This window comes from Streptomyces sp. NPDC079141 (assembly GCF_040686775.1).
In the GTDB taxonomy this organism is placed as follows: domain Bacteria; phylum Actinomycetota; class Actinomycetes; order Streptomycetales; family Streptomycetaceae; genus Streptomyces.
The window spans coordinates 56,406-111,068 of the sequence record NZ_JBFBLP010000003.1 but is presented as its reverse complement, the minus strand read 5'-3'; the positions used below and the strand labels follow the sequence as shown (position 1 = coordinate 111,068).

The 54,663-nt window shown below is 72.4% G+C and carries 57 protein-coding genes and 1 riboswitch (2 of these 58 running past the window's edge); of the genes, 23 read left to right on the top strand and 34 right to left on the bottom strand.

From position 1 onward, the window contains the following. Positions 1 to 218, bottom strand: the 5' portion of a protein-coding gene (locus AB0Q90_RS10195) for an immunity 21 family protein (RefSeq protein ID WP_363162198.1). 292 nt of this gene lie to the left of the window's left edge; only the first 218 of its 510 coding nucleotides appear in the window; the start codon lies at positions 216 to 218; its stop codon lies beyond the left edge, outside the window. Between the two features lie 77 nt (positions 219 to 295). On the opposite strand from AB0Q90_RS10195, the gene AB0Q90_RS10190 reads away from it, so the two are divergent. Next, positions 296 to 1,093: an ATP-grasp domain-containing protein gene (locus AB0Q90_RS10190; protein ID WP_363162197.1), complete on the top strand. Its 798-nt coding sequence runs from the start codon at positions 296 to 298 to the stop codon at positions 1,091 to 1,093. Between the two features lie 4 nt (positions 1,094 to 1,097). Here AB0Q90_RS10190 and AB0Q90_RS10185 read toward each other — a convergent pair whose 3' ends face one another. After that, positions 1,098 to 1,580 carry a rhodanese-like domain-containing protein gene (locus AB0Q90_RS10185; RefSeq protein ID WP_363162196.1) on the bottom strand — a complete coding sequence of 161 codons (483 nt, stop codon included), beginning with the start codon at positions 1,578 to 1,580 and terminating at the stop codon, positions 1,098 to 1,100. 124 nt (positions 1,581 to 1,704) lie between these two features. Here AB0Q90_RS10185 and AB0Q90_RS10180 point away from each other — a divergent pair, with 124 nt between their 5' ends. Continuing rightward, on the top strand, positions 1,705 to 2,151 hold the full coding sequence (locus AB0Q90_RS10180) for an Lrp/AsnC family transcriptional regulator (RefSeq protein ID WP_363162195.1): 447 nt from the start codon (positions 1,705 to 1,707) through the stop codon (positions 2,149 to 2,151). Here AB0Q90_RS10180 and AB0Q90_RS10175 read toward each other — a convergent pair. From AB0Q90_RS10175 to AB0Q90_RS10140, 8 genes are all read right to left on the bottom strand, one after another. Further along, positions 2,145 to 5,135: an SMC family ATPase gene (locus AB0Q90_RS10175; protein ID WP_363162194.1), complete on the bottom strand. Its 2,991-nt coding sequence runs from the start codon at positions 5,133 to 5,135 to the stop codon at positions 2,145 to 2,147. The two genes, AB0Q90_RS10180 and AB0Q90_RS10175, sit on opposite strands and share 7 nt — an antisense overlap. Further along, positions 5,132 to 6,295 (bottom strand): exonuclease SbcCD subunit D, encoded by a 1,164-nt coding sequence (locus AB0Q90_RS10170; protein ID WP_363162193.1) that lies wholly within the window; start codon positions 6,293 to 6,295, stop codon positions 5,132 to 5,134. The genes AB0Q90_RS10175 and AB0Q90_RS10170 overlap by 4 nt, the downstream gene beginning before the upstream one ends. 109 nt (positions 6,296 to 6,404) lie before the next feature. Then, positions 6,405 to 7,031 (bottom strand): YigZ family protein, encoded by a 627-nt coding sequence (locus AB0Q90_RS10165; RefSeq protein ID WP_363162192.1) that lies wholly within the window; start codon positions 7,029 to 7,031, stop codon positions 6,405 to 6,407. Positions 7,032 to 7,115: 84 nt separating this feature from the next. After that, the gene (locus tag AB0Q90_RS10160; protein ID WP_363162191.1) at positions 7,116 to 7,658 is read right to left on the bottom strand and encodes a histidine phosphatase family protein; all 543 of its coding nucleotides are present in this window, start codon (positions 7,656 to 7,658) and stop codon (positions 7,116 to 7,118) included. Further along, positions 7,655 to 8,419, bottom strand: a complete 765-nt coding sequence (locus tag AB0Q90_RS10155; RefSeq protein WP_363162190.1) for a hypothetical protein — start codon at positions 8,417 to 8,419, stop codon at positions 7,655 to 7,657. The genes AB0Q90_RS10160 and AB0Q90_RS10155 overlap by 4 nt, the downstream gene beginning before the upstream one ends. Before the next feature lie 127 nt (positions 8,420 to 8,546). Next, positions 8,547 to 9,311 carry an ABC transporter ATP-binding protein gene (locus AB0Q90_RS10150; RefSeq protein ID WP_363162189.1) on the bottom strand — a complete coding sequence of 255 codons (765 nt, stop codon included), beginning with the start codon at positions 9,309 to 9,311 and terminating at the stop codon, positions 8,547 to 8,549. After that, positions 9,308 to 10,321, bottom strand: coding sequence for an iron chelate uptake ABC transporter family permease subunit (locus tag AB0Q90_RS10145; protein ID WP_363162188.1), 1,014 nt, complete (start codon positions 10,319 to 10,321; stop codon positions 9,308 to 9,310). Before AB0Q90_RS10145 ends, AB0Q90_RS10150 begins: the two co-directional genes overlap by 4 nt. Further along, complete coding sequence (locus tag AB0Q90_RS10140) at positions 10,318 to 11,337, bottom strand: ABC transporter substrate-binding protein (RefSeq protein ID WP_363162187.1); 1,020 nt, start codon at positions 11,335 to 11,337, stop codon at positions 10,318 to 10,320. The genes AB0Q90_RS10145 and AB0Q90_RS10140 overlap by 4 nt, the downstream gene beginning before the upstream one ends. Before the next feature lie 68 nt (positions 11,338 to 11,405). After that, positions 11,406 to 11,594, bottom strand: a riboswitch (cobalamin riboswitch). A 79-nt stretch (positions 11,595 to 11,673) separates the two neighbouring features. Between AB0Q90_RS10140 and AB0Q90_RS10135 the strand changes: the two genes are divergently transcribed. From AB0Q90_RS10135 to AB0Q90_RS10125, 3 genes are all read left to right on the top strand, one after another. Then, on the top strand, positions 11,674 to 12,081 hold the full coding sequence (locus AB0Q90_RS10135) for a CoA-binding protein (RefSeq protein WP_363162186.1): 408 nt from the start codon (positions 11,674 to 11,676) through the stop codon (positions 12,079 to 12,081). A gap of 183 nt (positions 12,082 to 12,264) precedes the next feature. Next, complete coding sequence (locus AB0Q90_RS10130; protein WP_363162301.1) at positions 12,265 to 13,098, top strand: formylglycine-generating enzyme family protein; 834 nt, start codon at positions 12,265 to 12,267, stop codon at positions 13,096 to 13,098. 46 nt (positions 13,099 to 13,144) lie between these two features. Then, positions 13,145 to 14,365 (top strand): 4-hydroxybenzoate 3-monooxygenase, encoded by a 1,221-nt coding sequence (locus tag AB0Q90_RS10125; RefSeq protein ID WP_363162185.1) that lies wholly within the window; start codon positions 13,145 to 13,147, stop codon positions 14,363 to 14,365. Positions 14,366 to 14,382: 17 nt separating this feature from the next. Here AB0Q90_RS10125 and AB0Q90_RS10120 read toward each other — a convergent pair whose 3' ends face one another. Continuing rightward, positions 14,383 to 14,940 carry a YbaK/EbsC family protein gene (locus tag AB0Q90_RS10120; protein WP_363162184.1) on the bottom strand — a complete coding sequence of 186 codons (558 nt, stop codon included), beginning with the start codon at positions 14,938 to 14,940 and terminating at the stop codon, positions 14,383 to 14,385. Between the two features lie 43 nt (positions 14,941 to 14,983). Further along, positions 14,984 to 15,556 (bottom strand): XRE family transcriptional regulator, encoded by a 573-nt coding sequence (locus AB0Q90_RS10115; RefSeq protein WP_363162183.1) that lies wholly within the window; start codon positions 15,554 to 15,556, stop codon positions 14,984 to 14,986. 106 nt (positions 15,557 to 15,662) lie between these two features. Here AB0Q90_RS10115 and AB0Q90_RS10110 point away from each other — a divergent pair, with 106 nt between their 5' ends. Further along, positions 15,663 to 16,520 carry an EamA family transporter gene (locus AB0Q90_RS10110; protein ID WP_363162182.1) on the top strand — a complete coding sequence of 286 codons (858 nt, stop codon included), beginning with the start codon at positions 15,663 to 15,665 and terminating at the stop codon, positions 16,518 to 16,520. A gap of 7 nt (positions 16,521 to 16,527) precedes the next feature. Here AB0Q90_RS10110 and AB0Q90_RS10105 read toward each other — a convergent pair whose 3' ends face one another. Continuing rightward, positions 16,528 to 17,295, bottom strand: a complete 768-nt coding sequence (locus tag AB0Q90_RS10105; protein WP_363162181.1) for an acyltransferase — start codon at positions 17,293 to 17,295, stop codon at positions 16,528 to 16,530. Between the two features lie 107 nt (positions 17,296 to 17,402). Here AB0Q90_RS10105 and AB0Q90_RS10100 point away from each other — a divergent pair, with 107 nt between their 5' ends. Continuing rightward, positions 17,403 to 17,921 carry a gamma carbonic anhydrase family protein gene (locus AB0Q90_RS10100; protein ID WP_365732906.1) on the top strand — a complete coding sequence of 173 codons (519 nt, stop codon included), beginning with the start codon at positions 17,403 to 17,405 and terminating at the stop codon, positions 17,919 to 17,921. A gap of 3 nt (positions 17,922 to 17,924) precedes the next feature. Here the strand turns inward: AB0Q90_RS10100 and AB0Q90_RS10095 are convergent, their stop codons facing one another. From AB0Q90_RS10095 to AB0Q90_RS10075, 5 genes are all read right to left on the bottom strand, one after another. Beyond that, positions 17,925 to 18,581 carry a DedA family protein gene (locus AB0Q90_RS10095; protein WP_363162179.1) on the bottom strand — a complete coding sequence of 219 codons (657 nt, stop codon included), beginning with the start codon at positions 18,579 to 18,581 and terminating at the stop codon, positions 17,925 to 17,927. Positions 18,582 to 18,656: 75 nt separating this feature from the next. Beyond that, positions 18,657 to 20,204 (bottom strand): carboxylesterase family protein, encoded by a 1,548-nt coding sequence (locus tag AB0Q90_RS10090; protein ID WP_363162178.1) that lies wholly within the window; start codon positions 20,202 to 20,204, stop codon positions 18,657 to 18,659. Then, complete coding sequence (locus AB0Q90_RS10085) at positions 20,201 to 22,681, bottom strand: glycoside hydrolase family 3 C-terminal domain-containing protein (RefSeq protein WP_363162177.1); 2,481 nt, start codon at positions 22,679 to 22,681, stop codon at positions 20,201 to 20,203. The genes AB0Q90_RS10090 and AB0Q90_RS10085 overlap by 4 nt, the downstream gene beginning before the upstream one ends. Before the next feature lie 253 nt (positions 22,682 to 22,934). Beyond that, a complete protein-coding gene (locus AB0Q90_RS10080) occupies positions 22,935 to 24,452 on the bottom strand; it encodes an RICIN domain-containing protein (RefSeq protein WP_363162176.1) in 1,518 nt (505 codons plus the stop codon). Positions 24,453 to 24,915: 463 nt separating this feature from the next. Continuing rightward, positions 24,916 to 25,749 carry a hypothetical protein gene (locus AB0Q90_RS10075; protein ID WP_363162175.1) on the bottom strand — a complete coding sequence of 278 codons (834 nt, stop codon included), beginning with the start codon at positions 25,747 to 25,749 and terminating at the stop codon, positions 24,916 to 24,918. Positions 25,750 to 25,963: 214 nt separating this feature from the next. Here AB0Q90_RS10075 and AB0Q90_RS10070 point away from each other — a divergent pair, with 214 nt between their 5' ends. Further along, a complete protein-coding gene (locus AB0Q90_RS10070) occupies positions 25,964 to 26,941 on the top strand; it encodes a UTP--glucose-1-phosphate uridylyltransferase (protein ID WP_363162300.1) in 978 nt (325 codons plus the stop codon). Here the strand turns inward: AB0Q90_RS10070 and AB0Q90_RS10065 are convergent. Next, positions 26,938 to 27,375 carry a DUF4442 domain-containing protein gene (locus AB0Q90_RS10065; RefSeq protein WP_363162299.1) on the bottom strand — a complete coding sequence of 146 codons (438 nt, stop codon included), beginning with the start codon at positions 27,373 to 27,375 and terminating at the stop codon, positions 26,938 to 26,940. The two genes, AB0Q90_RS10070 and AB0Q90_RS10065, sit on opposite strands and share 4 nt — an antisense overlap. Positions 27,376 to 27,466: 91 nt before the next feature. Between AB0Q90_RS10065 and AB0Q90_RS10060 the strand changes: the two genes are divergently transcribed. The 3 genes from AB0Q90_RS10060 to AB0Q90_RS10050 all read left to right on the top strand — a co-directional run bounded on the left by AB0Q90_RS10060 (position 27,467) and on the right by AB0Q90_RS10050 (position 30,809). Further along, positions 27,467 to 28,375 (top strand): hypothetical protein, encoded by a 909-nt coding sequence (locus AB0Q90_RS10060; protein WP_363162174.1) that lies wholly within the window; start codon positions 27,467 to 27,469, stop codon positions 28,373 to 28,375. Between the two features lie 66 nt (positions 28,376 to 28,441). After that, a complete protein-coding gene (locus AB0Q90_RS10055) occupies positions 28,442 to 29,446 on the top strand; it encodes a hypothetical protein (protein WP_363162173.1) in 1,005 nt (334 codons plus the stop codon). Between the two features lie 37 nt (positions 29,447 to 29,483). Next, entirely contained in the window at positions 29,484 to 30,809 is a 1,326-nt protein-coding gene (locus AB0Q90_RS10050; protein ID WP_363162298.1) for an MFS transporter, read from the top strand. A 307-nt stretch (positions 30,810 to 31,116) separates the two neighbouring features. On the opposite strand, the gene AB0Q90_RS10045 is transcribed toward AB0Q90_RS10050, so the two are convergent. From AB0Q90_RS10045 to AB0Q90_RS10035, 3 genes are all read right to left on the bottom strand, one after another. Then, positions 31,117 to 31,962: a fused MFS/spermidine synthase gene (locus AB0Q90_RS10045; RefSeq protein WP_363162172.1), complete on the bottom strand. Its 846-nt coding sequence runs from the start codon at positions 31,960 to 31,962 to the stop codon at positions 31,117 to 31,119. A gap of 100 nt (positions 31,963 to 32,062) precedes the next feature. Further along, positions 32,063 to 33,232 carry an elongation factor Tu gene (gene tuf, locus AB0Q90_RS10040; RefSeq protein ID WP_363162171.1) on the bottom strand — a complete coding sequence of 390 codons (1,170 nt, stop codon included), beginning with the start codon at positions 33,230 to 33,232 and terminating at the stop codon, positions 32,063 to 32,065. A gap of 251 nt (positions 33,233 to 33,483) precedes the next feature. Further along, positions 33,484 to 34,206, bottom strand: a complete 723-nt coding sequence (locus tag AB0Q90_RS10035) for a DNA alkylation repair protein (RefSeq protein ID WP_363162170.1) — start codon at positions 34,204 to 34,206, stop codon at positions 33,484 to 33,486. 49 nt (positions 34,207 to 34,255) lie between these two features. On the opposite strand from AB0Q90_RS10035, the gene AB0Q90_RS10030 reads away from it, so the two are divergent. Then, positions 34,256 to 35,026 carry a TVP38/TMEM64 family protein gene (locus AB0Q90_RS10030; RefSeq protein ID WP_363162169.1) on the top strand — a complete coding sequence of 257 codons (771 nt, stop codon included), beginning with the start codon at positions 34,256 to 34,258 and terminating at the stop codon, positions 35,024 to 35,026. Positions 35,027 to 35,030: 4 nt separating this feature from the next. Here AB0Q90_RS10030 and AB0Q90_RS10025 read toward each other — a convergent pair whose 3' ends face one another. Beyond that, positions 35,031 to 36,200: a thiolase family protein gene (locus AB0Q90_RS10025; RefSeq protein WP_363162168.1), complete on the bottom strand. Its 1,170-nt coding sequence runs from the start codon at positions 36,198 to 36,200 to the stop codon at positions 35,031 to 35,033. A 94-nt stretch (positions 36,201 to 36,294) separates the two neighbouring features. Here AB0Q90_RS10025 and AB0Q90_RS10020 point away from each other — a divergent pair, with 94 nt between their 5' ends. Then, positions 36,295 to 36,768 (top strand): helix-turn-helix domain-containing protein, encoded by a 474-nt coding sequence (locus tag AB0Q90_RS10020; protein WP_363162167.1) that lies wholly within the window; start codon positions 36,295 to 36,297, stop codon positions 36,766 to 36,768. A 5-nt stretch (positions 36,769 to 36,773) separates the two neighbouring features. Here the strand turns inward: AB0Q90_RS10020 and AB0Q90_RS10015 are convergent, their stop codons facing one another. After that, positions 36,774 to 37,571: an alpha/beta hydrolase gene (locus tag AB0Q90_RS10015; protein WP_363162166.1), complete on the bottom strand. Its 798-nt coding sequence runs from the start codon at positions 37,569 to 37,571 to the stop codon at positions 36,774 to 36,776. 177 nt (positions 37,572 to 37,748) lie between these two features. On the opposite strand from AB0Q90_RS10015, the gene AB0Q90_RS10010 reads away from it, so the two are divergent. Together AB0Q90_RS10010 and AB0Q90_RS10005 are read left to right on the top strand one after the other, a co-directional pair. Next, complete coding sequence (locus tag AB0Q90_RS10010) at positions 37,749 to 38,624, top strand: undecaprenyl-diphosphate phosphatase (RefSeq protein WP_363162165.1); 876 nt, start codon at positions 37,749 to 37,751, stop codon at positions 38,622 to 38,624. 85 nt (positions 38,625 to 38,709) lie between these two features. Next, positions 38,710 to 38,889, top strand: a complete 180-nt coding sequence (locus AB0Q90_RS10005) for a hypothetical protein (protein ID WP_363162164.1) — start codon at positions 38,710 to 38,712, stop codon at positions 38,887 to 38,889. Positions 38,890 to 38,893: 4 nt separating this feature from the next. Here the strand turns inward: AB0Q90_RS10005 and AB0Q90_RS10000 are convergent, their stop codons facing one another. Continuing rightward, positions 38,894 to 39,505, bottom strand: coding sequence for a DUF4291 domain-containing protein (locus AB0Q90_RS10000; protein WP_363162163.1), 612 nt, complete (start codon positions 39,503 to 39,505; stop codon positions 38,894 to 38,896). A 100-nt stretch (positions 39,506 to 39,605) separates the two neighbouring features. Between AB0Q90_RS10000 and AB0Q90_RS09995 the strand changes: the two genes are divergently transcribed. After that, positions 39,606 to 40,082, top strand: coding sequence for a nuclear transport factor 2 family protein (locus tag AB0Q90_RS09995; protein ID WP_363162162.1), 477 nt, complete (start codon positions 39,606 to 39,608; stop codon positions 40,080 to 40,082). A 78-nt stretch (positions 40,083 to 40,160) separates the two neighbouring features. Further along, a complete protein-coding gene (lnt, locus tag AB0Q90_RS09990; RefSeq protein ID WP_363162161.1) occupies positions 40,161 to 41,735 on the top strand; it encodes an apolipoprotein N-acyltransferase in 1,575 nt (524 codons plus the stop codon). Here the strand turns inward: lnt and AB0Q90_RS09985 are convergent. Then, positions 41,653 to 42,564: a Gfo/Idh/MocA family oxidoreductase gene (locus AB0Q90_RS09985; protein ID WP_363162160.1), complete on the bottom strand. Its 912-nt coding sequence runs from the start codon at positions 42,562 to 42,564 to the stop codon at positions 41,653 to 41,655. The genes lnt and AB0Q90_RS09985 overlap by 83 nt on opposite strands. Before the next feature lie 9 nt (positions 42,565 to 42,573). After that, positions 42,574 to 43,758: an FAD-dependent monooxygenase gene (locus tag AB0Q90_RS09980; protein WP_363162159.1), complete on the bottom strand. Its 1,185-nt coding sequence runs from the start codon at positions 43,756 to 43,758 to the stop codon at positions 42,574 to 42,576. 86 nt (positions 43,759 to 43,844) lie between these two features. Here AB0Q90_RS09980 and AB0Q90_RS09975 point away from each other — a divergent pair, with 86 nt between their 5' ends. The 5 genes from AB0Q90_RS09975 (at position 43,845) to AB0Q90_RS09955 (ending at position 47,970) form a co-directional block, all read left to right on the top strand. Then, a complete protein-coding gene (locus tag AB0Q90_RS09975) occupies positions 43,845 to 44,459 on the top strand; it encodes a TetR/AcrR family transcriptional regulator (RefSeq protein ID WP_363162158.1) in 615 nt (204 codons plus the stop codon). A 20-nt stretch (positions 44,460 to 44,479) separates the two neighbouring features. Continuing rightward, positions 44,480 to 44,989, top strand: coding sequence for a DinB family protein (locus AB0Q90_RS09970; RefSeq protein ID WP_363162157.1), 510 nt, complete (start codon positions 44,480 to 44,482; stop codon positions 44,987 to 44,989). Positions 44,990 to 45,101: 112 nt separating this feature from the next. Further along, positions 45,102 to 45,590: a hypothetical protein gene (locus tag AB0Q90_RS09965; protein WP_363162156.1), complete on the top strand. Its 489-nt coding sequence runs from the start codon at positions 45,102 to 45,104 to the stop codon at positions 45,588 to 45,590. Between the two features lie 98 nt (positions 45,591 to 45,688). Next, positions 45,689 to 46,912 carry a cytochrome P450 gene (locus AB0Q90_RS09960; RefSeq protein ID WP_363162155.1) on the top strand — a complete coding sequence of 408 codons (1,224 nt, stop codon included), beginning with the start codon at positions 45,689 to 45,691 and terminating at the stop codon, positions 46,910 to 46,912. A gap of 5 nt (positions 46,913 to 46,917) precedes the next feature. Further along, entirely contained in the window at positions 46,918 to 47,970 is a 1,053-nt protein-coding gene (locus AB0Q90_RS09955) for a methyltransferase (protein WP_363162154.1), read from the top strand. 200 nt (positions 47,971 to 48,170) lie between these two features. Here the strand turns inward: AB0Q90_RS09955 and AB0Q90_RS09950 are convergent, their stop codons facing one another. From AB0Q90_RS09950 to fabG, 5 genes are all read right to left on the bottom strand, one after another. Further along, the gene (locus AB0Q90_RS09950; RefSeq protein WP_363162153.1) at positions 48,171 to 48,692 is read right to left on the bottom strand and encodes a hypothetical protein; all 522 of its coding nucleotides are present in this window, start codon (positions 48,690 to 48,692) and stop codon (positions 48,171 to 48,173) included. A gap of 106 nt (positions 48,693 to 48,798) precedes the next feature. After that, a complete protein-coding gene (locus AB0Q90_RS09945) occupies positions 48,799 to 49,482 on the bottom strand; it encodes a uracil-DNA glycosylase (protein WP_363162152.1) in 684 nt (227 codons plus the stop codon). 68 nt (positions 49,483 to 49,550) lie between these two features. Further along, positions 49,551 to 51,134 (bottom strand): ABC transporter substrate-binding protein, encoded by a 1,584-nt coding sequence (locus tag AB0Q90_RS09940; protein WP_363162151.1) that lies wholly within the window; start codon positions 51,132 to 51,134, stop codon positions 49,551 to 49,553. Between the two features lie 195 nt (positions 51,135 to 51,329). Further along, a complete protein-coding gene (locus AB0Q90_RS09935; RefSeq protein ID WP_363162150.1) occupies positions 51,330 to 52,091 on the bottom strand; it encodes an SDR family oxidoreductase in 762 nt (253 codons plus the stop codon). Positions 52,092 to 52,104: 13 nt separating this feature from the next. After that, entirely contained in the window at positions 52,105 to 52,866 is a 762-nt protein-coding gene (gene fabG / locus AB0Q90_RS09930) for a 3-oxoacyl-ACP reductase FabG (protein ID WP_363162149.1), read from the bottom strand. Between the two features lie 274 nt (positions 52,867 to 53,140). On the opposite strand from fabG, the gene AB0Q90_RS09925 reads away from it, so the two are divergent. Next, positions 53,141 to 53,539, top strand: coding sequence for an excalibur calcium-binding protein (locus tag AB0Q90_RS09925; RefSeq protein ID WP_363162148.1), 399 nt, complete (start codon positions 53,141 to 53,143; stop codon positions 53,537 to 53,539). A gap of 1 nt (position 53,540) precedes the next feature. Here AB0Q90_RS09925 and AB0Q90_RS09920 read toward each other — a convergent pair whose 3' ends face one another. Then, the gene (locus AB0Q90_RS09920) at positions 53,541 to 53,957 is read right to left on the bottom strand and encodes a DUF3037 domain-containing protein (protein WP_363162147.1); all 417 of its coding nucleotides are present in this window, start codon (positions 53,955 to 53,957) and stop codon (positions 53,541 to 53,543) included. Then, on the bottom strand, positions 53,954 to 54,663 hold the 3' portion of the coding sequence (locus AB0Q90_RS09915) for a HipA family kinase (RefSeq protein WP_363162146.1). Its footprint extends 46 nt past the window's final position; only the last 710 of its 756 coding nucleotides appear in the window; its start codon lies off the right edge, out of view; it ends in the stop codon at positions 53,954 to 53,956. Before AB0Q90_RS09915 ends, AB0Q90_RS09920 begins: the two co-directional genes overlap by 4 nt.

The window sequence follows — 54,663 nt, the reverse complement described above, 5'->3', positions numbered from 1 at the left end:
TAGGCGGTGGAGGCGGGCTCGTCGCCGAGGACCAGGGCGGTCGAGTCCCCGACCGGGAGCAGGCCCACGTGTCCGTCGACCTCGCAGGCCCGGTCGTAGTCGGAGGCGGTCTCGTCGCCGTCGGCGCCCGCCCAGAACGGCAGCACCGTCTCCGGTACCGCTATGAGGGGCCCGCCGCCCGATTCCACCCATCGCACCGCGCGCCTGAATCGCACCATGGCGCAGAACCTACACGCACAGGCGGCACACAAATTCGCTGTACCGCTCACCTTCTCGTGCGCCACCCTCGGCTCTCATGACCACCCGAACGCTCTTCCTCTCCCCGCGCATCACCGCCACCGGGCACGCCCTGGCGGACGCGGCACGGCGGCGCGGCCTGCATGTCGAGACGCTGCACGACTGGCGCGTGCCCGAGTCCCGGCGCGGCCGCGCCGGAGCCTCGCTGTACGCGGGGCCGCTGTTCGCGGACGCCGTCGCAGGGGATCTGGGCCTCGGGCTGCTGGAGGCGCCGCAGGACTGGCTGGCGCGCCTTCCGTACGAACTCACCGGCAGACAGGTGGAGTTCACCACACTGGCCGCGGCCCGGCGGCTGCGGCGCCCGGCGTTCGTGAAGCCGCCGAACGACAAGAGCTTCCCGGCCCGTGTGTATCCGGACGGCAGCCGGCTGCCGGGTCCGGACGCGGTCGACGACGACACTGCCGTGCTGGTGAGCGACATCGTGACGTTCGCCGTGGAGTACCGGCTGTTCCTCCTCGACGGCGAGGTCCGCACCGGCAGCCGGTACGCCACCGGCGGCGACCTCGACGTGGCGCCGCTGGACCGGGACCCGCGCCGCGCCGAGGTGCTGGGCTTCGCCGCCCGGCTGGCCGGCACGGGCCTGCCGGGTGCGGTCGTGGCGGACGTCGGCCTGCTCGCCGGGCCCGACTCCGGCTGGGCGGTCGTCGAGGCCAACGCGGCCTGGGCAAGCGGCCATTACGCCTGCGACCCCGAAGCCGCGCTGGATGTGGTGCTGCACGCGGCGCGCCCGGCCTCGGAGTTCACGGCGGCGGAGCGGCGATTCCTGCGCCCGGTGCCGGCCGTGGTGCGGGACTAGCGCGTCAGCAACCGCAGTCCTCGGCGTCCACCGGCGCGGTCAGCGGGTCCGGCTCGCGCCGGGTGCGCCCCTCCCACGTCTCGAACTCGAAGCCCTCACGCGCCCAGTACTCGAAGCCGCCGAGCATCTCCTTGACCTGGTAGCCCAGTTCGGCCAGGGCGAGCGCAGCACGGGTGGCGCCGTTGCACCCGGGGCCCCAGCAGTACGTCACGACGGGCACGGACCTGTCGAGAAGCTGCTCGGCCTGCTCGGGAATGAGCGCGGTGGGCAGGTGGATCGCGCCGGGGATGTGCCCCTGGTCCCAGGACGCGGTGGAGCGGGAGTCCACGACGACGAAGCCGGGGTCGCCATCGGCCCCAAGCGCGGCGGCGACGTCGGACACGTCGGCGTGGAAGACGAGGCTCGCGCGGAAGTAGGCGGCCGCCGCGGCCGGGTCCGCCGGGGCCACACGCAGGACGGGGTTGACGGTGGTGGCGGTGCTGCTCATGTTCTGGCCCTTCTGTGGTGGCTCCTTCTGGCCAGAAATCTACGCCGTGAAGATCAACTACCTGAAGGGGCGATCCCCGGCCCTGCCCTTGATCGGCCGGGGATTCCCCTGCTATCTCTCCTCCATGACCACGTTTTCCCCGGACGCCACCGACTGGCGCATCCTTGAGGTTCTCCAGCGCGAGGGCCGCGCCAGTTTCGCCGAGCTCGCACGGGCCGTGTCGATGTCCGCGAGCGCGGTCACCGAGCGGGTGCGCCGGCTGGAGGAGGCGGGCGTCATCCAGGGGTACGCCGCCGTCGTGGACCCCGAGCGGCTGGGGCTGCCGATCCTGGCGTTCGTGCGGCTGCGCTACCCGAACGGCAACTACAAGCCCTTCCACGACCTGGTCGCCGTGACGCCGCAGATCCTGGAGGCGCACCACGTCACGGGCGACGACTGCTTCGTCATCAAGGTCGCCGCCCGCTCGATGAGCCACCTCGAAGAGGTGGCCGGCAAGATCGGCGCACTCGGCGCGGTCACCACCAGCGTCGTCTACTCCTCCCCGCTGCCCCGGCGCGCCCTCGGTCAGTGACCCCGCTGCCGCAGCGTCGACCCCGATCTGCCCTTCACGACCTCCAACTGGGCGTGAATGCGCCGCCGCAGGTCGGCGACGTGGCTGACGATGCCGACGCTGCGGTCGCGTTCGCGCAGGGAGTCGAGCACGTCGAGGACCTCGTCGAGGGTCTGGTCGTCGAGGCTGCCGAAGCCCTCGTCGATGAAGAGGGTGTCGAGGCGGACCCCGCCCGCCTCGTCCGTGACGACGTCGGCGAGGCCGAGGGCCAGCGCCAGTGAGGCGAAGAAGGTCTCGCCGCCCGACAGCGTGGCCGTGTCCCGCTCACGTCCGGTCCAGGCGTCGACGACATGCAGCCCGAGGCCGCTGCGCCCGCGGCCCGAACGGTCGTCGGAGTGGACGAGCGTGTAGCGGCCGGACGACATGCGCTGCAGCCGTACGGTCGCGGCGGCGGCGACCTGTTCCAGGCGGGCGGCGAGGACGTAGGCCTCCAGGCGCATCTTGCGTTCGTTGTCGGCCGAGGTCCCCGCGGCGAGGGCGGCCATGCGGGCCACGCGGTCGTACTCGGCGCGCAGCGGGGCCAGCCGCGTCAGGCCGGCGGCCGAGCGGGCGGAGAGCCGGTCGAGTTCGGTGCAGCGGCGGGCGGCGGCGTCGCGCGCGGAGGCGGCCTCGCGCAGCCGCCGGCCGGCGGCCGAGGCGGCCTCCTCCGCGGCGGCCAGGTCGGCGGGCGGCTGCTGGGCGGCGGCCGCTGTGTCGGCCTCGGCGAGGACGGCACGTACGGCGGCCTCCTCGGACTGCCAGGCGTCCAGGCGCCGTTGGAGATCGCGGTGGGCGGCGTCGTCGAGCAGGGCGGCGGCCGCGGCCTGCGGGGTGTCGAAGCCCGCGCGGAACGCGGCGTCCGCCAGCCGAGCGTCGGCGTCCTTGAGCCGCTCGGCGCTGTCCTCGGCGGCGCGGGCGGTGTCGGCCGCGTCGGTGAGCAGGGCGACCTGCCGCTCCAGCTGGGCGGCGCGTGCGGCCACGCTGTCGAGGGCGCCGCGGGCCTGCGTCAACTCCTCTTCCAGGGTGGCCTTTTCACGGTCCAGCCGGTCCCGGTGGCCGACGCGGGCGGCGGCTCTGACCTCCGCCTGCTGCCGCGCGGCGGCGCGCCGCTCGTGTTCCTGTTCGGCGCGGCGCAGCTCCTCGTGCGCGGGGTGCAGCCCGGAGGCGTCCCGGCGGGCCTCGGCGAAGCGCCGCTCCAACTCCTCGGCCTCGTCGGCGAGTCGGCCGGTCGGGGTGTCGCCCGCCTCGGCGGTGGCGGCGGCCAGCGCCTCACGGACGACGCCGAGTTGCCGCTCCTGCTGGGCCTGGTGTTCCTCGGCCGCCTGGTAGGCGGCGAGGGCCTGTTCCTCGGCCTCGCGGTCGACGTGCCCGGCGTCCTTGCGGGCGGGCGCGGGGTGTTCGGTGGCGCCGCAGACCGCGCAGGGCTCGCCGTCCGACAACTCGGCGGCGAGCTCGGCGGCGATGCCGTTGAGCCGCCGCTCCTTGACCTCCAGCCAGTGCGCCTTGGCCGTCAACGTCTCTTCCTGCGCGCGGCGGGCCCGTTCGGCGGCGGTGTCCGTGTCACCGGCGAGCTGGTCACGCATCCGGGCGGCCCGCAGCCGCTTCTGCGCGGGCTCCCGCTGTACGGCGAGCTGTTCGGCGCGGGCCGCGGCCTCCTGGGCGGTGTCGATCCGGCCCTGCACCCCCGCGCGGGTCGCCTCCCAGCCGGCGAGCCAGGCCTCCGCCTCCGTCAGGACGTCCTCGTCGGCGCGCTCCTGACGGTCCAGGTCGGCGCGCTCCACTACGAGTTCGGCCAGCCGCTGCTCGGCACGCCGGGCCGACTCCAGGCCGCCCAGCTCCTCGGCGGCCCGGCGTGCGGCGGCGGCCAGCCCGGCCGCACCGGCGTCGGCGAAGGTGTCCGGCAGCAGGGCACGCGCGCGTGCCTGGGCGGCGGCCGCCCTGCGGTGCTCGGCGTCGACGGCGTCCCGCAGCTCCAGGGCGGGCGCCACCGCCTCCGCCTTGCGGGCCCGCTCCATGCGCGCCTGCGCCTGGTGGTACCCGTCGGCCCGCTCCTGGAGCAGCGCCGCCCGCTCACGCGCCTCGGCGAACCGCCGCTGCAACCGGGCCCTCTCGCGTACGTCGCCCAGCGCGCGGTCGGCGGCGGCCTGCCCGGACTCGGCCGCGGCGAGCCGGCAGTGGGCGACGGTGAGCTGTTCGCGGGCGGTGCTGCGGGCGACGGCCGCGGCACTCAGGACGGCCTCGGCGAGACCCGGTTCGCCCGGTGTCAGCTCGGGCAGCTCCATGGCGTCGCCCGCCGCCTGCTGCATGCGGTGGGCGTCGGCCAGCAGTGCGGCGTCGCCGTCGCGGACCTGGGCCTCGGCCGTGCGCCGGCGTTCGGCGAGGCGCTTCTCCACCTCGGCGAAGCGGTGGGTGTCGAAGAGGCGGCCCAGCAAGCGGCCCCGGGCCTCGGCGTCGGCACGCAGGAAGCGCGCGAAGTCGCCCTGGGGCAGCAGCACGACCTGGCAGAACTGCTCGCGGCTCATGCCGAGCAGCTGGGTGATCTCCTCGCCGATCTCCTGATGGGAGCGGCTGAGGTCCTTCCAGTCGCCGGTGACCGCGTCGTGCTCGCGCAGCCAGCTCTGGGCCTTGTCCAGGGTGGTGCCGGAGCCGCGCTTCTTGGGGCGCTCCCAGGGCGGCTGCCGGGTGATCTCCAACCGGCGTCCCGCGACGGTCAGTTCGAGGGTCACGGAGGTCCGCGTGCCCGCCGCCGCGTGGTCGCTGCGCAGGGTCAGGCCCTGGCCGCTCTGCCGGGCGCCTGGCACCGAGCCGTACAGGGCGTAGCACACGGCGTCCAGGACGGAGGTCTTTCCGGCTCCGGTCGGTCCGTGCAGCAGGAACAGCCCGGCCGTCGACAGGTCGTCGAAGTCGACGCTCTGGGCGCCGCCGAAGGGGCCGAAGGCCGTGAGGTCGAGGCGGTGCAGTCTCACCGGGCCACCTCCTTCACGACCGCGTCCGCGCGGACCGCGTCGAAGGCGTCGCGGAGCACGCCCTGCTCGTCCTCGTCCGGTCCCGCGCCGCGCACATGGGCGACGAAGTCCTCGGCGATCTGCTGGTCGCTGCGCCCCGCAAGCCGCCTGGCGTACGACACGTCCGGGTCGTCCGGAGCCCGTTCGGGGTCGAAGGCAAGGCTCAGGGCGTGCGGGAAACGCTCGGTGAGCCGGGCCATCGGGTCGGCCGGCCGGACCGGGTCGGTCAGGGTCGCCTCGACCCAGTCCTCCTCGTGCCGGGCGAGCCCGGGATCGGCGAGCAGCTCCTCCAGCGGCCCCCGGATGCGGGCCAGCGCGCGCGGAACGGGGCAGTCGATCCGCTCGGCGGTGACGGCACCGGCGGCGTCCAGGTCGACCAGCCACATGCTCTTGCGGTGGTCGGCCTCCGAGAAGGAGTAGGCCAGCGGGGAGCCGGAGTAGCGCACACGCCCGGTGATGGTCTGGCAGCCGTGCAGATGCCCGAGGGCGACGTAGTCGACGCCGTCGAAGACCCCGGCGGGCACGGCGGCCACCCCGCCGACGGTGATGTCCCGTTCGCTGTCGCTGGCCTCGCCGCCGGTGACGAAGGCATGCGCCAGGACGACGGAACGGGTGCCGGGCGGGCGGCCGGCCAGGTCGGCGCGGACCCGGTCCATGGCGGCGGCGAGCACCGTCTCGTGTCCGGGCCTGTCCACGCCGAACTCGTCCTTCACCAGGGCCGGTTCGAGATACGGCAGCCCGTAGAAGGCGACCTCCCCGAAGTCGTCCGCCAGCACCACGGGGGTGCCGCAGGCCGACGGCTCGGTCCGCAGATGGATGCCCGCGCGGTCGATCAGTCCGGCGCCGACCCCGAGGCGGCGGGCGGAGTCGTGGTTCCCGGAGATCATCACCGTGGGCACGCCGAGGTCGGCGAGGCGGTGCAGGGCGTCGTCGAACAGCTCGACCGCGGCGAGCGGCGGCACCGCCCGGTCGTACACGTCTCCCGACACGACCACCGCGTCCACCTCGCGCTCGCGCGCGGTCGTGACGAGGTGGCCGATGAACTCGGCCTGGGCACCGAGCATGTTCACGCGGTGGAACGCCCGGCCCAGATGCCAGTCGGAAGTGTGCAGCAGCCTCATGATCCCCGAAGACTAACGGCCGGGTCTGACATCACGGGCGGTTACTCCCGTATCGGCCCGTTCATGCCCCCATCACGGCCCGCCCGTTATGCCTGTTTCACCCGGTTCGTCACGCGTCGCCGTACGCCTCCCCGCCCAGTTCGAACCCGGCCGTGCCGGCGGTGGCGTCGGCCAGCCAGGCGCGGAAGGCGTCCACGTCGGCGTCCGGCAGGCCGATCTCGATGGTGACGGCCTCGGCGTAGGACACGTTCCGCACCTCGCGTCCGGTGGCGCGCAGATCGTTCTGGACCTTGCCGGCCCGCTGGTGGTCGACGGTCACCGTGGCCAGCCGGAAGCGGCGGCGGGTGATCGTGCCCAGGGTGTCCAGGGCCTCGCCGACGGAGCCGCCGTAGGCCCTGATGAGGCCGCCCGCGCCGAGCTTGACGCCGCCGTAGTAGCGGGTGACGACGGCGACGACGTACCGCATCTCGCGGCGCAGCAGCATCTGGAGCATGGGGACGCCGGCCGTGCCGCCCGGTTCGCCGTCGTCGCCGGCTTTCTGGATCGCGGCGTCGGCGCCGATGACGTAGGCGTAGCAGTTGTGCGTGGCGTCGGCGTGCTCCTTGCGGATGCCGGCGATGAAGTCCTGGGCCTCCTGTTCGGTGGCCGCCGGGGCGAGGGCGCACAGGAAGCGGGAGCGGTTGACCTCGGTCTCGTGCACGCCCGCGTGGGCCACTGTGCGGTACTCGTCCTGCATCGGGCCAGCCTATGCCGTCCCGGCCGGGGCCTGTCCGGCGGATCGGGCCGCGCGGAGTCGGCGCGCCCGTCGGACAGGCCCCGCCTAGTGCTTGCCGCCCCGGGGCACGAGGAACGACGTCAGCAGTGCGCTGCCGGGGGCCAGGGCGCTCCAGGCGGTGCCGCGCCAGGCCAGTACGGCGATCGCCGAGGTGGGGAACTTCACCCGCAGCCGGTCCAGTGTGTCCTCCATGCCGTCCCCGGCCAGCTCGACCACCAGGTCCTCCAGGCCGGGGTTGTGCCCGATCAGCAGCAGCGTCTCGACCTCGGGCGGCGTCGCGCGCACGGCGGCCAGCAGCTCGGGGACGTCGGCCGCGTACAGCTGCGGGTCGAGGCGCACCGGCGGCGGGGTGCCCCACTCGGCGGAGGCCAGTTCCCAGGTCTGGCGGGCGCGCACGGCGGTGGAGCACAGCGCGAGGTCGGGGAGCAGGTCGGCCTCGGCCAGCGCACGGCCCGCGGCCGGTGCGTCCCGGCGGCCGCGCGGGGCGAGCGGGCGCCGGTGGTCGGCGACTCCCTCGGGCCACGCCGACTTCGCGTGCCGCAGCACCACCAGCCGGCGCAGCGGGCCCGTCCCGGCGCGCGCGATCACGCCGGGGATCCCAGGTCGCGGGCGAGATCCAGGCCGAGCAGCCGGTCGGCGTAGGCGAACGTCTCGAAGCGGGAGCCGTCCGGCAGATCCGGTTCGGTCTCCACCCTGGCCAGTACGCGCAGCACTCCGGGCACGTCCAGGTCGTCCTCCCAGGCGGTACGGAGCTGTGCGCGCACCCCCTCGGAGACCGGCCGCGAGGGCCGGTGCGCCCACCCGGCGACCGCCTGCCGCCAGCGGACGAGGGTGTCGTGGGCCTCGTTCAGGGCGGCCGGGTCGAGCCGGACCGGCGTGCTCCGCCGCTGGGCGAGCAGGGCCAGGCGCAGGGCGGCGGGATCGACGCCCTGGGCCGGGTCGGGCGCCTCGGTGTGGACGGGTGCGACGGCGAGGCGGACGCCGTCCGGTGCGGTGCCGCCCTCCGCCACCACATGGATGACCTGTTTCTCGCCCAGGCCGGACCCGACGTCCGCGGCGTCCTCGAAGGGCCGTACGCCCAGGGCGGCGGCGCCGGCCCGCAGCTCGGCCCACTGCCGTTCGCCGCGCAGCACCGCCCAGACGGGGGTGCCGCCCAGTTCGAGGGCGCGGACGAGGAGATCGGCGACCAGCAGCACCCGCAGGGCGCCGGTGTCGAAGCCGGGCGCATGCGCCTCGACACGGGTCAGACCACGCCGGGCGGGCGCGGCGTCGACGGGCTCGCCCGTTCGGGCATCGATGATGCGCAGCACGGGCTGAGCGTAGGCGGGCACGCGCTCCGGCGCAGGCATCCGGAGCGTATTGCGGACGCCGTGGCGGAATTCCGCCGCGCGGAGGGGCGGTGCGCGGCCGGTTCCGCGAGGGCAGGCCCGCCCCCTGGTGGTCCCGGCCGTGCGGACGCCACGCCCCCAGGCGCGGTCAGGCCAGCGTCCCGAGGAACCGTACGTGCGGCCGGTCGCCCTCCCGGGTGACGGCGGCCCGTACGCCGTACACATCGGCGATGAGCTGCTCGGTCAGGACCTCGGCGGGGGGCCCGGCCGCCACGACCCGGCCGGTGCGCAGCACCACGACCCGGTCGCAGTACATGGCGGCGAGGTTGAGGTCGTGCAGGGCGACGACGGTGGTGACGGGGAGGTCGGTGACGAGGGCGAGCAGGTCGAGCTGGTGGTGGATGTCGAGGTGGTTGGTGGGCTCGTCCAGCAGGAGTTCGCGCGGTTCCTGGGCGAGCGCGCGGGCGATCTGCACCCGCTGGCGCTCGCCGCCGGACAGGGTGTGCCAGGGCTGTTCGGCACGGTCGGTGAGGCCGGTGCGCTCCAGGGCGGCGCGCACGGCCCGTTCGTCGTGCGCGGAGGCGGGCGTCCACGCGCGGCGGTGCGGGACGCGCCCCAGTCGTACGACGTCCAGGACCGTCAACTCCACCTGGGTGTCGGCCTGTTGCTCGACCACGGCGAGCCGGCGGGCGATCTCCCGGCGGAGCAGGCCCGCGAGGGGTTCGCCGTCGAGCGTGACGACCCCGGCGGTCGGCGCGAGCAGCCCGGCGAGCAGGCGCAGGAGCGTGGACTTTCCGGAGCCGTTCGGGCCCAGGAGGCCCACGGTGGAACCGGGTTCGGGGGCGAGGGTGACGTCGTCCAGGATGAACCGGCCGTCGGCCCGTCGGCGCACCCGCTCGGCGTGCAGGCTCATCGCACCCTCCGGGTCCGGTACAGCACGGCCACGAAGGCCGGGACGCCGATCAGTGAGGTGGCCACGCCCACCGGCACCTCCTGCGGGTCGAGGACGGTGCGGGCCAGCGTGTCGACCCACACCAGGAACACCGCCCCGGCCAGCGCGGTGACCGGAAGCAGCCGGGCGTGGCCCGGTCCGGCCAGGGCGCGGGCGGCGTGCGGCAGGACGAGGCCGACGAAGCCGATGGCCCCGGCCGAGCTCACCAGCGCGGCGGTGAGCAGGGCGGTGACGCACAGCAGCACCAGGCGGGTGCGGGCGACGGACACCCCGAGGGCGGCCGCAGCGTCCTGCCCGAAGGCGAAGGCGTCCAGGACGCGGGCGTACGACAGACACACCACCAGCGCCACGGCCAGCACCGACAGGCACACCCACACGTCGGTCCAGCCGGCGCCGCCGAGCGAGCCGAGCAGCCAGAAGAGGACGCCGCGGGTGGTCTCGGCGTCGGCCGCGGTCAGCACCACGAAGGAGGTGAGCGCGGAGAAGAGCTGCATGGCGGCGACGCCCGCGAGGACGACCCGGTCGGTGCTGCCGCCCAGGGTGTGGCTGAGGAACAGCACCAGCGCGAACGACACCAGCGCGCCGAGGAAGGCCCCCGCGGACACCGACACCGCACCGCCGCCGACGCCCAGGACGACGACGGCCACGGCCCCGGTCGAGGCGCCGGAGGACACTCCGAGGACGAAGGGGTCGGCGAGCGGGTTGCGCAGCAGCGACTGCATCACCGCGCCGCACACGGCGAGTCCGGCCCCGCACACGGCCGCGAGCAGTGTGCGCGGCAGCCGCAGCTGCCACACGATGCCGTCCCGGATCGGCGTCAACTCCGAGGTGCCGACGCCGAGATGGGCCGCGACGACGGACCACACGTCGGCGACGCGGATGTCGGCCGGGCCGATGGTGATCGCGACGGCGAGGGAGCAGCACAGCAGGACGGTGCCCGCCGTGCCCAGCACAAGCCCGCGCAGGGTCACTTCACGAGCCCGAACTCACGCAGGGCCGCGGCCACTTGCTCGACGCCTTCTACCGTGCGGATGGTCGGGTTCATGGCCTGCCCGCTGAGCAGCACGTAACGCTTGTGCTTGACGGCGGTCATGTTCTTCGTGACGGGGTCGGACTCCAGGAACGCGATCTTCTTCGCCGCGGACTCGGCGGTCTGCGACTTGCGGGTCAGGTCGCCGATGACGAGGACGTCGGGGTCGCGGTCGGCCACGGTCTCCCAGTTGATCTGTGGCCACTCCTCGTGCGTGTCGTCGAAGACGTTCCGCGCGCCGAGGGCGCGGGTCATGACGCCGGGGGCGCCGCAGCATCCGGCCATGTAGGGCGACTCGGAGTTGGCGAACCAGTAGAGCAGGGTGACGTCCGAGGCGTCGATGCCCGAAGTGGCCTTCGCCATCCGCGTCTTGAGGCTCGCGACGAGCTTCTCGCCCCGCTCCTCCACGCCGAACACCTTGGCGAGGTCGCGGACTTCGCCGTACACGTCGTCGATGGTCAGCGGGGTGTCGCGGACGCCGTCGCCGCCCCCGGAGTTGTCCTTGCCCACGCAGTCGGACGGGGAGACGTAGGTCGGGACGCCGAGCTTCTCGAACTGCTCGCGGCCGGCGACGCCGCCCTTGCCCAGGGTGGAGACGAAGGAGGCGGTGACGAAGTCGGGTTCGGTCTCCAGGACCCGTTCGAAGGACGGGTTGTTCTCGGCGATCCTCGGCACCTTCGCGTTCGCCTTCGCCAGTCCCTTCAGCACGGGGTCGGTCCAGGTCGCGGTCCCGGCCATGCGGTCGGCGAGGCCGAGGGAGAGCAGGATCTCGGTGGTGCCCTGGTTGAGGGAGACGGCGCGCCGCGGCGGCTGTTCGACGCGGACGGAGTGCCCGCAGTTGTCGAGGGTGACGGCGGCCTTGGCATCGGTGGCGGCACTGTCGTCGCCGCAGCCGGTCAGGAGCAGGGTGGAGGCCGCGAGCAGGGCGGCGGGGCGGGTGAGACGTGCGAAGGGCACGGGGTTTGTCCTCAGTCGTCGAGGGCTCGAACGCGGAGCCCGGTCGTACGGTGCTCCCCCGCCGTGCGTCGACCGCGGGGGCCGCCAGCAGGTCTTCGGACTCGGGTTCACCCGGGTCGGAGCGCCTTCCCGGACGACGTACGCCGTCCAGTGGCCGAGGCCCCGCCCGTCACCCTCACCGCTGCGCGTCAGCTCCGGATTCGCACCGGATTCCCTGACCCACGTTCATGGGTTCGACTGGCTTCGGCAAGCTATCACGCGGCCGCCGGGAATCACCGGGCGCCGTCGGCCGTTGTGCGGTCGAGAGCCCTGTCATGAGGTCGAGGAGGCCCACCGGTGTACGGCGACGACGAGACGGTCCGCAAGATCCTCACGGAACTCGGCGACACCTGGGCCGTGGTGGGCCTGTCGACGAACCGGCGGCGCGCCGCCTACGGCGTGGCCGAGGTGCTCCAGCGCTACGGCAAGCGCGTGGTGCCCGTCCACCCCAAGGCGGAGACGGTGCACGGCGAGCAGGGCTACGCCTGCCTCGCGGACATCCCCTTCGACGTGGACGTCGTCGATGTCTTCGTCAACAGCGAGCTGGCCGGGCCGATCGCCGACGAGGCGGTGGCCAAGGGCGCCAAGGCTGTGTGGTTCCAGCTCGGCGTCCTCGACGACGCCGCGTACGAGCGCACCCGCGCCGCCGGCCTCGACATGGTCATGGACCGCTGCCCGGCCATCGAGATTCCCCGGCTGCGCTGAGCACCCCCGGTGGCCGGTCCGGACAGGAACGTCGCGTAGACATGGACGGTCCGCACCCGCGCCCCGAGGAAGAAGCCGATGCACGAGCCCGCCCCTTGCTGTATGCCGTCCGCCGGGAGCGGCCCGGCCAAGCCGCTGCGCATCGCACCGCCGGCGCCGGCCGTCGCCGGGTCCACGGACGGCATGGTCCTGCTTCCCGGTGGCGAGTTCCTGATGGGCGCCGAGGACGCCGAGGGGTTCCCGGCCGACGGTGAGGGCCCGGTGCGGGCCGTGCGCGTGGACGCCTTCCGTATCGACGCCTGTGCGGTGACCAACGACGCGTTCGCCGCGTTCGTCTCCGACACCGGGCACATCACCGACGCCGAGCGCCTGGACTGGTCGTACGTCTTCGCCGGGTTCCTGCCGGGCGCCCTGCGCCGGGACGCGCCGCGGCCCGAGCAGGCCCCTTGGTGGTGTGCGGTCACGGGGGCGGCCTGGAACCGGCCGGAGGGTCCCGGGAGTGACCTCGCGGGCCGCGGTGACCATCCGGTGGTCCATGTGTCCTGGTACGACGCCGCCGCCTATGCGGCCTGGGCGGGCAAGCGGCTGCCCACCGAGGCCGAGTGGGAGTACGCGGCCCGCGGCGGCCTGGAGCAGCGGCGCTACCCCTGGGGCGACGAACTGAACCCCGACGGCGCCTACCGCTGCAACATCTGGCGGGGCACCTTCCCCACCAAGAACACCGCCGACGACGGCTACCGCGGCACCGCGCCCGTGGACGCCTTCGAGCCCAACGGCTTCGGCCTGTACAACACTTCGGGCAATGTGTGGGAGTGGTGCGCGGACTGGTGGAGCACGGAGCGCCGCGGGGCGGTGAACCCGGCCGGACCGGCCGAGGGCACCGCCAAGGTGATCCGCGGCGGCTCCCACATGTGCCACGCCTCCTACTGCAACCGTTACCGCGTCGCCGCCCGCAGCTCCAACACCCCGGACAGTTCCAGCGGCCACGCGGGCTTCCGGTGCGCACGCGACGCGTGACTCCGGCGACTCCCCGTACCGCGCCGGGCCCCCACATAATGCTCGGGTGACCACGACCCCCCACCCCAACTCCCGTGCCGCACAACGCTTTCCGGTCGTCATCGTCGGCGCCGGACCCGCCGGGCTGACCCTCGGCAACATCCTGCGGGCCGCCTCCGTCGACTGTCTGGTCCTGGAGACCGAGAGCCGTGCGTTCATCGAGCAGCGGCCCAGGGCCGGTGTCCTGGAGGAGTGGGCGGTACGCGGGCTCGAACAGCGCGGCCTCGCGGACAACCTGCTGGCGCGGGGGCAGGTGCACAACGAGTGCGAGTTCCGGTTCGCCGGGGAGCGCTACCGGTTGGCGTACGCCGAGCTGACAGGTCATCACCATTTCGTCTATCCACAGCCGTTGCTCGTCACGGACCTGGTGCGGGAGTACGCGGACGTGCGCGGCGGCGCCGTCCGGTTCGGCGTGCGGGACGTCGAGCTGCACGACCTGGACACGGGTCGCCCCTCGGTGTCGTACATCTGCCGGGAGTCGGGGCAACGGCAGGTCGTCCACTGCGACTTCGTGGCGGGCTGCGACGGGGCGCGCGGGGTGACGCGGGCCGCGGTGCCGGCCGGGCGGGCCCGTGTCTCCCGGTACGACTACGGCATCGGCTGGCTGGCGCTGCTGGCGGAGGCGCCGCCGTCCAACGACTGTGTCGTGTTCGGCATGCATCCGCGCGGATTCGCCGGGCACATGGCCCGCAGTCCGGAGGTGACCCGCTACTACCTGGAGTGCCTGCCCGGCGACGACCCGGAGAACTGGTCGCACGAACGAGTGTGGGCCGAGCTCCAGGAGCGGCTCGGCGCGGCCGGCGCGCCACGGCTGACGGAGGGCCGGCTGATCGAGAAGCGCGTGCTGGACATGCACAGTTACGTCGTCGAGCCCATGGCGTTCGGCCGGCTCTTCCTGGCCGGGGACGCGGCCCACCTCACGGCGCCGATCGCGGCCAAGGGCATGAACCTCGCCCTGCACGACGCCTTCGTGCTGGGCGATGCCCTGGTCGCCGCGCTCACCAAGGGCGACACCACCGGCCTCGACGGCTACTCACGGGCCTGTCTGGGGCGGGTGTGGGACTACCAGGAGTTCTCGCAGTGGCTCTCCGAGGTGTACCACGGCACGTCCTCGGGCGATCCGCACCGCGCGGGCACCGCCCGGGCCCGGCTGCGCCGCCTGTTCGGCTCTCCGTCGGCGGCCCTGGCGTTCGCCGAGCAGTACCTCGGCAAGAACGCCGTCCACTGATCCGCCCGTCGCCCGGGTCAGGCGACGCCGAGCCCCTCCAGCACCACGGCCCCGGGCAGCTCGGCGAATGCCTTCCCCGGCACCAGCAGCTTGCCGCGCCGGCGTCCGCTGCCCACCAGGACGTAGGGCAGATCGACGACGGCGGAGTCCACCAGCACCGGCCAGTCGGCGGGCAGCCCGATGGGCGTGATGCCGCCGTACTCCATGCCGGTCTCGCCGGTGGCCGTGTCCATCGGGGCGAAGGAGGCCTTGCGGGCGCCGAGTTGGCGGCGTACGGCGCCATTGACGTCGACCCGGGTGGTGGACAGCACCACACAGGCCGCGAGGCTGCTCTCACCGCCCCGCTTCCCGGCCACCACCACGCAGTTGGCGGACTGCTCCAGCAGCTCCTTGCCGTAGTGCTCCACGAAGACGGCCGTGTCGGCCCACTGGGGGTCGGTCTCGACGTAGAGGATCTGGTCGGCCGGGACGGCGCCGCTCCAGCGACGCACGGCGTCGGCGACCGGGTCGGTCAGCTCGTCGAGGCAGTCGGGGGCGGGGGTGGCGGTGTCGAAGTCTCCGATCGGTGCGCGCATGGCCGCACCGTAACAGCCGTACGCCGACGGCCGCCGGGGCGTCTCAGCGCACGGGCGGCACCGAGACGCACAGCACCATCTCCATCGGGACGTCGCCCGGGTTGGCGTAGGTGTGAGGCGCGTTGGCGTCGAAGGAGGCGCTGGAGCCCGCCGGTACGCGGTACTCGACGCCGTCGACGGTGAGCGCGAGCTCCCCGGCCGTGACGTGGACCAGCTCGACGGTGCCGACCGGGTGCGGGTCGGAGGAGCTGTCCTCGCCCGGCATGATCTTCCAGTTCCACAGCTCCAGCGGTCCGGGCGCCTCGGTGCCGGCGAGCAGCCGGCTGTAGCTGCCCGCGTCCGTGTGCCACAGCCGTACCGCCTGCTCGGCGGGGACGATCCGCACCTTCGGGCCCTGCTCGTAGTCGAGCAGCGTGGTGATGCTGATGCCCAGCGCGTCACCGATCTTGACCACGGTGCCCAGGCTGGGGTTCGTCCGGGCCTGCTCGATCTGGATGAGCATGCCGCGGCTGACACCGGCACGCGCCGCGAGCGCGTCCAGCGTGAAGCCGCGCTCGGCGCGCCAACGCTTGACGTTGCGCGCCAGGCACTGGGTCAGCAGGTCGAGGTCCGACACAATTCATCCCATTCCGGAGTCCAATATTCTGGATGACTGGGTTCAACCCTATGCACTACGGTGTGGTGCACATGATCGTGCACCGAACTGTACTGCGAGGCGACCCGTGACAGCATTCTTCGCCCTGGCCACGAGCCTGCTCTGGGGGCTGGCCGACTTCGGCGGAGGACTGCTGACCCGGCGCCTCCCGGCCCTCACGGTGGTCGTCGTCTCGCAGACGATCGCGGCCGTCGTCCTCGGCGCGGTGGTGGTGGCCACGGGCGGCTGGAGCGAGGCCGGGCCCCGCCTGTGGTTCGCCGTGGGGGCGGGGCTGATCGGCCCGATCGCGATTCTCTGCTTCTACGAGGCACTCGCCCGTGGGCCCATGGGCGTCGTCTCCCCGCTCACCACGCTCAGCGTCGCCGTCCCCGTCTCCGTCGGGCTCCTGCTCGGCGAGCGCCCCGGCCTGGTCCAGATCGCGGGCATCGCGGTCGCCGTGACGGGCGTGGTCCTCGCGGGCGGGCCACAGCGCGGCGGCGGCTCGGTGGAGCGGCGCACCATCGTCCTCACCCTGTCCGGCGCGTTCGGCTTCGGCCTGTGCGTCGCGCTGATCAGCGAGGCGTCCACCACGGTGACCGGCCTGTTCCTCGCCCTGTTCGTACAGCGTCTGACCAACGTCCTCGTGGGCGGTACGGCTCTGTACGTCTCGGTGCGGCGCGGCTCCGTAGCCCTGCCGCAGGGCGGCTTCCCCTGGGGCACGCTGCCCGCGCTCGCCTTCGTGGGCCTCGCCGACGTCGCCGCGAACGGCACCTACTCCGTAGCCGCCCAGCACGGCCCGGTGACCGTGGCCGCCGTACTGGCCTCCCTGTATCCCGTGGTGACCGCGGTGGCCGCGCGCGGCATCCTCGGCGAACGGCTGCGCGGAGTACAGGCGGCGGGCGCGGGCCTGGCCCTGACGGGCACGCTGCTGCTGGCCACCGGCTGAGCCCCGATCAGGACGACTCGGCGTCCAGCTCGGCCAGCCGCGCCACCGACTCCTCGTCCAGGTCGGCCAGCGCCTGAAGCTGCTCCGGAGTGATCCCGTCCGGTATCGGCACCGGCGCCGGCGTCCGCAGCGGCGGCTGCCAGCCCTCGGCCGGCGTCCAGCGGCGTACGACCCGGGCGGGTGCCCCCGCCACCACGGCGTGGTCCGGCACCGTGCCGCGGACCACGGCCCCGGCCGCCACCACGACGTTCCGCCCGATCCGCGCGCCCGGCAGGATCACGGCCCCGGTGCCTATCCAGCAGCCCGGCCCGATCGACACCGGCTCCATCCGCGGCCACTGCTTGCCGATCGGCTCGTGCGGATCGTCGTAGGAGTGGTTCGTGGACGTGACGTAGACATACGGGCCGAAGTAGCAGTCGCTGCCGATGGTGACCGTCGTGTCGGCGATGACATGGCTGCCGCGGCCGAGGACCACGCCGTCGCCTATGCGCAGGATCGGTTCGGGGCCGAGGTCGAGGTCGGGCATCAGGCCCGCGGTCAGCGTGACCTGTTCGCCGACGATGCAGTGGGAGCCCAGGTGGATCCAGGGCTCGCCGAAGACGGTGCCGAGCGGGAAGGCGAGCCGGGTGGCCTCGCCGATCGCGCCGAAGCGGAAGCGGCCGGGGCGCTCGGCCGTCACCGAACCCGTGCGCTGCACCCAGGCCCAGCCCGCGTGGACGGCGCGCTGAGCGAGGCGGTGTCGCCAGGATGAGAACGTGTTCTTGCGCTTCGGCACGCGCTTACGGTACTGAGCGCGCGGCGCCCGTATGACGTCGAAGGGCTGTGATCTTCGCCCCAACGGGTGGCGTACGGTGACGTGTACCACGTGATCAGGAGGCGATGATGATCAAGGGCATCGGCGGCCGGGAGCCGAAGATCGACGAGAGCGTGTTCGTGGCGCCCACGGCCGCGGTGATCGGGGACGTGACCCTGGAGGCGGGCGCGAGCGTCTGGTACGGCGCGGTCGTGCGCGGCGACGTCGAGCGGATCTCCGTCGGGGCGCAGAGCAACATCCAGGACAACTGCACGCTGCATGCCGACCCCGGCTTCCCCGTCACGATCGGCGAGCGGGTCTCCGTGGGACACAACGCCGTGGTGCACGGGGCGACCGTCGGGGACGACTGCCTGGTCGGCATGGGCGCGACGGTGCTGAACGGCGCGGTGATCGGGGCAGGGTCACTGGTCGCGGCGCAGGCCCTGGTGCCGCAGGGGATGCAGGTGCCGCCCGGATCGCTGGTCGCCGGGGTCCCGGCGAAGGTGCGGCGGGAGCTGACGGAGGAGGAGCGTCAGGGCGTCACACTGAACGGCACGATGTACGCGGAGCTGGCGAAGGCGCACGGCGAGGTGCGCGAGACGCCGTGAGGCTCAGTCGGTGGCCGCCACCGGCTCGGGCTCCGGCTCGGCCACCGTCTTCTCCGCCGCCGCGTTCTTGGCCTTCCGCTTCAGCACCAGCATCGACGTGAGGCCCACCAGAACCGCCGCGACCAGCCCCAGCCAGGAGAACCGCTTCAGCCACTCCTCGGCGACGATCCCGACGTAGTAGATGACCGCCGTCGTACCGCCCGCCCACACGATGCCGCCGAGGACGTTGGCGATCAGGAACTTCCAGTACGGCATCCGCAGCACGCCCGCGAGCGGCCCGGCGAAGATGCGCAGCAGGGCGACGAAGCGGCCGAAGAAGACGGCCCACATGCCCCACTTCTGGAAGGAGCGCTCGGCCGTGGCGATGTGCCCCTCGCCGAAATGCCGGGGGAACTTCTTGCCGAGCCAGGCCAGCAGGGGGCGTCCGCCCTTGCGGCCGATGGCGTAGCCGATGGAGTCGCCGACGATGGCACCGGCGGTGGCACAGGCGCCCAGGATGACGGGGTTGATGTCACCGTGCTGCGAGGCGAGCAGCGCCGAGGAGACCAGGATGATCTCACCGGGCAGCGGGATCCCGAGGCTCTCCAGCCCGATGACCAGGCCCACCAGCAGATAGATGGCGAGCGGGGGCACCGTTTCGAGCCATTCCTGGACGTGCAACGCCAGTTCCTCCCATTCGCGTCCTGCATTCCCGGCGCGCGCCTCGCACGGGCGCACGCCGGGAAGCCTACCGGGTCACCCTGTGCCGCCCGCGCCCCACAGGTCGCACTGGTGTTCCTGGTACACGGTCGTGCTCGGGGTGTTACCGCCCGCGGACACCGTGCGCAGGGAGAGCACGGTTCCCGAGGCACCGTCGGGCATGGCGGGCTGTCCGGCGGCCCGCGGGATCCCGGTGCGGACGAAGGAGCCCCAGTACTGGGTCATCTGCCGCGCCAGCACCTTCTGCTCGGCGTTCAGCGGGCTGGTGAGGCCGAAGTGCTTGAAGAGGTACTGCACCTCGTTGACATGGGTGGCACCGAAGTCGAAGTCGGTGTCCAGCTCGCGCAGCGAGGCGAAGGGCGGAGAGGTGCGGTCGGCGAACTCGTACGCGAAGACCGGGCCGCGTCCGGCAAGGCTGCCGTCGAGCCGCAGCGCCGGGCAGGCGAAGAGCATGTCGCCCAGCGCGGTACCGAAGCCGATGCTCGGGGAGGGCTGGCCGGAGAGCGGGTAGCGGGCCGGCACCTCGTCCCCGAAGACGGAGCTCATGACGGACGGGTACTGCTCCGCCGTCAGCGGTCCGCCCGCCCCGTCGAACGAGGCGAAGGCGAACAGCCGCCCCTCGTCCCGGTTGGCTCCGTTCATCACCGGGATCCGGGCCGCGGCCCCCGACTCGAAGGCCCGCACGGGCTGTACGGGCAGGAAGGCGCCGCCCGTCACCGGGCCCCAGTCGAATCCGTCCTGGGCGGCGAGGACGTCGGCGGCCGACTTGCCCCGCAGACAGGCCACCGTCGTGCAGCCGAGCTTCTCGGCGAAGGCGGCTCCCTGGTCCACGGCCGCCTCGTGCGTCCGGGCGGCGCAGTCGTCGTAGGCGCCGCTCTGGATGATGCCCGCCCGGAACAGGCCCTTCGCCGTCGGTGAGGCCAGCTGGGTGCAGACCGAGCGGCCGCCCGCGGACTCGCCGGCGATGGTGACCCGGGCCGGATCCCCGCCGAAGCGGGCGATGTTGGCGCGCACCCAGCGCAGGGCGGCCTGCTGGTCGAGCATGCCGAAGTTGCCGGAGACCCGGTCGCCGGCCTCGTCGTCGAGGCCGGTCGTGGCGAGGAAACCCATCGCCCCCAGGCGGTAGTTGACGGTCACGACGATCGTGCCGGTCTGCCGGGCGAAGCTGTCCGGGACGACGTCCTGCCCGGCCCCGGCGGTGAGGCCGCCGCCGTGGAACCAGACGAGGACCGCGCGGCGGGCGGAGTCCTCGGGGACGTACACATTGAGGTCGAGGCAGTTCTCGGTATGGCTGGGCTGCTCATAACCGGGGTCCCAACTGGAGCCCTGCACACACTTGTTGCCGAAGTCGTCCGCGTCGCGCACCCCTTGCCAGGGGCGCACCGGCCGCGGCTCCTTCCAGCGGAGCGCGCCGACGGGCGGTTCGGCGTACGGGATGCCGAGGAACTGCCGTCCCTCGGCGGTGGTTTCACCGCGCACCAGGCCGGCCTCGGTCCGGACGACCGGCTCGGCCGCCTGAGCCGCTGCGGGTGTCAGAAGGGCGGCGGCGAGGGCCGCCACCGCGATCACGGCGCGACGTATCACCGGGTCACCTCCACGCTCGTACGCAGCCGCAGGTCGCCCGCGGACGCTCCGACCCACACGGTGCGGCGGCCGGTGCCGAGCACCCAGTCGTGCCGGTCCGGATCCCAGGAGGACAGGGTGCTCCTGGTGATCCGCACGGTGATCCGGCGCCGCTCCCCCGGCCGCAGTGCGAGCCGCCGGTAGCCGCCCAACACCCGTACCGGCTGGTCCAGTTCCAGGTCGGGCGAGGGGCCGACGTACACCTGCGGGACCGCGATCCCCGCGCGCGTGCCGGTGTTGCGGACCGTGAAGCCCACGTCGAGGCCGCGCCGGTGCCGGCGCGCCGACACGCCCTCGTAGCCGAAGGACGTGTACGACAGCCCGTGTCCGAAGGGGAACAGCGGCCGCTCGTCCTCCGCGTCGTACCAGCGGTGTCCGACATGGACGCCCTCCGAGTACTCCTCGACGCCGTCCGCGCCCGGGTAGCGGCGCGGGTCCCCGGCGACCGGGTGACGGTCGTCGTCGACGGGGAAGGTCTGGGTGAGCCGGCCGCCCGGGTCGCAGTCGCCGAACAGGACGGCGGCGGTGGCGGCCGCGCCCTCCTGGCCCGGGTAGTACATCTGGAGCACGGCACCCGTGCGCTCCAGCCAGGGCATCGAGGTCGCCGACGAGGTGTTGAGCACGACGGTCGTCCGCGGGTTCGCCGCCGTCACCGCCTCGATCAGGCCCGCCTGGTTGCCGGGCAGCGCGATCGTCGTGCGGTCCTGGCCCTCGGTGGCGTCCTCGTAGGCGAACAGGACGACATGCCGGGCGGCGCGCGCGGCACGTACGGCCTCGGCGACGTCCTGCGCCCGGGTCGCCCGGGTGATGCGGCGCAGCCGGAACGACTGGCCGCTGTCGCCGCCCTGAGCGGTGATCTTCAGCTCGTGCGTGCCCTTGGCGAGGGTGACGGTCCTGCGGCGCACGGACATGCCGTCGGGCGCGGTCGTGACGAAGCCGCCCATGAAGTACTCGCCCCAGCCGGGCACGAGGGGGAAGAGCTCCTCGCCGTCCAGCACCACCTTGGGGCGGATCGTCGGCGCACCCGAGTAGTGGATGACGAAGGTCCACTCGTCGGCCTCGGTGACGCCGAGCGTGCCCTCGTAGGTCCAGGTCTGCCCGGCCTCCACGCGCCGGCCCTCGCTGTCGAAAGCGGGGGTGAGCGCCGAGGCGGGCACGGCCTTGCCGAAGACGTCCTCGCCGAGCGTGTACGTCACCTCGCCGCCGCGTGCCCTGATGGCGTCGAGGGGGCTGTCGGCGCGGTCGGGCACCACGTGCGCGCTGCCGCCGCCGCTGACGAAGGGCAGGGAGCCGGTCTGGCCGATCACCGCGATGCCGCCCTCTTCGGTCAGCGGCAGGGTGCCGCGCTCGTTGCGCAGGAGCGTCGCGCCCGCCTTGGCGACCTCCAGCGCCACGGCCGCACCGGCCCGCGCGTCGCGTTCGGGGCGCGGCGGCACCTGTCCGCCGAGGAGCCCGAAGCGGTCCATGACGGACAGGATCCGGCGTACGGCCCGGTCGACGTACCGTTCGGGCACGCTGCCGTTCTCCACGGCCGTCTTCAGTGCCGTACCGAAGTAGGTGCCGTCCGGCATCTCCAGGTCGAGGCCCGCGGTGAGGGCCTTCTCGGTGCTGTGGGCGGCGAACCAGTCGGTCATCACCAGGCCCTGGAATCCCCAGAGTTCGCGCAGGATGCCGGTGAGCAGGGTCTCGTTCTCGCAGGCCCAGGTGCCGTTGACCTTGTTGTAGGCGCCCATCACGGCGCCTGTGCCGGCGGCGACGGCGGCCTCGAAGCCGCGCAGTTCGACCTCGTGCATGGTCCGCTCGTCGACGCGGACGTCGATCGAGTCCCGGTCCTTCTCCTGGTTGTTCATGGCGTAGTGCTTGACGGTGGCGACGAGGCCCTCGCCCTGGATGCCCTCGATCTCGGCGGCGACCAGGTCGGAGGCGAGCAGCGGATCCTCGCTGAAGGTCTCGAAGTTGCGCCCGGCGTACGGGGTGCGGATGAGGTTGACCATCGGGGAGAGCAGCACGTCCTGGCCGAGGGCGCGGCCCTCGTGTCCGATGACGCGGCCGTAGCGGCGGGCCAGCTCCGGGTCGAAGGCGGAGGCCAGCAGGACGGGGGCGGGCAGGGCGGTGGCGTGCGCGGTGGCGTGCGCGGTGACGCGGACGCCGGCCGGGCCGTCGGCGAGGCGGAGCGGGGGGATGCCGAGGCGCTTCACTCCGGGGATGTAGCCCGCCTGGCCGAGCGGGTCGGGGTCGGTGGCGCCGTGCAGGAGGGAGATCTTCTCGTCGAGGGTGAGTTTCGCCAGGAGCCCTTCGACGCGCGGGGCGGCGGGCCGGTCGGGTCTGCTGCGGGCGTGGGCGGTGAGGGGCATCAGGCCGCCCGTGGCCACGGCGGCGACGGCGATGGCGCCGCTCAGCAGCCGCAGGGCGGATCGCCGGGAAACAGTGTCGGTCATGGAGCCGTCACTCCTTCGGTGTGCGGGCACGACGATGTGAACCGCGGTTGCGCGACGGCGCCCCGGTTGTGTTCGCCCTCTGAACGCACTATGCGTCAGACCGACTTGACACCCCGTGAGAAACGCCACCGGCGCGTCGGACCGTAGAACCGGCGGTGACTCGTGTCAACGATCCGAACAGGAAACGGCTGTTCGTCGACAAGAAACGAAGACGGGGCCGCCCCCGGCGGGGCGGCCCCGGAACGCGCTCGGCCTAGGACAGGAGGCCGTCGAGAGGTGCGGTGACGGTGTCGGCGACCGTCGACACGAGGGTCACGGCACCGGCCGGGTCGATTTCCTGGCGCTGCTCGGGCTCCGCGCCGGAGCCGACCTGGGCGACCCGCGTCTCGTACGGCCCCTCCCCGGCCGGGGGCTCGTCCGTGTGCGAAGGGCTCTCGGTGTCGGGCGCGCGTCGCGGCTCGGCCTCCCCCGACTCCTGCCGCTTCGGTTCGGCACCCCCGGCATCGAGCAGCCACCGCTGCCCCGTGGAGCCGTCCCGCTCGGTGACGACCACATGCCCGTCGTCGCCCGGCGCGACGGCCAGCCCCTTGCCGCGGCGCGGCAGGAGTTCGCCGTGGACGGTGTAGTCGTAGCGGACCTCACCGGTATGGACCAGGCAGTCGGCGAGAAGGACCACTCCGTCGTCCGCTCGGGCCTGGGCTTCGGCGTCGAGGCAGAGGGTGGGGTCGGCGACGCTGCGCAGCAGACCGTCGTCGCGGTACGACCACTGCTGGGAACCGGCGGACGAGCAGCCCGCCAGCACGGTGACCGCACCGGCGCGGACCGCACCGTCCTGGAGGTCGAGGCAGAGGCCGGTGCCGAGGTTGCGCAGCCTGCCGTGGCCGAGTTCGACGGGCCGGCTCGCGGAGGCCGCCGTCGGGGTGCCGGGCGGGGCGCTCGGGCGGACGGTGCTGCCACTGGGGGCGCCCCAGGTGGCATGGGGGCCGGGGACACCGTTGTCATCGGACCGGCCGTGGGCGACGAGCAGGGTCGTGAGCAGGGCGAGGGCCATCAGGCCGACGCCCGCGACGGCCTTCGGGCGTCCGCGGCTCGGGGTGAACGGCCGGGCCGGGGTGGGGCGATGGCGTCCGCCGCGCGGACGGACGGGCGCCACGGTCCGGGCGGGGCGCGAGTCGAGATAGCGCCGGGCGCCCCAGCCGAGGACCGTCTCGGCGAGCAGGTCCCCGAGGCCGCCCTCGAAGTGGCTGAGCTGTTCGGCGGCGTGACGGCAGTACCGGCACTCGGTGAGGTGCTGACGCACGTCGGCCAGGAGGGTGCCCCCGCGGCGCAGGGGAACCTCCAGAAGGCGGTTGTGGAAGCGGCATTCCCGGGTGGGCGCGAGTTCGCGGTGGGCGCGTACGCAGGCCGCGCGGAATTGGTCGCGCGCCTGCTCCAGTGCCGCCGATGCCGTGGCGTCGTCCACGCCCAGCAGACCGGCCGGTACGGATATGGGTTCCGCCTCGACCTCGGTGTGCCACAGCAGGCATTGCGAGGCGCCGGGAAGGGCCCGGAATGCGTGCTCGGCAAGACGCCGCCTTTCGGGCGTCACCGACCTCGCCGCACGCAGTCCGCGGCCTCCGGTCGGTTTGCGGAGTTCCGGCAGCACGGCGGAAATACGGTCCTCGGCCGCCCACTCCTTGACCGTCTCCCGTACGGCGACGAGTAGTTGCGGGCGCAGTGCGCCGCCGGACGGCTTCGCGAGTACCCGGTGGAATGCGGCGGCTGCCGCCATGGCGGCCGAACTCCCGGGTGAGGCAAGGCAGATCACGGCGTATTCGTGGGCGGCCCGCCAGTGCCGCGCCATCAGCAGCGCAACGGCGTCGGTGCCGGTGGTTCCCAGTCGGGCGACGAGATGGGGGTCGGAGTCGGCGGAACTCGCTCCGGGGCGTGGCGGGTAGGGCGGGCGTGAGGGGTGTGGGAAGTGTGGGGAGTGTGGGGGGTATGGGGACTGCACTGAACCATTTCCTTCCAAGCCGTTGGACGACAGACGGAATTCGCGTCCGTCGCGTCCGTCGGAAAGCAGGCACGTGATTGGTGCATACCTATGCCGCGTCAGATGCGGCCGCTGATCGGTGCTGCTGATCGGAGGCCATTGATCGGGGCCGCTCACTTTCGCACAAGCTACTCACAAGAAACAAGGAGTTCGAGCGGCCCCTTCTCAAAGGGCGGGCAATTCAAAACAGTTACCGCCGGTATCACTGACGGGATTCGTAGAGCACCGTGTGGAAGCGGCCCTCGTCTTCCTTTCCCACCGGGTCGATTGCCTGATGGCGGAGGGTCTCGATCGCGTACCGCCGCTCGTGGTCGTCCGTGAACAGCCGCTGTGGCCAGGTTCGCGCGGGATCGCTCGTCGTGTGCATCCCATGTGCTGCCAGGGCCTCGGCAATCGGCACGTAGGAGACCGTTCGCAGGACGAACGCACTCACCCACAGCGGACGCCGCACACCGGACAGAAGCGCGGTGAACGTCCGGTCGGTGACGTAACTGCCGCCGCCGCTGAGGGTGACGAGCCCCACCTGTTCCAGCGCGCGGTTCAGTTCCGGCCCTGGCTTCGAGTGTTCCAGGTCATCGGTGAACCCCGCGTCGAGGAGGCCCACCCGGCGCGCGTAGGCCACCGCACGAGGCGCGACGTCCAGGCCGTACACGGGGTACACGTCGGTCCGGCGCCGCGCGGCGTAGAACTCCCGGTCCCAGACGGCCAGTTCGTCCGTCGACATCGCCCGGGCCCGTCGGCCGGTGTATCGCGTGTAGAGCTCGGCCAGCGTCACGTCGTGGTTCAGCAGAGCCGCGTTGATTCCGTACGAGCAGCACACATCCAGCACCGCCGGCCTTCCGGCGCCGCTGTCCGCCAGGGCCTCGCGCTCGGCGGCCGCACGCCGGAACGCGGCCTGGGCATGGTGCGGGATCTCGTACTCCAGCGGAGCCAGCCGAGTGAAGTACGCCCGGGGATCAGTGCGGTCGTAGATGTCGTCGAACCGCGTCTTGCCCACGGCCTCGGGGGCGTCACCCTGCGCTTCGGAGGTGGCCATGAACGTGCCCCTTCTGTCGTCAGCGTCCAGGACTGTCGTGGTGCACGGCCGCCGAACGGAGCCGGCGGACTTCCCGAGATCATGTTGGGCGGACACCCGCATCCCGTCCAGACCGCACCTGCATTCACCGGCCTCAGGCGCAGAGCGTCGCCGCACAGCCCTCTCCCATGTTTCTCCCGGCGCGCTCTCATCCGCGTGCGCCGGCATGAGCGGCATGATCGTCCCCCACACGGCTTCCACCCCCACCCGCGCGGTGCGCAAGGCGGTCGTCCCGGCCGCCGGGCTCGGCACACGCTTCCTGCCCGCGCCGAAGGCGACGCCGAAGGAGATGCTTCCGGTCGTCGACAAGCCGACCATCCAGTACGTCGTGGAGGAGGCCGCCGCGGCCGGTCTCGACGACGTCCTGATGATCACCGGCCGGCACAAGCGGGCCATCGAGGACCACTTCGACAACGCCACCGAACTGGAGCAGGCGCTCGCCGCCAAGGGCGACACCGTACGGCTGGACGCGGTGCGCGACCCGGCTCGCCTGGCGAGCATCCACCACCTCGGACAGGGTGAGCCGCTCGGCCTCGGCCACGCCGTCCTGTGCGCCCGCCGCCATGTCGGCGACCAGCCCTTCGCCGTCCTGCTCGGCGACGACCTCATCGATCCGCGCGAGGACCTCCTGACGCGGATGCTCGACGTCCGCGACCGCCGCGGGGGCAGCGTGGTCGCGCTGATGGAGGTCCCGCCGGAGCAGATCCACCTCTACGGCCGCGCGGCCGTGGCACGGACCGACGAGGAGGGCGTCGTCCGCGTGACGGGGTTGGTCGAAAAGCCCTCACGCGCGGACGCGCCCAGCACGTACGCCGTCATCGGCCGCTACGTCCTCGACCCGGAGATCTTCGGCGTCCTGGAGCGCACGGAGCCCGGCCGGGGCGGCGAGATCCAGCTGACCGACGCCCTCCAGGACCTGACCGCCGCCGGCACGGTGCACGGCGTGATCTTCGACGGACTGCGCTACGACACCGGCGACAAGGCCGACTATCTGCGCACGGTGGTCCGGCTGGCCTGCGACCGCCCGGATCTGGGGCCGGAGTTCATGGCGTGGCTGAGGGAGTTCGTGGCGGACAGGGCGCCCCGAAGGGGCGCGGGGAACTGCGCGACCGGCCCCCACCGGCCCGCAGTCAGTTCCTCGAACGTCGCCTAGTTGTTGGGCCGCAGCGTCCACACCACCGTCATCTCGGTGGTCACGGCCCCGTCCTCCCGCCGGATGGCCACCGTCACCGGAAACTCCGGCCGCGTCCCCGCGTCCAGTTCGGCGACGACGTCGGCGATCGGCCGTCCCAGCGTCGCGGTCGCCGTCACCGGTCCCAGCGCGATCTTCTTGAAGGCGATCTCCGCGTTGACGGGCAGCGGTACGGCCCGCGACAGCTGGTCCCCGAACGCCGCGAGCACGATCGCGCCGCTCGCCGACTCGCCCAGGGTGAACATCGCGCCGGCGTGCGGACCGCCGACGTGGTTGCGGTACTCGCTCTGGTCCGGCAGGGCCAGCACGGCCTTCTCCGGGGTGGTCTCCAGGTACTCCAGGTTCAGCGTGCGAACCATCGGGACCGTGGCGGCGAGCAACTCGCCGATCGACATCTGGTCTGCGCTCATGACCGGGAGGTTACCGGCGAGTAGCCTCTTCTGGCCAGGACCTGCCGGTGTGATGATCGCCGTATTCTTTCGGCCCATGTGGCCAGGACAGCAGCCGGAGAGCAGTCGGGACCCACGGCAGCAGCAGGTGGAGCCCAATCCCTACCACCAGCCGGGGTACCAGCAGCACAACCCGTACGTCGCGCCGAAGCCCGAGGGGGGACGCCGCACGAGGACGATCGCGATCAGCGTCGCGGCGGTCGTCGTGGTGGCCTCGGCCGTGACCGGCACCGCCCTGCTGGGCGGGGGTGACGACGACGGGGCCGAGCCGGTCCCGACCTCTCCCGGCACCGCCTCCGCGTCGCCGACCGCAACGTCCGAATCGCGCGATGGCGAGGATCTGAAGCCCACCGTGGCCGGCTGGAAGGTTGTGGTGAATCCCGACATCGGGGTCGCCTTCGACGTGCCGGCGGACTGGGCGCGACAGTCGAAGGACTGGGTCTCCTATGTCGCGGAGGACGACGACCCCGAGGAGACGCCCCTGGTCGCCATGAAGGCGCCTGCCGTTCTGAAGGAGCAGTGGTGCACCTCCGACGACGACAAGGACGGCAGTGCGGAGCACACCGATCTGGCCAGTGCGGGCACCCGGGGGAACAAGAGGGGGAAGAGCACCGAGGACATCGCCCGCACGGACTCCGCGAACTGGGTCTACGGCGCCTACACCCAGCCGGACCGGACGAAGGTGACGACCGGCTCCGTCGAGGCCTTCACGACAGCCTCCGGACTGGTCGGCAGCGTGGCCACCTCGGAGTCGAGCGGGGTGACCAAGCAGGACAAGTGCGACTCGGACGGCAAGGCGACCACCTTCGCCTTCGAGAATTCCGAAGGCGACTTCGCGTCATGGTCGTTCGTCGGCGTCAAGGGTGCGCGGGACGAGGTACCGGACGCCACGATTCGGCAGATCATGGACACCGTGCGGCTGTACCCGCAACCCACGGATCACTGATTTGCTACGTCCCTGACAAGGGCCGGTGACCGAAACGTGTCCCGGGCGCAGCTAGGGTGGCTCCTCATGTGGCCAGGACAGCAGCCGCCCGGGGGCGAGCAGAACCCGCAGCAGTCGAACAACCCGTACCAGCAGCCGGGGTACCAGCAGCCGAATCCGTATCAGCAGCCCGGTTTCCAGCAGCCCAACCCCTATGCGCAGCAGCCGCAGTGGGGTGCGCCGACCCCGGCGGGGTCACCGGCACCGCAGGGCGGTGGTGGCGGAAACCGGACCAAGCTGGTCGCGATCGTGGCGGCCACGGCCGTGGTCGTGGCGGCCGGTGTCACCGGTTTCCTGGTGCTGGGCGGCGACAAGGACGACAAGGCGGACGGCAAGGCCTCCCCGAGTCCGACCGCGACCAAGTCCGCCGAGCCGACGGCCTCGGAGTCCGGTTCCGGTGACGATCCGCGTGGCGACGGGGAGTTGGCGCCGACGATCGAGGGCTGGAAGGTCGTCGTCAACCCGCGCTTCGGCACCATGTTCGACGTTCCCGCCGACTGGGAGATCGAGAACGCCGACACGAGCGTGGGCTTCGAGTGGGAGGAGAAGGACGGCACGACCGACCGCACCAGCGTCACCGCGCCCGCCTACCTCAAGTCCCAGTGGTGCACGGTCGACTCCGACAAGGACGGCCGCACGGAGGACACCGCTCTCGTCACGGCCGGTACGCGCGGCGAGAACGGCGCGAAGGACCTGAACGAGGCGGCCGAGACCCGCGTGCCGTGGTGGATCTACGGCGGCTACACGCAGCCGGACCGCAAGAGCGTGAAGTACGACAAGCCCAAGGCGTACACCACGGCCTCGGGCATCAAGGGCAGCGTCGCCACCGCGCACTCGGAGAACACCCCGCAGAACGGCAAGTGCGACAGCGACGGCAAGGCGATCACCTTCGCGTTCGAGAACGGCGCGGGCGATTTCGTCACCTGGAACCTGTACGGCGCCAAGGGCGTCAAGGGCGAGATCCCGGAGGCGACCGTCCAGAAGATCCTGAGCACGGTCCGGCTCACCGAGGAACCGCCGACGGATTCCTGACCGGCGGTGGCGGGGCCGCGTATGCATGGGAATGCATTTGGCAAGTCGGCCCCGCCCCGGCGATAGTCCTGAGGTGATCGCCACCCCCTCGCTCCGCCGCCCGGCCTGGGCGGGCCGCAACTACTCCTTGCTGACGGCCGCCGCGTTCGTGACGAACCTCGGCAGCCACGGGGCGCTGATCGCCGCCGCGTTCGCCGTGCTGGAGGCGGGCGGCGACGGTGGCGACGTGGGCCTGGTGGCCGCTTCCCGCACCCTCCCGCTGGTGCTGTTCCTGCTGATCGGCGGCGCCGTCGCGGACCGGCTGCCACGGCACCGCGTGATGGTCGCGGCCAACGCCCTCAACTGCCTCTCGCAGGCCGCCTTCGCCGTGCTCGTCCTCACCGGCGAGCCGCAGCTGTGGCAGATGATGCTGCTGACCGCGCTCGGCGGCACCGGCCATGCCTTCTTCAGCCCGGCGGCCGAGGGCATGCTCCTGTCGTCGGTCCAGGGCGAGCAGGCGAGCCGCGCGTTCGCGGTCTTCCGGATGGCGATGCAGGGCGCGGCGGTGGGCGGTGCCGCGCTCGGCGGTGCGATGGTCGCCGCGATCGGCCCCGGCTGGGTGCTCGCCGCGGACGCCGCGGCCTTCGCCGTGGCGGGCGCCCTGCGGGCCTTCCTCGACGTGAGTCACATCCCGCCGCGCGTCGCGGGCGGCGGGCTGCTCGCCGATCTCAAGGAGGGCTGGCGGGAGTTCGCCGGGCGGCCGTGGCTGTGGGGCATCGTCGTCCAGTTCTCCGTCGCGAACGCCGTGGTCGGCGCCGCGGACGCGGTCTACGGCCCGCTCGTCTCCCGGGACCACTACGGCGGTGCCGCACCCTGGGGCCTGGCCCTGGGCTTCTTCGGCGCGGGCACGGTGGCCGGCGCACTGCTGATGACCCGCTGGAAGCCGCGCCGTCTGCTGCTCGTCGGCACCCTGTGCGTCTTCCCGCTGGCCGCACCGTCCGCCGCCCTCGCGATACCCGCACCGGTCGGCGTCCTGTGCGCGGTGATGTTCGTCACCGGCGTGACGCTGGAGGTCTTCGGCGTCTCCTGGATGACCGCCCTGCACCAGGAGATACCGGAGGACAAGCTCTCCCGGGTCTCCGCCTACGACTGGTTCGGCTCCGTGGCCCTGCTCCCCCTGGCCACCGCGTTGGCCGGCCCGGCGGAGACGGCGTTCGGCCGCACCTCGGCCCTGTGGGGCTGCGCCGCGACGGTCGTCGTGGTGACGGCGGCGGTCCTGTGCGTACCGGACGTCCGCAATCTGCGACGCCGCACCAAGCAGGTGACCGCGAGCCCCCGCCCCGACTCGGCCGACACGGAAAGCAAGGTCGGGGAGCTCGGCTGACAACAGCGTCATGTCGGCGCCGAAGGCCGCCGAGACGGCGGTTGCCGTCCGTTCGGTGCCGCCCGTGACCCGCAGCGCGATGTCGGAGCCGGGGGCGGGGGACGCGGGGCTCACCGAGATGCCGCCTCCGTCCGCCGCGTGTGCTCTCGGCGGCCTTCGTCGCCGACGCGACGCTCCGGCGTCACCTCCGGGCCCGACTCGGCCGACACCGAAAGCCGCATCGCGGCGCGCAGCTGACGACCGGGGCCCGCGCGCCGCACCGCGGAGGAACTCGCCTGACCACCGGCGCCGCACCCACGGGCCGGCCTCACCCGATCCCGAAGGCCCCGTCCGGCGGCTCGGGCGACGGTACGGCGTCCTCGTCGCGCACGGGCTGCGCGCCGCCGATGAAGTCCCGCAGGCCCGTCCCGTGCTCCACCCGGGCCGGGAAGGCGTCGGCGGCGGTGCGTCGGGCCAGGGACGCGGTGTCGACGGGGTGGTGGGAGGCGACGAGGACCGCGTTGCCGAAGCGGCGGCCGCGCAGCACGGCCGGTTCGGCGATCAGTGCCAGTTCCTCGAAAACGGTGGCGAAGGTGGCCAGTTGGGAGCGCAGGAAGGCGAAGGGCGTCGCGTCGGCGAGGTTCGCCAGATAGACACCGGTGTCCCGCAGGACGCGTCCGGCCTGCTGGGCGTAGGCGACGGACGTGAGGTGCGCCGGCACGCGTGAGCCGCCGAAGACGTCGGCGACGAGGACGTCGGCCGAGTCGTCCGGCGCGGCCTCCAGCCAGGCGCGGGCATCCGCGCCGTGCAGGGTGATGCCGGAGCCCGCCGGCACCGGCAGATGTTCACCGACCAGCTCCATCAGCCCGCGGTCGGCCTCGACTACGTCCTGCCGGGACCCCGGCCGGGTCGCGGCCACGTACCGGGGCAGGGTGAGCGCCCCGCCCCCGAGGTGCAGCACGTCCAGCGGACGCCCCGGCTCCGCCAGGGTGTCCAGGACGTGCCCGAGACGCCGCGCGTACTCGAACTCCAGATACGTGGGGTCGTCCAGATCGACGTACGACTGCGGCGCCCCCTCGACGGTCAGCAACCAGGCCCGCTCCCGGTCGATGTCGGGCATGAGCTTGGCGGTGCCGTGATCGACGGCGCGGGTCACGGGGATGGGTTCGGTCACCTGTCCATTGTGCGGGGTGGCAAGCGCCCCGAAGCGGCGCGGGGAACTGCGCGACCAGCCACAACGGCCCCGCAGTCCCCCGCACCCACCGAAAGCGCCCTCACTCGACGGCAGTCACGGTCCCCGCCCCGACGGTCCGCCCGCCCTCACGAATGGCGAAACCGAGACCGGGCTCCAAGGGCACCTCACGCCCCAGCTCCACGGTCATCGCAACCGTCTCCCCGGGCCGCGCCACACCCACCTCACCGAGGTCGATGTCACCGACCACATCCGCCGTACGGATGTAGAACTGCGGCCGGTACCCGCTGGCGACGGCCGTCGTACGGCCGCCCTCACGCGCGGACAGCACATACACCTGCGCCGAGAACCGGCTCCGGGGCACCACACTCCCCGGCGCCGCCACCACGTGCCCCCGTCGCACCGCGTCCCGGGGAACCCCCCGCAACAGCAGCGCCACGTTGTCGCCGGCCTGCGCCTCCTCCATGGGCTTGCCGAAGGTCTCCAGACCGGTGACGACGGTCTCGACCTCCGCGCCGAGCACTTCGACCCGGTCGCCCACCCGCACGGTGCCCCGCTCGACGGCGCCCGTGACGACCGTCCCCCGGCCGGTGATGGTGAGCACGTTCTCCACCGGCAGCAGGAACGGCGCGTCCAAGTACCGCTCCGGCATGGGCACATACGTGTCCACCGCGTCGAGCAGCGCCTCGATGGACGCCGTCCACTTGGGGTCGCCCTCCAGCGCCTTCAGCCCGGAGACCCGTACGACCGGTACGGAGTCGCCGCCGTAGCCCTGCGCGGTGAGCAGGTCGCGGACCTCCAGCTCGACGAGGTCGATGAGCTCCTCGTCGCCCGCGTCGGCCTTGTTGAGGGCGACGACGATGTGGTCGACGCCCACCTGCCGGGCGAGCAGCACGTGTTCGGCTGTCTGCGGCATGATCCCGTCGAGCGCGGAGACGACGAGGATCGCCCCGTCGAGCTGCGCGGCCCCGGTGACCATGTTCTTGACGTAGTCGGCGTGGCCCGGCATGTCCACGTGCGCGTAGTGCCGGGTGTCGGTCTCGTACTCGACGTGCGCGATGTTGATGGTGATGCCGCGCGCGGCCTCCTCCGGCGCCCGGTCGATGCGGTCGAACGGGACGAACGTGCCGGATCCGCGCTCGGCGAGGACCTTGGTGATGGCGGCGGTCAGGGTGGTCTTGCCGTGGTCGACATGGCCCATCGTGCCGATGTTGAGATGCGGTTTCGTGCGGACGTAAGCCGTCTTGGACATGGCTGTACCTCGAAGTCACTGCGTAGGAAAGGGGACCCCGAGGACTCGCCGACCCTCCCCCTGCGGGGTCCGCCGGACAATCCGGGGAGGGTCAGCTTCGGGCGCCGTCGACGGCTGTCAGAAAGACGGGAACGGCAGCCTTCGGCGCATCCGCGACTGCGGATGCTGCAAGGAGGAAGGCGTGCCGGAACATGACGTCGATCATTACCGACGCCCTGCCCGGCGTCGAATGGTTTTCCCGGTACGGGGCGTCAGGCGCCGATGTTCTTCAGCGCCTCGCGCACCGACAGCGGCGCGAAGCGGCCCTTCTCCCGCGCGAGGAAGGACCGTACGGCCTCCGGGTCGGTCTTGGCGTACTCGCGCAGCGCCCAGCCGATCGCCTTGCGGATGAAGAAGTCCGGGTGTCCGGACTGCCGTACGCAGTAGGCGAAGAGGCGTTCGGCGTCGGTGCGCTCCTTGTAGCGGAGCTGGTGGAGCAGGGCCGTGCGGGCGACCCACAGGTTGTCGTCGCCGATCCAGTCGTCCATGTCCGCGGTGAGCTTCGCATCGGCGGCGACCAGAGTGCCGACGACATGGGCGGCGAGCAGGTCGACGGTGTCCCACCAGGGGACGGTGGAGACGAGGTGCCGGGTCACGGGCAGGAAGCCGGAGGTGCACACGCGCGCGTGGCGGCGCAGATAGTCCACGGCGAAGTACTGGTACTCACGCTCGGGCAGCCGCCAGCAGCGCAGGGCGATGGCCGTGCAGTCGGCCTCGTCGGGGCGGGGCGTGCCCTCCAGGACGGTCCGGGACAGCTCCCGGCGCACGGGTGTGGTGAGGCCGAGAAAGGGGGCCACGTCCTTCATGTACGCGCGCATGGCCGCGCCCCGCTCCGGGTCGGCCGCGGCCCCGTACACGGCGGTGAGCCGCTCCAGCACGGTGTCGGCGAGACCGCTGTCCGGGACACCTGGTGTTCCCTGGCCGGTGGCCTTCATGAGACGAACCATACGGCGATCACACACATATGTCGGTTACTGTCACCGGATGCTCGATGCTGCCACCACCCGCTCTGGGGGCACCGCGACGGCCGCTCCCCCGGCCGCCGCCATGGAACTCGCCGCGGCCGTGCCCGTGCCCGTGGGCTTCGCCGCGCGCTGCACGAGAGTGCTGCTCTCGCCGTGGTCGCGGCTGTCCCTGCTGGTCGCCGTGCTCGCCTCGGCCGCCATCTGTGTGCTGCTGTTCGAGCCGCAGCGGCTGCTGGCGGACGGCTGGCCGCCGCAGCTCGGCGGGGCGGCGGCGACCGTGGTGTTCGCGGTGGCGTACGGGCTGTGCGCGGTGGCCTTCGTGCCACGGCCGCTGCTCAATCTCGCGGCGGGCGCACTGTTCGGTTCCCAGCTGGGTCTCGCCTCCGCCCTCGCGGGCACGGTGCTCGGGGCCGGGCTCGCCTTCGGGCTGGGCCGGACGCTCGGGCAGGACGCCCTGCGCCCGCTGCTGCGGGGCCGCTGGCTGCAGGCTGTGGACGGGCAGCTCAGCCGGCACGGCTTCCGCTCGATGCTGGCGGTGCGGCTGTTCCCCGGGGTGCCGTTCTGGGCGGCAAACTACTGTGCCGCCGTCTCCCGCATGGGCTATGTGCCGTTCCTGCTGGCGACGGCGCTCGGCTCGATCCCGAACACCGCTGCCTACGTCGTCGCCGGCGCCCGCGCCTCCGCACCGACGTCCCCGGCCTTCCTGATCGCGCTGGCCTGCATCGCCCTGCCGGCGCTGGCGGGCGTGGTGGTGGCCTGGCGCAAGCGCCACCACCTGCGCGGCCGGTGAACCGTTACACCGACTCCAGGATCATCGCGTTGGCGAGGCCGCCCGCCTCGCACATCGTCTGCAGGGCGTAGCGCGCGCCGCGCTCGCGCATCGCGTGCACCAGGGTCGTGGTCAGGCGGGTGCCGCTCGCGCCGAGGGGATGGCCGAGGGCGATCGCGCCGCCGTGCACATTGACCTTGGCCAGATCGGCGCCGGTCTCCTGGCGCCAGGCCAGTACGACGCTGGAGAAGGCCTCGTTGACCTCGAACAGGTCGATGTCGTCGAGGGTCAGGGAGGCCCGGCGCAGCACCTTCTCGGTGGCCGGGACGACTCCGGTGAGCATCAGCAGCGGGTCGGAGCCGGTGACGGCGAAGCTGTGCAGGCGGGCGAGCGGGCGCAGGCCGAGGCGGGCCGCGGTCTCGCTCGATGTGATCAGCACGGCGGAGGCGCCGTCGTTGACGGGGCTGGCGTTGCCCGCGGTGACGTTCCACTCGATCTGCGGAAAGCGCTCGGCGAAGGCGGGGTCGTAGTAGGCGGGCTTGAGGCCGGCCAGGATCTCGGGGCTGCTGCCGGGTCGTACGCACTCGTCGCGGGCGACGCCGTCCAGGGGCGCCACCTCGGCGTCGAAGAGGCCCTTGTCCCAGGCCTCGGCCGCACGCTGGTGCGAGGAGACCGCGAAGGCGTCCATCTGCTCGCGGGTGATCGACCACTTGGCGGCGATGAGTTCGGCGCTGATGCCCTGCGGGAGAAGGCCCTCGGGGTAGCGCTCGGCGACGCCGGGGCCGAAGGGGTCCTTGCCGGGCGGCACGTTGGACCACATCGGCACGCGGCTCATGGACTCGACCCCGCAGGCGACGACGAGGTCGTAGGCGCCCGCCATGACGCCCTGCGCCGCGAAGTGCACGGCCTGCTGGGAGGAGCCGCACTGGCGGTCCACGGTGGTCGCCGGGACCGACTCCGGGAAGCCCGCCGACAGGGCGGCGTAGCGGGTGGTGTTCATGGCCTGCTCGCCGACCTGGTCGACGGTGCCGCCGATGACGTCGTCGACGAGCGCCGGGTCGACGCCGGAGCGCTCGACGAGGGTGCGCAGCGTGTGGGCGAGGAGTTCGACGGGGTGGACGTGCGCGAGGGAGCCGTTCGGCTTGCCCTTGCCTATGGGGGTGCGTACGGCTTCGACGATCACTGCGTCACGCATGATGCGGGCCTCCACGGCTACCGGTCGGTAGGAAATCCGAACTCACCATAGCGCCGCGAGTTGGAAATTCAAACCCTCACCTAGACTGGTCGCCATGGCCGCCCCCAAAGACCCGCGCCCCTGTTCCGTCGCCGACACCCTGGCGCTCGTCGGCGAGAAGTACTCCCTGCTCGTCCTGCGCGAGGTCTTCCTCGGCAACCGCCGCTTCGACCAGCTGGTGCGCAACATCGGCGCCCCGCGCGACATCCTGGCCACCCGCCTGCGCCGGCTCGTCGACGCCGGGATCCTGACGAAGCGGGCCTACAGCGAGCGGCCGCAGCGCTTCGAGTACCGGCCCACCCAGGCGGGCATCGAGCTGGAGCCGGTCCTGCTGACCCTCATGGCCTGGGGCGACCGCCATCTGTACAAGGACGACGACCGGCCGATGGTGATCGAGCACGTCTGCGGCAACGAACTGGTGCCCGTCGTCACCTGCTCGACCTGCGGCGACCAGGTCCGCCACGAGGACCTCACGGCCCATCCGCAGGCTCCGGGCTGGACGCTGGCGGGGCCGCTGCCGGCGGCCTGAGCCGGCTACACGTGCGCGCGGCAGAAGGCGCGCACCGCGCGCGTGAAGCCCTCGGGGTCCTCAAGGTTGCTCATGTGCCCCGCCCCGGGCAGCACCACCAGCTCGGCGTCCGCGATCGCCCCCTCGAAGTGCCGGGCCACGTCCAGGGGTGAGCGCACATCGGCCTCACCCCAGACGAGCAGGGCGGGCACCTCGATCGCGGGCAGCAGATCGTCGAGATCGGCCTCCGCCATCATGAACAGCTGCGCGCCCATGGTCTGCGGGCGCACCTCGCGCTGCATCGCGTCGAGCAGCGGCACGAACGCCTCCGGCGGCCGGTCACCGGCGAACAGCCCCGGCAGCGTCGGATCGAAGGCCTCCCTGGGCGCCGCCAGCATCCGCCGGGCGCCCTCGACCCGGGCGGCCACCTCCTCGGGCGGCAGCGAGCCCTTCCAGCCTGCGTAGGTGTCCACCAGGATCAGCGTGCGGACCAGATCGGGGCGGAGCCGGTACAGCTCCAGCACGACGGTGCCGCCCCAGGAGAGGCCGGCGACCTGGGCCGGACCGAGCCCCACCGCCTCGATCACGGCGACCAGGCAGTGGGCGTAGTCCGCGAGGCCGAATCCGGCGGGCACGTCCGAGGACCGCCCCGAGCCCGGCTCGTCCCAGGCCACCACTGTGAACTCGTCGGCCAGCGCCTCGACTTGCGGCTGCCACATCCGCCCGTCCAGACCCGCCCCGTGCACCAGCACCAGGGGCGGCCCCGGTGCGTGCCCCACGCGCGCGTAGACGACATCGACGCCGCTGACCCGGACCGTCGGCATGGTTCCAGGCTAGCCACGGCCGCGCACCAGTGCCCAACGGACGCCCCTGCGAAACCCCTGTGCCACCCCTGTCACCGAGGGACGCTACGCTGCCCCTCGACACTTGTGATCACCGCGCCCCACGGCACGGTGTGCCCATCGCGTCCTCCACCATCAGCACTTGGACTCCGTAACTTCATGTCTTGGTTTGAATCCCTCATCCTCGGACTCGTCCAGGGGCTGACCGAGTTCCTCCCCGTGTCCTCCAGCGCGCACCTGCGGCTGACCGCGGCGTTCTCCGGCTGGGAGGACCCGGGCGCGGCCTTCACCGCGATCACCCAGATCGGCACGGAAACGGCCGTGCTGATCTACTTCCGCAAGGACATCGGGCGGATCATCCTGGCCTGGGCGAAGTCGCTCACGGACAAGGCGATGCGCCGCGACCACGACGCCCAGATGGGCTGGCTGGTGATCGTCGGCTCGATCCCGATCGGTGTACTGGGGCTGACGCTCAAGGACCAGATCGAGGGGCCCTTCCGCGATCTGCGGATCACCGCGACGATGCTGATCGTGGTCGGCATCATCATCGGCATCGCCGACCGCATGGCGGACCGTGCCGAGAGCGGCGGGCGGCACCGAGCGGCCAAGCAGCGCAAGGAACTGGGGGACCTGAACGTCCGCGACGGCCTGATCTTCGGCCTCTGCCAGTCCGCGGCCCTGGTCCCGGGCGTCTCCCGCTCCGGCGCCACCATCAGCGGCGGCCTGTTCATGGGCTACTCGCGCGAGTCCGCGGCCCGTTACTCGTTCCTCCTCGCGATCCCCGCCGTGCTCGCCTCGGGCCTGTTCGAGCTCAAGGACGCGATGGAGACCGGGCATGTCGACTGGGGCCCCACGGCCTTCGCGACGGTGATCGCGTTCGCGTCCGGCTACGCGGTGATCGCCTGGTTCATGAAGTTCATCTCCACCAAGAGCTTCATGCCGTTCGTCTGGTACCGCATCGCCCTCGGCATCCTGATCGTCGTGCTGGTGGCCACCGGTGCGTTGAGCCCGGACGCGGGCGAACCCGCGCACTGAGACCGGGAATTCAGTGACTCATCGCACGCGGGACGAGTAGCCGTTCGGTAGCGCAGCGTCAGTGCTTGCCCCTAGGCTGGTCCGCATGTCCCCCGATTCCGTAGCCGGTGGTTCCGTGCGCTCTGCTGCCGAGGTGAACGAGCAGATCCGCGCCCTGTGGGTGCGCGCGGGCGGCACCCTGTCGGCCCAAGAGCGCACGGAGTACGAGCTGTTGGTGGTGGAGTGGGCGGCCGCGATCCGCGGCGAGGTCATCAAGGCGGCCTGAGCCGCTATGCCCGCAGAGGGGCGAGGATCTCGTCGTCGAGCGGATACGGCCGCTCCTGCGGCAGCAGTTCGCGAGCCCGCGCCGTCTCGCCCGCCCGCACCAGGGAGCGGATCTCGCTCGCCAGCGGCGTCACGTCCTCGATGCCGACGGTCCATTCGTCGGCGTAGCGGGCCGCTGCCCCTCCCGAGAGTCCCAGTTGCAGCGAGCGGTGGGGCAGCGGGTTGAGGTGCAGATCGCGTTCCGGATCCCACTGCACGCGCGCGGGTGCCTGCCTCAACTGCCGCTTCCAGTCGGCCCGGTCGCCGTGCAGGTCCGGTACGTAGTGCGACAGGCACGCGTTGCGCAGCGCCCAGACGAAGCCCTCCCGGCTGATCTCGACGGCCAGAACGGTCTCCTGGCCCTCCTTCGTGCCCCAGCCGCAGCGGTACATCATCCACAGGAAGGACGGCTTGATCCAGGTCATCCGGTCCCGCTTCCAGGACGCCGGAAAGCGCCCGGTCCGGGCCGCGGGCCCGCCGATCTCCGGCCGGTAGGCCTGGTAGACGGTGACCGTGGACTCCGTGTGCCGGGCCCGTACCCGGAACCTGGGTTCGGGCTGTGCTGCTTGATCGTTCACCCCGCAAGACTGGGCCCCGCGTCCGTCCTCCGCCACCGAATATCGCCACCGTCGCCGCACACCTCTTGGCTCGGCCCACCCCATGCCCAACACTGAGCCGATGACGCAGCGTGTGGAGCTCGCGACCGTGATGGACCGGCTGGCCGTCGACGGGCTGATCACCGAGTACGCGGTGGCGGTCGACGACGGTGACTGGAAGGCGTACCGAGGACTGTTCACCCCCGACGGGCGCGCGGACTACCGCTCGGCGGGCGGCATCGAGGGGGACGCCCAGAACGTCGCGGCGTGGCTCGCCGAGAGCATGCGGCTGTTCCCGATGCGGCAGCATCTGATCGTCAACCGCCGGGTGCGCTTCGGGATCCTGGAGCAGGACACCGGCGACACGGCCCACGTGCAGGCGGACTACGTCAATCCGATGCGGCTGGCCCAGGAGGACGGCGGTTCGGCCGCCCCCGACTTCGTGTGCGGCGGCCGGTACTCCTTCGGGCTGACCCGCACGTACGACGGCTGGCGGCTGCGCGAGGTGATCGTCCAGGAGAAGTGGCGGCGGCTGCCCGGACCCGCGGCGACACGATGATCGATTCGTCCCGTGCGCTCTGTCCCGCGGGCGACTCCAGCGCGCACACTGGAGGCACCACGGGGTAGGAGGCGCTGCATGAAGAGGTTCGGCCACTGGCTCGTCTCCCCGTGGCGGCGCTCGCTGGTCGCCGCACTGGCCGGTGCGCTGCCCGTGCTCGCCTTCCCGGCGCCCTCCCTGTGGTGGTTCGCCTACGTCGCCCTGGTGCCCTGGCTCGTCCTGCTGCGCTCGGCGCCGACCGGGAAGCGGGCGCTGTACGACGGCTGGTGCGGGGGCTTCGGCTTCATGCTGGCGATGCACCACTGGCTGCTGCCGAACCTGCATGTGTTCACCTTCGTCATCGCCGCGCTCCTCGGCGTGCTGTGGGCCCCCTGGGGATGGCTGGTGCGCCGTCTGCTGGCCGGGGAGCCCGGGCCGGGCCGGGTGGCGGCCGCCCTCGCGGTGCTGCCCTCGGGCTGGCTGATGGTGGAGCTGGTGCGCTCCTGGCAGGGGCTCGGCGGCCCCTGGGGGATGCTCGGCGCAAGTCAGTGGCAGGTGGACCCGGCGCTGCGGCTCGCCTCGGTCGGCGGGGTGTGGCTGCTCAGCTTCCTGGTGGTCACGGTCAACGTCGCCGTCGCCGTCCTGGTGGCGGTCCGCCGCTCCCGCGTCCCGGCCGTGGCCGGTCTGGTCGCCACCGCCGCCGTCACCTCGACGGCCTGGGTGTGGTCGCCCCGCCCGGACGTCGAGGGTCGGGTGAGGATCGCCGTCGTCCAGCCGGGCGTCATCCACGGCGTCGACAGCGGCGACCGGCGCTTCGCGCGCGAGGAGCAGCTCACCCGTGAGCTGGCCGGCCAGGACCTGGACCTGATCGTGTGGGGCGAGAGCAGCGTCGGCTTCGACCTGGGCAGCCGGCCCGACCTGGCCGAGCGCCTGGCCGCGCTCTCCCGGGAGACCGGCGCCGACATCCTGGTCAACGTGGACGCCAAGCGCTCCGACAAGCCCGGCATCTACAAGAGTTCGGTGCTGGCCGGCCCGGACGGCCTGACCGGCGACCGCTACGACAAGATGCGGCTCGTGCCCTTCGGCGAGTACGTGCCGTTCCGCTCGCTGCTCGGCTGGGCGACCTCGGTGGGCGAGGCGGCCGGCGAGGACCGGCGGCGCGGCTCCGCGCAGGTGGTGATGGACGCCGGGGACGGCCTGCGGGTGGGCCCGATGGTCTGCTTCGAGTCGGCGTTCCCGGACATGAGCCGCCATCTCGTCGAGGACGGCGCCGAGGTGCTGATCGCCCAGTCGGCGACCTCGACGTTCCAGCAGAGCTGGGCACCCGAGCAGCACTCCTCGCTCGCCGCCCTGCGCGCCGCGGAGACCGGCCGCCCGATGGTGCACGCGACGCTGACCGGTGTCTCCGCCGTGTACGACGCGCGCGGGCAGCGCGTCGGCCCGCCGCTGGGGACGAGCGCGAGCACGGCAGCGGTCTACGACGTGCCACTGGCCGACGGGACCACGCCGTACGTCCGGTTCGGCGACTGGACGGTGCAGGCCGCGCTGCTGGTCATGGCCGCCTGGTGCGGCGGTGAGGCCGCCCGGGCGCTCAGGCTCCGGCGGCCTGCTCCTGGACCGCGCGTACCACCCGCTCGCACAGCTCATGGGTCGCCAGCGCGTCCCGGGCGCTGAGCACCTTCCCCGCGCGCACGGCGTCCAGGAACGCCAGCACCGCCTGCTCGATGCCGCGCTGCCGGGCCACCGGCACCCAGTCGCCGCGCCGGCGCACGGTCGGCTGCCCCTTGTGGTCGATCACCTCGGCGAGGTTGAGCACCTGCCGCTTGGTGTCCTGGCCGGAGACCTCAAGGATCTCCTCGGCCGAGCCGCTGAGCCGGTTCATCACTCCGAGGGCGGTGAAGCCGTCCCCGGCGAGCTGGAGCACGACGTGGTGCAGCAGCCCGCCCTCGGTGCGGGCGCGCACGGTGACGTCGTCGATCGGGCCGGGCACCAGGAAGCGCAGCGTGTCCACGACGTGGATGAAGTCGTCGAGGATCATCGAGCGCGGCTCCTCCGGGAGCCCGATCCGGTTCTTCTGCATGAGGATCAGCTCGCGCGGGTGGTCGGCGCACTGCGCGTACCCGGGGGCGTAGCGCCGGTTGAAGCCGACGGCGAGGCTGACCCCGCGCTCCTCGGCGAGCTCCACCAGCCGCTCGGAGTCGGCGAGTTCGTACGCCATCGGCTTGTCGACGTACGTCGCCACGCCCGCCTGGAGCAGCCGCGTCACGATCTCCGGGTGTACGGCGGTGGGCGCGTGCACGAACGCGGCGTCCAGGCCCTGGGCGAGCAGGGAGTCGAGGTCGGTGTGGCGCTGCCCCTGGGGAAGGTGGAGGCCGTCGGCGACCCGGGCGAGAGTGGCGGGCGTGCGGGTCTGCAGATGCAGTTCGACGCCGGGCTGGTGGCCGAGCACCGGTAGGTAGGCCTTCTGCGCGATGTCCCCGAGTCCGATGCAGCCGACCTTCACTGGCTCTCCCTACCGCGTGCCTGGGTGTGACACGACCGAAGCATACGGCGGCTGCGGGGGCCGCCAGTCGGCGATGCCGTCGAAGCTGCGCACCAGGGACGCGGGCGCGGCCTTGGACAGGGCGGCGATCGCGGTGTTGCGTACGGCGATGCCGACGCGGCCGGTCATCAGGTTGACGCGGGCGACCTGGGCGGACCTGCGGGCGACGGCGGTCGTACGGGGCAGCCGGGCCGCGGTGTAGCCGGGGAGGTCGTCGCGGTGGTGGGCGAGCACCACGGCGTCCTCGACGGCCTGGTTGCCGCCCTGTCCCAGCAGCGGCGGCATGGCGTGCGCGGCGTCGCCGACCAGGGCGACCCGGCCGCGGTGGTAGGCGGGCAGCGGCTCGGCGATGTGGTGGACGTCGTGGCGCAGGACGTCCTCGGGGCGGGCGGCGGCGAGGATCGCGGGGACCGGCTGGTGCCAGTCGCCGTAGCGGCGCAGCAGTTCGGCCCTCTCGTCGTCGGGTGCGCGCTGTCCGGCGGGCGTCCGCGCCGCCGCGTACGCGTACACGCGGCCGTCCTTGAGCGGGTGCGAGCCCCAGATGCGACCCCGGCCCCAGGTCTCGTGCGAGGCGAACTGGACGCCGGGCAGCGGGACCACGATCCGCCAGGTGGTGAACCCGGAGTACACGGCTCCGGGGTGGTCCGGGAACAGCACCCCGCGGACGGCCGAGCGGACGCCGTCGGCGGCCACCACCAGGTCGGCCTCCAGTTCGCCGTCCGGGGTGGTCACGCGGGCCGGGCGGTTCGCGTCGCCGGGGTCGGCGACGGTCGCGGTGACGCCCGTACGGACGGCGTCCGGCGGGAGTGCCCCGGCCAGGCTGTTGACGAGGGTGGCCCGGTGCAGCAGGACGAGGGGGCCGCCGAAGCGTTCGGCGACGGCGGCGGCGTCGGTGCGCGAGAGCCAGCGTCCGGACGGGGTGCGCAGTCCCCCGTCGCCCTGCCAGGCGGCCAGGTCGCGGATCTCGTCCCCGAGCCCGATGACGTCCAGGGCGCGCAGGGAGTTGGGCGCGAGCGAGATGGCCGCGCCGACCGGTTCGAGGGACGGGGCCCGCTCCAGCACGGTCACCTGGCGGCCGGCGAGGTGCAGTGCGGCCGCCGCCGTCAGACCACCGATCCCGCCGCCGATCACGACGACCCGCTTCGTCCGTGCCATGGGGTTCCTCCCGGTCGAACTACAGGTGTAGTACCGCTGCGCGTCGACTGTACTACAGCCGTAGTGCGACAGGTAGGTTGGCCTTCATGTCCGTACGCACCACGAGCGCCTCGCGCGCCGACCTCGTCGCCGACACCGCCCTCGCCCTGCTCGCCGAGCGCGGGATGCGCGGGCTGACGCACCGGGCGGTCGACGAGGCGGCGGGGCTCCCCCAGGGCTCGACGTCGAACCTGGCCCGCACCCGGCAGGCGCTCCTGGAACTGGCGGTACGCCGGCTCGCCGAGCGCGAGGCACGCGTCCTGGCCCTGGACGAGATGCCGGACCCGCGCGCCGGCGTCGACGCGTTCGTGGACGGAATGGCCCTGGCCACCCACCGCTCCCTGACCCGCAACCGCGACCTGACGCTCGCCCGCTACGAACTGGCCCTGGAGGCCACCCGCCGCCCCGAGCTGCGCGCGTACTACAACGCGACGGGCGCCCGCTTCCGCGACCAACTGGCCGCGCTGCTCACGGCCATGGGGTCGGCCGATCCCGCCCGGCACGTGCTGTCGCTGGTCGCCTGGGCGGACGGGCTGATGTTCTCCTGCGTGGCCGGGTCGTTCAGCGCTCAGGCCCCGAGCCTGGAGCAGGTGCGGGCCGGGCTGCGGGAGTTGCTCGACGGCATGCTCGGCGACCGCAAAAGCATTGGAGGGCCGGAGTGAGTCTGCGCAAGGATGCGCCCATGACAATCGAACGCCATGAGCCCGCCATCACCGCCGACGAGCGCACCATGCTGGAGGGCTGGCTGGACTACCACCGCCAGACGCTGGCGTGGAAGTGCGAGGGCCTGACCGACACCCAGCTCAGGACCGCCTCCGTGGAGCCGTCCGAGCTGACCCTGATGGGGCTCGTGCGCCATATGGCCGAGGTGGAGCGGTTCTGGTTCCACGAGATCCTCGTCGGCGAGGACCTCGGAGTGCTCTACTGCTCCGAGCAGGACCGCGACGGCGACTTCCACTTCTCCGCGACGGACACCTGGGAGGAGGCGCACACGACCTGGCGCGCCGAGATCGACAGGGCCCGGGGCAACGTGGCGGACCGCGGCCTCGACGACCTCTCCAAGGGCACCAGCCGGTCCGGTGAACGCTTCAACCTGCGCTGGATCTACACCCACATGATCGAGGAGTACGCCCGCCACAACGGCCACGCGGACCTGCTGCGCGAGCGCGTCGACGGGACCACCGGCGACTGACGTCACCCTCGGCGGACGCACGCCCTCCGTACGGGGGCGGAGATCACCCGTGCGGGGCATCCTCCGCTTGTCCGCTGTCCCAAAGGGGGCCGGAACCAGCAGAGTTGCGCGGGTGCATCGAACGACGACCACCGCAGCGCTCCTGGTCACCGTGGCTGTCTCCGCCCTCTCGGGCTGTGTGACGGTCCAGCGCCCGCCCGTCACCGCGCCACCGGCACCGCCGTCGCAGCCGCCGGCGCCCGGGGCGAACGGCCGGTCGGAGCCCCAGATCGTGCAGGCGCCGGCGCAAGAGGCACTGGAGCTGATCGGGCCGCCCCGCCACCCGGACCGCAAGAAGCTCGCGTCCGAGCAGCCGGCGGCGCCGTCGGCCGACACCCCGACACCGGCCCACCGGCCGTCCGCCCCGCACCCGCAGCCGCGCCGCCCGCACCCGAAACAGCAGACCCCGGACGTGATCCCGGCACAGCCGCGCGTCGAGATCCCCGACGTGTCGGAGTCGGTCCGCAAGAACACGGACGTGTGCGGCCTGGGCAAGAAGTACGGCGGCTGGCACCGGGACAGCCCCGAGGCGGCGATCTGCGAGCAGGCCTACGGCCGCTGAGGGCGCGGCCCGCCCATCCCCCGCACCTCCACCCGCGCACGAGCGGGGCCTGCCATCGTCGGCGCCCCGGATTTCCGTCGCAGTGAGGGGCGAGCGTGATGGGACGTTCCGTCGGCGAGTCGTACGACCCTCTGGGCGCGCATCTGCAGGATCCGTACCCCTTCTTCGCGCAGGCGCGCGAGCAGGAGCCGGTGTTCTACTCCGAGGTGATGCAGGCCTGGGTGGTCACCCGGTTCGACGACGTCCGTACGGTGCTCCAGCGGCACGAGACGTTCTCCACGGCGAACGCCCTGCGCTCCCCGCTCCCGCTGCACCCCGACGCCGTCGCCGTCCTGCAGCGCGGCTATCCGCCGTCGTCGGCCATCATCAACGTCAGCGGCGAGCGCCATCTGAAGGTGCGCGCCCCACTGGCCAAGCGGCTCGGCACGGACGCCGTCGCGGAGATGGAGCCGGGCATCCGCGCGCGGGCGGCCGCCCTGGTGGACGCCATGGAACGGGACGGTTCGGCGGAGTTGATGGACCGGTACACGCGCGTGCTGCCGGTGGACACCATCGCCGAGATGTGCGGGGTCGAACCACAGGACCGGGAGATCATCCGGGACGGGGCCTACGCCTGCGTGGCCGTCATCACCGGTGGCGCGCCCCGGGACGAAGAGGTCGCCGCGGCCGAGCTGTTCCTCAAGTTCCAGGACGTCATGGCGCGCTACGTCCGTGAGCGCAAGGAGCGCCCGGGGACGGACGCGTTCAGCGAGATCGTCGGCGTGCTGGCCCCGCCGGGGCCCCTCGACGACGAGCACCTCGCCGAACTGGTGTGGACGTTCATCGGCCTGATCACCGCGGGCCACTCGACCACCACGGCCCTGCTGGGCAACGGCCTGTGGCATCTGCTGTCCCGGCCCGAGCAGTGGCGGCTGCTGTGCGAACGTCCTGAGCTGATCCCGGGCGCCGTGGAGGAGATCGCCCGCTACGACACCCCCGTGCACGCCTTCTTCCGGGTGACCACGCGCGAGGTGAGCCTGGGCGGGCACACCCTGCCCGAGGGCGCCGATGTCGTGGCCCTCTACAGCGCGGCCAACCGGGACCCCGAGGAGTTCGACCGGCCCGAGACGTTCGACATCACCCGGCAGATCACGCGGCATCTGACGTTCGGGCACGGGGTGCACGCCTGCGTGGGCGCCCGGCTGGCCAGGCTCCAGCTCGCGGTGACGCTGGAGACCCTGTCCGCCCGCCTTCCCGGGCTCCGCCTGGTGGACAGGGAATCGGTGCGGATGGCCCGGCAGTTCGTCGACCACGCCCCCGTGGCGCTGCATGTGGCGTGGTGAGGGGCATGGACGGGAAATCGGACTCCGCGCCGGCCCCTGCCGAGCTCCAGGCCCGGGCGCTGGAGCTCGTCCACGCGTACCAGGCCTCCCAAGTCCTCGGGGTGGCGGCCCGTCTGCGGCTCGCCGACCTGCTGCACGACGGCCCGCGGAGCGGTGCGGAGCTGGCGGCGGCCACCGGGACCCACGAGGACTCGCTGCACCGCCTGCTGCGGGCCCTGGAGAGCCTCGGCGTGGTGCAACGGCACGGCCGCACGGGCCGGTTCGCGCTCACCGGCTTCGGTGAGGTCCTGCGGTCGGACACCGGGGCTCCGGCACGGGCGCTGGCCGACCTGTTCACCTCCGAGGCCGTCTGGCGCCCCTGGGGCGAGCTGCTGCACAGCGTGCGCACCGGACAGACCGCGTTCGAGCACGTCTTCGGCATGCCCGCCTTCCCGTACATCGGCGGGCGGCCGGACCTGTCGGGCCTGTTCAACGCCGCGATGGCGGAGACCGCGCGCGGTGCGGCCGATGTGGTGGTGGCCGGTTACGACTTCTCCGGCTTCGACACGGTGGTGGACGTGGGCGGCGGCAACGGCACCCTGCTCGCCGCCCTGTTGACCGCGTGCCCCGAGGGTCGGGGCATCCTGTTCGACACCCCCACGGGGGTGAAGGAGGCCGCCGAGGTGCTGGCCGCGGCCGATGTCACCGACCGCTGCACGATCACCCCGGGAGATTTCTTCACCGCGGTGCCCTCCGGCGGCGACGCCTATGTGCTGAAGAGCATCATCCACGACTGGGACGACGACAGTTCGCGTGCCGTCCTGAGCAACTGCCGCCGCGCCATGCCGCGGCACGCGAAGCTGCTGCTGGTCGAGCCGGTGCTGCCCGGCGACGACGGAGGGCCGGCGGCGCTGAGCACGGTCCTCAGCGATCTCAACATGCTGGTGATGGCCGGTGGCCGGGAGCGCACCGAGGCGGAGTTCGCCGCCCTGCTGGACTCCGCCGGCCTGGAGCTGACGCGGGTGGGAGAACCGCTGGCCCCCACCCACTTCCAGGTGCTGGAGGCGGTCCCCCGCTAGGCGACAACGCACAGGGCCCGCCCCACAGATGGGACGGGCCCTGCATTCGGAGCGCCGGGCAGGCCTTGCACCTGCATCTCCCCGCAGGAAGCGGGACGTCTTTCCTTGGACCACCAACGCAAGCCCCGGTCCGCCGCGCTTGCGGCGACCAGTGCAAGGTCAACTATACGGCATCACGCGCCAGTTCTACGACGCCCAGGTCAGGGACGCTGCCGCGGCGGCCCCCAGCCGCCCTCCGCCGACGGACCGCCCTCGCCCAGCCGCAGCTCCAGGCGGCTGATCGCGGCCCGCACCCCGTCGCCGTAACCGTCGTCGGCAAGCGCGTCGGCCGTCCCACGGGCCCGGCGCAGATGGGTGCGGGCGGCCTCGGAGCGGCCCAGCTTCACATAGTCGGCGGCGAGATTGAGATGCAGCGAGGGGTACAGCGCACGCACCGCGAGCGCGTCCTCGTGCTCGGCGAGCCGGTCGTCGGTCAGCTCCTCCGCGGCCGTCAACGCCCGCAGGTCCCAGGCCAGTTCGTCCCAGGGGTCGTCCTGGGTGTCGGCCAGGTAGTGCGCCAGGGTGCAGCGGTGCAGCGGGTCGCCGTGCTCGCCGATCTCCGCCCACAGGTCCAGGAAACGGTGCCGGGCCTCCTCGCGGTCCCCCGCGTGATGCAGCATGACGACCTGCCCGATCCGTGTCATCACGGCGTCCGGCACCGTCCGCTCCTGTCGCTCCGCCACCGCATCCTCCACACGCTCGCCGGCCGGGGTCGCTGTCGACGCTAACGGCAGGCACGGACAATCCGGGCGAGGCGGGGCCGACCCGTCGGACCGGCCCCGCTCCAGGTCAGCCCAGGTTCGGGATGCGCCAGTCGATCGGCTCGTGGCCCTGCTGGGCCACCGCCTCGTTGATCTGGGTGAAGGGACGGGAGCCGAAGAACTTCTTGGCGGACAGCGGGGAGGGGTGCGCGCCCTTGACCACGACGTGCCGCGTCTCGTCGATCAGCGGGAGCTTCTTCTGGGCGTAGTTGCCCCACAGCACGAAGACCGCCGGGTCGGGACGGCCGGCCACGGCCTTGATCACCGCGTCGGTGAACTTCTCCCAGCCCTTGCCCTTGTGGGAGTTGGCCTCACCGGAGCGGACCGTGAGCACCGCGTTGAGCAGCAGGACGCCCTGCTGCGCCCACGGCATCAGATAGCCGTTGTCCGGGACGGGCAGGTCGAGTTCCGCTTGCATCTCCTTGTAGATGTTGCGCAGGGAGGGCGGGGTCTTCACGCCGGGCCGGACCGAGAAGCACAGGCCGTGGCCCTGGCCCTCGCCGTGGTACGGGTCCTGGCCGAGGATCAGGACCTTCACCTTGTCGTAGGGAGTGGCGTCCAGCGCGGCGAAGACCTCCTCGCGCGGAGGGTAGACGGGACCCTTGGCCCGCTCCTCCTCGACGAACTCCGTCAGCTCCTTGAAGTAGGGCTGCTGGAGCTCGTCGCCGAGAACCCCGCGCCAGGACTCGGGCAGCATGGCGATGTCGGTCACGTCAACTTCCTTACGATCTGCGGTCGCTTCGTCGGCACAGAACTTACCGGCGACCACTGACATCGGGCCTACCAGCTGGTCTTGCGGTAGAACTCGCCCATCATCATGATCGTCGACGGGTCCAGGGCCCGCTCGGCGCCGGAGATGTCGTTGTCCGCCGCCACGTACTGCCGGCCCTGCCACAGCGGCAGCAGCCGCGCGTCCTCGACGAGGATCTCCTGCGCCTCCTCGAAGTCCTTCTCCACGTTGGAGCGGTCGCTCTCCTGGCGGGAGCGGGGCAGGATGTCACCGGTGATCTCGGGCGCCGGGTAGGGCGTGCCGAGGGCGTTCTGGTCGCCGACGAAGGGGGCGATGAAGTTGTCGGCGTCCGGGAAGTCGGGGGCCCAGCCGCGGCCGAACACCGGGTACTCGCCCTTCTGGTAGCCCGTCACATACGTCTTCCAGGGGCGGCTCTTGAGGCTGATCTCGAACAGGCCGGTGTCCTCCAGCTGCTTCTTGATCTCCTCGAACTCCGCCTTCGTCTCGGAGCCGTAGCGGTCGGTGGTGTACCAGAACTGGAGCGGGACGGGCTCGGTGATACCGTCCGCCGCCAGGATCTGGCGGGCCTTGTCGGCGCTGGGCTCGCCGAAGTCGTCGAAGAAGCCGGTGGTGTGGCCGGTGAGCCCCTTCGGGACCATGGAGTACAGCGGCTCCACCGTGTCCTTGTAGATCTTGTGCGCGATCGCCGGGCGGTCGATGATCTGGGCGATGGCCTTGCGCACGGCGGGCTTGGCGGCCCAGGGGTCCTTCGGGTTGAACACCAGGTAGCTGATCTGCGTGCTGACGCTCTCGATGAGCTGGAACTCCTTGCGCGCCTCGAACGTCTGCAGATCGAGGATGTCGTCGGCGGCCAGACCGCGGAAGGCGACGTCGAGATCGTGGTTGCGCAGGGCGCCGACCATGGTGGCCGAGTCGTCGAAGTAACGGATGGTCACGGCGCTGTTCTTGCGCTCGGCGTAGCCCTTGTAGCTGTCGTTGCGGACGAGTTCGGCCTTCTCGCCGTCGTCGTACGACTCCAGCGTGTAGGGCCCGGAGCCGACGACCGCGCCGTCCTCGCGCAGGGAGTCGATCGGATAGCCGGCCGGGTCGACGATCGACATGGCGGGCGTGGCGAGCACGAACGGGAAGGTGGCGTCCGGCTTGTTGAGGCGGAAGACGACCTCGCGCTCGCTCGGCGCCTCGACCTTGTCGAGGCTGCCCAGCAGACCGGCGGGGCCACCGTTGACCTTGATCTTCGTGATCCGGTCGATCGAGTGCTTCACGGCGGCCGCGTCGAGCGTGCTGCCGTCGGAGAACTTCAGCCCCTCGCGCAGCTCGCAGCGGTACACGGTGTTGGAGGTGTCCGTGAACTCGCAGCTCTCGGCGGCGTCGGGCTCGGGCTTGCTCGCGCCCGCCGGGTAGCTCAGCAGCGTCTGGTAGATGTTGCGGAACAGCTCCCAGGAGCTGTCCCAGGAGGCGGCGGGATCCAGCGTGCTCGGCGCACTGGTCGTCCCCACCACGATCGGCCCCTGCTCCTCAGAGGAATCCGACGACAGGATTCCGCATCCCGCCACCAGGGACGATATGGACGCGATGGCCGCCACCTGCCGCAGGCCTCGGATCCGGTTGAACACGCGCACGCTCCTCGATCTGCCATACCAAGGGTCGGCAGACCATACCGCAGAGATTCGCCGGTTGAACCGGTGTCTCACGGGGGCGCTTGATCGATAAACCTGTGACTACGTTGTCAACGTGCTTTGATCTGACTTGCCATGGACGCCCGTTCCGCTTCTGTAAAGCGGAACGGGCGTCGTCGCGTGCTGGGCGGGTCAGCCGACGCCGGCGTTGAGGAAGATGCCGCCGTCGACGACGAGCGTCTGGCCGGTGACCCAGTCGGACTGCGCCGAGGTGAGGAACGCGGCGGCGCCCCCGATGTCCGACGGCACACCGAGGCGGCCCAGCGGATAGGCGGCGGCCGCCTCCGCCTCCCGGCCCTCGTACAGGGCCTGCGCGAACTTGGTCTTCACCACCGCCGGGGCGATCGCGTTGACCCGCACCTTGGGCGCGAACTCGTGCGCGAGCTGCGCGGTCAGGTTGATCAGGGCGGCCTTGCTCACGCCGTAGGCGGCGATGAAGGGCGAGGGCGCGAGGCCCGCGACGGAGGCGATGTTGACGATCGCGCCGCCGTTGTCCTTCTGCCAGGCGTGCCAGGTCTTCTGCGCGAAGCCCAGCGCCGAGATCACGTTGGTCTCGAACACCTTGCGGGCGACGTTGAGGTCCAGGTCGGCGATCGGGCCGAACACCGGGTTCGTACCGGCGTTGTTGACCAGGAAGTCGACGCGGCCGAACGCCTCCATGGTGCGCTCGACGGCGACGGCCTGGTGGGCCTCGTCGTGGGCCTTGCCGGCGACGCCGATGACCCGGTCGGCGCCGAGTGCCTCGACGGCCTCCTTGAGGGCGTCCTCGTTGCGGCCGGTGATGCAGACGCGGTCACCGCGGGCGACCAGCGCCTCGGCGACGCCGTAGCCGATACCGCGGCTGGCGCCCGTGACGAGGGCGACCTTGCCGGAGAGCTCGGGAAGTTCAGTCATGTCCGTGATCCCTTTAGTCGAGCGGTCCGCCGGCGACGTACAGCACCTGGCCGGAGACGAATCCGGCCGCCTCGCCGGTGAAGAAGGCGATGGCGTTGGCGATGTCGTCCGGCTCCCCGACGCGCTGCACGGGGATCTGGGTGGCGGCCGCGGCCTTGAAGTCGTCGAAGCCCATGCCCACGCGCGCGGCGGTGGCGGCCGTCATGTCGGTGGCGATGAAGCCGGGGGCGACGGCGTTGGCGGTGACACCGAACTTGCCGAGCTCGATGGCGAGGGTCTTGGTGAAGCCCTGCATACCGGCCTTGGCGGCGGAGTAGTTGACCTGGCCGCGGTTGCCGAGGGCGGAGGAGGAGGACAGGTTGACGATGCGGCCGAAGCCCGCGTCGACCATGTGCTTCTGGCAGGCCTTGGACATCAGGAAGGCGCCGCGCAGGTGGATGTTCATGACGGTGTCCCAGTCGGAGACGCTCATCTTGAACAGGAGGTTGTCGCGCAGCACGCCCGCGTTGTTGACGAGGATGGTCGGCGCGCCCAGCTCCGCGGCGATCCGTGCCACGGCCGCCTCGACCTGCGCCTCGTCGGAGACGTCGCAGCCGACCGCGAGGGCCTTGCCGCCGGCCGCGGTGATCTTCTCCACGGTGTCCTTGCAGGCGGCCTCGTCGAGGTCGAGCACGGCGACCGCGCGGCCCTCTGCGGCCAGCCGTACGGCGGTGGCGGCGCCGATACCGCGCGCTCCGCCGGTGACTACGGCGACCCGCTGCTCAGTGGTGGACATGGCTGCTTCTCCTCGCCCTTGGGGTGCGGCCCAGCGGCTCGCCCATGGGTGAGCGACCGCTTAGTACCTTCAGCAGACGTGACGCTAGAAGCCCTGGCACGCGGTGTCAACGCCAGGCTCGCCACGTGTGATCCATTACCTCTGCCCGCGACGGCCATGGTCCCGCACGGGCCTCCCCGGGGGCACCCGATCAGCGCATCTGAGCGCGGCCCCTGAGCCATGTGGCTCATAGCGTCGAACCCGGGCCACTCATTGGCCGGAAAGGAGACGTGCCATGCGCCGTCGCACCGGTGCCGTCGGCACACTGATCGCGATAGCCGCGATCGTGCCGCTGGCCAACACCGCTCACGCACAGGATCTGGACTGCGCGAACTTCACCTACCAGGAGGACGCGCAAGCCGTGTACGACGCCAACCGCCAGGATCCGAACCGCCTCGACGAGGATCAGGGCCCGGACGACGGGATCGCCTGCGAGGCGCTGCCCCGGCGCGGCTCCGCCGTGACCTCCGCGACGCCCACGCCCACCGCCGTCACCCCGACGCTGGGCGTGCGTGGCGGGCTGGGCGGAGCGTCGGATTCCGGCCCGAGCGCCTGGGAGACGGGCGCCGGGCTGGCCTTCGTCGCCGGCGGCGCCCTCGCGGCCGGTTACGTGGTCCGGCGCCGCCGGTCCTGAGTCACCGTACGAGCAGCTCCAGCAGCCGTTCCGTCTCGGCCGCCGGGTCGGCTGTCAGGCCGGTGTGGACCGGGCCGGGCTGGACGATGGTGGAGCGGGGGGCGATGAGCCAGCGGAAGCGGCGGCCCGCGTCGTCGGAGGCGGCCTGGCCCGCCGTGTCGCCGCCGGAGCAGACGCGCTCCACCGCATGGAGCGCGGCGCGTACGCCGGCCAGGTCGGCGTTCGGGTCGAGGGCCAGCAGTCGGGCCTCGTCGAGATGGGTGCGGGCGCCGACGTAGGCCTTGGCGCGGCAGTAGACGAGCACTCCGGCGTTGATGCACTCGCCGCGCTCCACGCGGGGTACGACGCGCAGGACGGCGTACTCGAAGACCTCGCGGTCGCTCGGGCCCCCCTTGATGAAGTGGCGGTCATCGCTCACTTGGTGCCCTCGATTCGCTCGTGGATGACGCCGGCCCGGGCCAGGAGCGGGCGCGCGTAGGCCCGCCTGAGGTCCTCCGGGTCCTCGAAGCCGCGCTCCCCCGCCAGCCAGTCGTCCGGGATCTCGGCGGTGACCTCGGCGAGGAGGTCCTCGGTGACGAGGGGCGCCAACTCGGCGGCGGCCGCGGCGACATCCGGGCCGAAGGGCGCGAGGGCGTGGTCGGAGGCGTCGTAGGGGCGGGCCGCGGAGGCTTCGGCGCCGGGCCAGTTGTGGTGCCAGATCATGGTGGCGCCGTGGTCGATGAGCCACAGTTCGCCGTGCAGCATCAGCAGGTTGGGGTTGCGCCAGGAGCGGTCGACGTTGTTCACCAGCGCGTCGAACCAGACGATCCGCCCGGCCTCCTCGGGGCTGACGGTGAAGGCCAGGGGGTCGAAGCCGAGCGCACCGGACAGGAAGTCCATGCCGAGGTTGAGGCCGCCGCTGGACCTGAGGAGGTCCTGCACCTGCTGCTCGGGTTCGCCGAGGCCCAGCACCGGATCGAGGGCGATCGTCACGAGACGGGGCATGCGGAACCCCAGCCGGCGGGCGAGTTCGCCGCACACGACCTCGGCGATCAGCGTCTTGCGGCCCTGTCCGGCTCCGGTGAACTTCAGGACGTAGGTCCCGAAGTCGTCGGCCTCGACGAGCCCCGGCAGCGAGCCGCCCT

Coding starts and splice junctions, on each gene's coding strand:
- tuf (WP_363162171.1), bottom strand. CDS start 33,232: ATGTCCAAGACGGCTTACGTCCGCACGAAACCGCATCTCAACATCGGC.
- AB0Q90_RS10075 (WP_363162175.1), bottom strand. CDS start 25,749: ATGGCCACCTCCGAAGCGCAGGGTGACGCCCCCGAGGCCGTGGGCAAG.
- AB0Q90_RS10085 (WP_363162177.1), bottom strand. CDS start 22,681: ATGACCGACACTGTTTCCCGGCGATCCGCCCTGCGGCTGCTGAGCGGC.
- AB0Q90_RS10010 (WP_363162165.1), top strand. CDS start 37,749: ATGTCTTGGTTTGAATCCCTCATCCTCGGACTCGTCCAGGGGCTGACC.
- AB0Q90_RS10165 (WP_363162192.1), bottom strand. CDS start 7,031: ATGCAGGACGAGTACCGCACAGTGGCCCACGCGGGCGTGCACGAGACC.
- AB0Q90_RS10020 (WP_363162167.1), top strand. CDS start 36,295: ATGGCCGCCCCCAAAGACCCGCGCCCCTGTTCCGTCGCCGACACCCTG.
- AB0Q90_RS10005 (WP_363162164.1), top strand. CDS start 38,710: ATGTCCCCCGATTCCGTAGCCGGTGGTTCCGTGCGCTCTGCTGCCGAG.
- AB0Q90_RS10025 (WP_363162168.1), bottom strand. CDS start 36,200: ATGCGTGACGCAGTGATCGTCGAAGCCGTACGCACCCCCATAGGCAAG.
- AB0Q90_RS09980 (WP_363162159.1), bottom strand. CDS start 43,758: ATGGCACGGACGAAGCGGGTCGTCGTGATCGGCGGCGGGATCGGTGGT.
- AB0Q90_RS10100 (WP_365732906.1), top strand. CDS start 17,403: ATGATCAAGGGCATCGGCGGCCGGGAGCCGAAGATCGACGAGAGCGTG.
- AB0Q90_RS10060 (WP_363162174.1), top strand. CDS start 27,467: ATGTGGCCAGGACAGCAGCCGGAGAGCAGTCGGGACCCACGGCAGCAG.
- fabG (WP_363162149.1), bottom strand. CDS start 52,866: ATGTCCACCACTGAGCAGCGGGTCGCCGTAGTCACCGGCGGAGCGCGC.
- AB0Q90_RS10170 (WP_363162193.1), bottom strand. CDS start 6,295: ATGAGGCTGCTGCACACTTCCGACTGGCATCTGGGCCGGGCGTTCCAC.
- AB0Q90_RS09960 (WP_363162155.1), top strand. CDS start 45,689: ATGGGACGTTCCGTCGGCGAGTCGTACGACCCTCTGGGCGCGCATCTG.
- AB0Q90_RS10180 (WP_363162195.1), top strand. CDS start 1,705: ATGACCACGTTTTCCCCGGACGCCACCGACTGGCGCATCCTTGAGGTT.
- AB0Q90_RS09995 (WP_363162162.1), top strand. CDS start 39,606: ATGACGCAGCGTGTGGAGCTCGCGACCGTGATGGACCGGCTGGCCGTC.
- AB0Q90_RS10130 (WP_363162301.1), top strand. CDS start 12,265: ATGGTCCTGCTTCCCGGTGGCGAGTTCCTGATGGGCGCCGAGGACGCC.
- AB0Q90_RS09975 (WP_363162158.1), top strand. CDS start 43,845: ATGTCCGTACGCACCACGAGCGCCTCGCGCGCCGACCTCGTCGCCGAC.
- AB0Q90_RS09955 (WP_363162154.1), top strand. CDS start 46,918: ATGGACGGGAAATCGGACTCCGCGCCGGCCCCTGCCGAGCTCCAGGCC.
- AB0Q90_RS09935 (WP_363162150.1), bottom strand. CDS start 52,091: ATGACTGAACTTCCCGAGCTCTCCGGCAAGGTCGCCCTCGTCACGGGC.
- AB0Q90_RS10120 (WP_363162184.1), bottom strand. CDS start 14,940: ATGCGCGCACCGATCGGAGACTTCGACACCGCCACCCCCGCCCCCGAC.
- AB0Q90_RS10150 (WP_363162189.1), bottom strand. CDS start 9,311: ATGAGCCTGCACGCCGAGCGGGTGCGCCGACGGGCCGACGGCCGGTTC.
- AB0Q90_RS10070 (WP_363162300.1), top strand. CDS start 25,964: ATGATCGTCCCCCACACGGCTTCCACCCCCACCCGCGCGGTGCGCAAG.
- AB0Q90_RS10030 (WP_363162169.1), top strand. CDS start 34,256: ATGCTCGATGCTGCCACCACCCGCTCTGGGGGCACCGCGACGGCCGCT.
- AB0Q90_RS10055 (WP_363162173.1), top strand. CDS start 28,442: ATGTGGCCAGGACAGCAGCCGCCCGGGGGCGAGCAGAACCCGCAGCAG.
- lnt (WP_363162161.1), top strand. CDS start 40,161: ATGAAGAGGTTCGGCCACTGGCTCGTCTCCCCGTGGCGGCGCTCGCTG.
- AB0Q90_RS10185 (WP_363162196.1), bottom strand. CDS start 1,580: ATGAGCAGCACCGCCACCACCGTCAACCCCGTCCTGCGTGTGGCCCCG.
- AB0Q90_RS10190 (WP_363162197.1), top strand. CDS start 296: ATGACCACCCGAACGCTCTTCCTCTCCCCGCGCATCACCGCCACCGGG.
- AB0Q90_RS10155 (WP_363162190.1), bottom strand. CDS start 8,419: ATGCCTGCGCCGGAGCGCGTGCCCGCCTACGCTCAGCCCGTGCTGCGC.
- AB0Q90_RS09925 (WP_363162148.1), top strand. CDS start 53,141: ATGCGCCGTCGCACCGGTGCCGTCGGCACACTGATCGCGATAGCCGCG.
- AB0Q90_RS10065 (WP_363162299.1), bottom strand. CDS start 27,375: ATGTCGATCGGCGAGTTGCTCGCCGCCACGGTCCCGATGGTTCGCACG.
- AB0Q90_RS10080 (WP_363162176.1), bottom strand. CDS start 24,452: ATGGCGGCAGCCGCCGCATTCCACCGGGTACTCGCGAAGCCGTCCGGC.
- AB0Q90_RS09970 (WP_363162157.1), top strand. CDS start 44,480: ATGACAATCGAACGCCATGAGCCCGCCATCACCGCCGACGAGCGCACC.
- AB0Q90_RS10015 (WP_363162166.1), bottom strand. CDS start 37,571: ATGCCGACGGTCCGGGTCAGCGGCGTCGATGTCGTCTACGCGCGCGTG.
- AB0Q90_RS10035 (WP_363162170.1), bottom strand. CDS start 34,206: ATGAAGGCCACCGGCCAGGGAACACCAGGTGTCCCGGACAGCGGTCTC.